We start from the raw sequence: 57095 nt of genomic DNA on the forward strand, positions 1-57095 counted from the left end.
CTGACCAGGCACTACAACGCTCCCTCACTTATCGCAGGAAATCCTGCGACGCTCGATCAGATATGGGACGTTATTGACGAACCCTCCCTCACTTCAGGTGCGGGAGGGTTCGTCGTTTTCGGGCGAAAGGTGAGGAAGGGTTTTGGGGGATTTCTGAACGTTTGGACGGTTTTCGAAAACAATGGTTTTTCTAACCTGTATTGCTTAGAAAACATCGCTTTATCTTATGTGATTCGAAGCTCATACTGATGAATGAACACGGTTCCACACTCACGGAAAGAACGAGTACCAGCCATGACCAACATCTCCACGGAGCACGGTGCCCGCACTGGAAAAAGGGCCCAAGAGACGGCTGTCGCCGGAGCCCACGCGGTCGTTGAGGCCCACGCCCTCGCCAACGAAACCATCGCACTGGTACGCCACTGGCTGACCGAAGCTTCCAAGGTTCCCGTCGACGCCTCAGCAGAGCAGTTGGCCGGCGTCCTGAAGGATCCCAACGGCCTGGAATTCACCGTCGGATTCGTCGACGGCGTCATCCGCCCCGACGATCTCCACGTCGCCGCCCGAAACCTGGCCGAACTCGCGCCGAAGGTCCCCTCGTTCCTCCCGTGGTACATGCGCAGCGCCGTGCGTGTAGGCGGAACCATGGCCCCGGTTCTCCCGCAGGTGGTTATTCCGATCGCCCGCCGCGTCCTGCGCGAAATGGTCGGCCACCTCATCGTGGATGCAACCGATGCCAAGCTGGGCCCGGCCATCGCCAGGATCCGCAAGAACGATGTCCGCCTCAACGTCAATCTGCTTGGTGAGGCGGTGCTGGGCGAGCGGGAAGGGTCCCGCCGCCTTCAGGGCACCCACACCCTCCTGGCACGCTCCGACGTCGACTACGTTTCCATCAAGGTCTCCTCGACGGTGGCACCGCACTCGCCCTGGGCTTTTGACGAGGCCGTCGAGCATGTGGTTGAGAAGCTCACGCCGCTCTTCGCGCGCGCAGCCGCCTATGGAGCCAACGGGCAGAAGGCAAAGTTCATCAACCTGGACATGGAGGAATACAAGGATCTGGACATGACCGTCGCGGTCTTCACCAGGATCCTGGACCAGCCCGAATTCAAGAATCTTGAAGCCGGTATCGTCCTTCAGGCCTATCTCCCTGATGCCCTGGCTGCCATGATCCGCCTGCAGGAGTGGGCTGCTGCCCGACGTGCAGGGGGCGGGGCCGCCATCAAGGTGCGCGTTGTGAAGGGTGCCAACCTCCCCATGGAGCAGGTTGAGTCCTCCCTGCATGACTGGCCGTTGGCCACCTGCTCCTCCAAGCAGGAATCCGACACCAACTACAAGCGGGTCATCAACTACGCCCTGCACCCGGACCGGATCCGCAACATCCGGATCGGCGTGGCCGGCCACAACCTGTTCGACATCGCCTTCGCCTGGCTCCTGGCCAAGCAGCGCGGCGTCGAGTCAGGCATCGAGTTCGAGATGCTGCTCGGTATGGCCCAGGGTCAGGCCGAGGCGGTCAAGAAGGACGTCGGCTCGCTCCTGCTCTACACGCCCGTGGTCCACCCGGCCGAGTTCGACGTCGCGATTGCTTACCTCATCCGCCGCCTCGAAGAAGGCGCCAGCCAGGACAACTTCATGTCGGCAGTATTTGAGCTCAGCGAAAACGAGTCCCTGTTCGAGCGTGAGAAGCAGCGCTTCCTCAACTCCCTGGACAAGCTCGACGACGCGGTCCCCGGACCGAACCGCAGCCAGAACCGCAACCTGCCGCCTGAGCCCATGCCCCGGACCGGTTTCCGGAACACCCCGGACACCGATCCCGCACTGCCGGCGAACCGGGATTGGGGCCGGTCGATCCTCGGCTGCGTTCCCTTCTCTACCCTGGGCAACGCCTCGGTGGAGGCGGCCACCATCAGTGACGAGGACACCCTCAATACTGTGATTGCCACGGCAGTGGACAAGGGCAAGGTCTGGGCCGCTCTGTCCGGGGCAGAACGTGCCGAAATTCTGCACCGCGCCGGGGACGTCCTTGAAGCCCGCCGTGCTGACCTGCTCGAAGTCATGGCCAGCGAAACGGGAAAGACCCTCGACCAGGGTGATCCGGAGGTGAGTGAAGCCGTCGACTTCGCCCACTATTACGCAGAGTCTGCCCGCAAGCTCGACGACGTCGACGGCGCCACGTTCGTTCCAGCGAAGCTCACCGTGGTGACCCCGCCGTGGAACTTCCCGGTTGCCATTCCGGCCGGCTCCACCCTGGCAGCGCTCGCTGCCGGTTCCGCCGTCGTGATCAAGCCTGCCAAACAGGCATGCCGCAGCGGTGCCGTGATGATCGAGGCGCTGTGGGAGGCAGGCGTTCCCCGTGACGTGCTCACTATGGTCCAGCTCGGCGAGCGGGAATTGGGCAAGCAGCTCATCTCCCATCCGTCTGTTGACCGCGTAATCCTGACCGGCGGCTATGAGACCGCTGAGCTGTTCCGCAGTTTCCGCCAGGATCTGCCGCTGCTGGCCGAGACCAGTGGCAAGAATGCCATCATCGTGACGCCGAGCGCCGACTTCGATCTCGCCGCCAAGGACGTTGCCTACTCCGCCTTCGGCCACGCCGGCCAAAAGTGCTCCGCTGCTTCACTGGTGATCCTGGTGGGCTCGGCAGCCAAATCGAGGCGTTTCCATAACCAGCTGATTGACGCCGTCACGTCGCTGACAGTTGGCTACCCTGAGGACCCCACGAGCCAGATGGGCCCGATTATCGAACCCGCCAAGGGCAAGCTCCTCACCGCCCTGACCACCCTGGACGCCGGCGAAAGCTGGGCCGTGGAGCCGAAGAAGCTCGACGAGACGGGCAAGCTCTGGAGCCCGGGAGTCCGCTATGGCGTGAAGCGCGGTTCCTACTTCCACCTGACCGAATTCTTTGGCCCGGTGCTGGGTGTCATGACCGCGGACACTCTGGAAGAAGCAATCGCCATCCAGAATGACATTGAATACGGCCTGACCGCTGGCCTGCACTCCCTCCACAGCGCCGAACTGGCGGTCTGGCTGAAGACCATCCAGGCTGGAAACCTCTACGTGAACCGCGGCATCACCGGCGCCATCGTGCAGCGGCAGCCGTTCGGTGGCTGGAAGAAGTCAGCCGTTGGAGCCGGCACCAAGGCCGGCGGGCCAAACTACCTCGCCGGGCTCGGCGACTGGGTGAGCAAGGCCAGCACTGCAGACCAGCGTGACGGCGGAAAGGCTGTGGTCACCAACGCCGGTGTGCGGAGGCTGCTGAACGCGGCGAAGGGCTGGCTCGAGCCGGCGGAGCTGGAAACACTGCAGCGCGCCCTCGCTTCAGATGCCCTGGCCTGGGCAGAGGAATTCGGTACCGCCAAGGATGTGTCCGGCCTGAGCGCCGAACGCAACGTCTTCCGGTACCGCCCCCTCCCGGTGACCGTCCGTCTTTCCGAGGGCCAGGCACTCGGTGATCTCATCCGCATCTTGGCCGCGGGGGTGCTTGCGAATTCGGCAGTGACGGTGTCCACCGCCGTCGAACTCCCTGCCCAGCTGGAGGCGGTCCTCTCCGGGCTGGCCATCAAAGCACGGGTGGAGAACGACGCCGATTGGCTGGCCGGCGTCGGACGCCTCAGTACAGCGGGCAAGCTTTCGAACGGACGCATCCGCCTGATCGGCGGCAATGCCTCCCGGCTGGCAGGGGCCCTCGGTGGCCGACCCGACGTGGCCGTCTACGCCCACGAGGTGACAGAAGCGGGCCGGGTGGAACTGCTCCCGTTCCTTCACGAGCAGGCCGTCAGCATCACGGCGCACCGGTTCGGCACCCCGAATCACCTCTCCGAGGGCCTGATCTAGACACTCACAGCGTCCGAGGTTGAACAAACGTAACCGGGCTGGCACCTTTTGGTGCCAGCCCGGTTGCTCTTAAAAATCAATGCCGCTGCCGTGCCCGGGAATTTCTCCGGGATTGAGACCCAGTGGCGGGTTCCTAGCCGAAGTACCAGCCCGGCGGCACCCACGATGCCGGGACCGAGTGCGCAGAAAAGTCATCACAGCCAGTGCAAAAATAGGTCACTTCGCCCAGCTTCTTTACGGAACCGTCAGGCCGATGCTTGGCCGGAACGAAAGCTTCCAGGTAGATGAACTCGTCGGTGCCGCAGCGTTCGCAGTACGGGTTGCCGACGTAGTCGGCATCTACCCAGGTGGCAGCTGAGGTGCGGTTGGTGTGATGGGCCCCGGTGCTTGTGGGGCGCGCGGTTTCATGGGGGCGCACTACGGGTGCGGTGTGAGCGTGGGCATTCTGGGCTGTCGTCATTGGCGGCCTATCCCGAACGCATTCCAAGAGTGGCGGACATGCGTTCGTTGTCAGAGCGATGTCTCAGGCCTCTTCTTGACCATAAGCAAAATTCAGCATAAGCGATACGCGTTCGATGTTCAATCGTTATCTTTGCTAGGCGGAGCGCTTGATGGTACGCCCGACGATGGACTGCGTCAGGGCATCGATGACTTCCGCATTCGCCAAGGGGTTCCGGATAAGGGTGAAATCGACATCGCCCACCGGCGGGAGATCGAATCGGCGGGTGATGATTTTCAGATCCTCCGGAACGAGGGAGGACGGCATGACCGCCACCCCGATCCCTGCCCTGACAGCGGCGAGGACGCCGCTGATCTGTTTGGTCGTGCACGTGATGCGCCAGGTCCGGCCGCCGGCTTCGAGGGCATCGATGGCAAATTTCCTGCTCAGGCTCGGGGACGGGTAGGCAATCAGCGGCACCGGATCGCCCGGAGCAAGGGCCGTCTGCTCCAGTCCCACCCAGGCAAAGGAATCGTGCTGGACCACCGTGCCGTCTTTGGCGCCTGCCACCCATTTCACAAACACAAGATCGAGCTGCCCTGCGTTGAGGCGTTTGTACAGCTGGTCGCTCTGTCCAACTGTCAGCTCAAGGTTGATCTGCGGGTAGATCTGGCGGAATTCCCGCAGGATGCGGGGGAGGCCGGTAATGGCCAGGTCGTCAGCAGTGCCGAAGCGCAGCCTGCCCCGCATCGCCGAACCTGAGAAGTAGCGGGACGCAGCATCGTGTGCGGCGAGGATGTTTCGGGCGAATCCTGCCATCGCGTCGCCGTTGTCGGTTAGCCGCACATCCCGGGTATCACGGGCTATCAGTACTCTCTTTGCCGCCGTCTCCAGTTTCCTGACATGCTGGCTCACCGTTGGCTGCGCCAGCCCGAGACGTTCCGCGGCCTTGGTGAAGCTGAGGGTTTCCGCGACGGCAAGAAAGGAGCGGAGCTGGGCTGGTTCGAACATCGTTGTCTCCTCTTGCGGCCTGCGTCGCCCACTTGGTGATGGCGGGTGGCCGTCCCATCATTACGATGCGCAATGTTAGTTATAGCCACCATAAGCTTCCATAATTACTCATGGTCATCCTAGCGTTAAGGACGTCCCCGCTCACCGCTTCCTTAGGATTCTCTGTGGCACCCCCACCGCCGTCAACGGCAACTGTCAGTCAGCCCGTCATCGATTCCGCTACCTCCGCCTCACACCAGCAAGCCGAACCGGGCAACATCACCCAGCCGATCGCCGTCGTCAGTGAACGGCTGCCCTGGAGCCAGACTTTCATTTCCCTGCGTGTGCCGAACTTCCGCCTGTTCGCTATCGGCCACTTCATCGCCGTCATTGCGGTGTGGATGCAGCGGATAGCCCAGGACTGGATGGTGCTGCAGCTGTCCGGCTCCGTGACAGCGGTGGGGATCACGGTGGCTCTGCAGTTTATGCCGTCGCTGTTCCTGGGACCCTGGGCCGGGATGATGGCGGACCGCTTCGCCAAACGAAAGATCCTCATCCTGTGCCAGTGCATGGCTGCTGTCCTTGCCGCCACCCTGGCCGTTCTCGCAATCAGCCAGGTGGTCCAGGTGTGGCACGTCTATGTCATCGCACTGGTACTGGGGCTGGTCACGGTGCTGGATCAGCCGGCACGCCAGGTATTTGTCAACGAACTTGTGGGTCCCAAATACCTGCGCAACGCCATCAGCGTGAACTCCACAACCTTCCAGCTGGGCGGGCTGATAGGTCCGGCGCTCGCGGGGATTCTGTTGACTGCAGTGGGTGCAGGTTGGGCCTTCGCGGCGAACGCCCTTGCCTGCTGCTCGACGGTGGCCATGCTGTTGCTGCTCCGCAAGGACAAACTCTTCATCACGGCGCCCACTCCCAAGCGGAAAGGCATGCTCAGGGAGGGGCTGCACTACGCCTTGAGCAAGCCCACCATCTACTGGCCCTGGCTCATGGCTGGTTTTGTGGCCGTTTTCGCCATGAGCCTTCCCGTGATTCTGGCCGCCTTCGCTGACCACGTTTACGACATCGGCGCCGCCGGCTACGGACTGCTGAACGCCTTGGTGGCCCTCGGCGCCCTGGCGGGTGCTGTGGCATCGACGCGACGGCGGCAACTCCGGCTGCGCTCGGTGGTGAGCTGCGCAGGAATGTACGGATTGATGCTCTGCCTGGCATCGCTGGCGCCGTCCCTGGTGTGGTTCGGCGCCGCGATGGTCCTCTCAGGTTTCTGGTGTCTCATGTTCCTCACCGGTTCCAACCAGTTGGTGCAGATCAGCTCCAACATGGGGATCAGAGGCCGCGTGATGAGCCTGTACATCATGGTGCTGATCGGCGGTCAGGCAATCGGCGGCCCTATGATCGGCTGGGTGGCCGAGCATGTTGACCCCCAGACCGCCATCCTGGTTTCGGGCGGGGTCCCCGCGCTGGCAGCGGGGGCCGTCGCCGTCCTGATTGCACGCAAGGGCCACCTGACCCTCAAACTGGACGTGAGGGACAGGCGGCACCTGGTCCGCGTTGTCCGGCGAGCCTCGTCGGGCTGAGCTCGGTTTAGGTGACGTCGACGAGTGTCCATTGCTGGTGGGCGGAGCCTCGGTAGAGCTGTTGTTCCGTGGTGGTTCCGTCGGTGGTGGCTTCGCCGGTCAGGCCGAGGGCATAGGTGGAGAAGCGGTTGGTAAGGGCCACTTTTCCGTTACTTACGGGCGTGATTGCCCATTGCTGTTGCAGGACGTCGGCGCTGGAATAGATCGCTGCCTTCTCGCCGATGGTCCGCGAGCGGAAACCGATCTCGAGGACCTTTCCGCTGTTGGCGTCCCTTAGCTTGTAGTAGCCGTCGACGTCGGTGGTCAGCGTCCAGCGCTGGTTCGCCGCGTTGGTGTCGGGGGCCAGGACAACGGCGGCCCTGTTGGCGGTGGAGCCGTTGAGTACGGTCAGTGCCTTCCCGCTGGCGGGGTTGATGAGTTTGTACGCGCGGTTGGGAGCGACGGCGAAGGACTGGCGGGCCGGCTTTGCGGTGCGGCCGCCGACCCGGAGGCCGGCTACGTTTGTATAGCCTCCCGAGCCTGCCTTTGCGGTGAACCGGATGTACCCGGCCGTGACGGGGGCCCACTCGGCGAGCTTCGGGGTGGGCCCGGTAGCCCAGGTGCCGGAGGCTACCGTTGTGAAGGTCACGCCGTTGGCGCTGGTGGAGATCTCGTAGGAGGTCACGTCGCCATCGGTGCCGTTTTGGCGGTTCCACTGTTTGGGAAGGTACTCCAGCGTGGTCACATCGGTGTACACACCGCCCAGATCCAGCGTTATCGATACGGGCATGGCGAGTTCGCCGGTGCCGGGCCAGGTGGACCAGCAGGTCTGCAGTTTGTTGTCGGCGCGTCCGTCGATTGCGAAGTACGGGGGTTCCGGCTCACGGAAGGCTGTGGCGTAGGCGGCCACGGGTGTGATCAGGTGTTCGGCGCGCAGGGGTTGGGCGGGGAGCGCGCCGCGCGGGTTGGGGGAGAAGGCCGCGCCGACTTCGGCGAGGCGGGCCACCACGTTGGGGTCCAGCTTGCCGTTGCGGTTGGGTGGGCAGTTCAGGATGAAGGAGGTCCACCTCGATTCGAGTTCGGTGAGGTGGGTGATGATGGCGTCCCTGGACATCAGCCCTTCGGTGGGGGTGGAGGGGTGCCAGAACCAGCCGTTGCTGATGGTCTGACCCTGCATCCCGGCCCAGGTATTCCCGGCTGGCGCGGTGATCCCGAAAGGTTCCTCCCAGAAGATCCCGTCGGCCAGCCAGGGGGTGAGGACCGCGCAGATATCGATGATGAGGCAGTTGGGCTGGAGGGATTTGACCAGGTCGCGGACCCGCTGCATCGGGACCTGTTGGTGGCCCATCTGCCAGGCGTAGCCATCGAGCATCAGGACTTCGATCTCGCCGTAGCCGGTGAGCAGTTCTCTGAGCTGGTTCAGCACATAGGTGATCTGGGGCGAGTCGACACCGGCTGCGGGGTCGCTGACATGGTATCCGCCGGTGGCCTGTACGGGATGGGTGCGGTCCCAGATGGAGAAGTAGAAGCCCACCTTCAGGCCCCGGGAGCGGAACGAGTCCACGTACTGCCTGACGACGTCGTGCTTGTAGCCCGAGTTCATGACGTTCTGGGTGCCGTATTTGGTGGGCCACAGCGCGAATCCGTCATGGTGCTTGGTGGTGAGCACCCCGTAGCTCATCCCCGCCGAACGAGCGGCATCGGCCCACTGATCGGTATCCACCGACGGCGGTGCGAAAATCGCGGGATTCTGGTTCGGAGCAGCCCACTCCTCGTTCGTGTAAGTGCCCAGATTGAAGTGATTGAACATTCCAAAACGCATATCGACCAGCTTCTGCAGCAAAGCCTGCGTGTCCCAACCAGTTCCTGTTGCCAAGACCTCAGCTGCTGTGGCTGGTGATACTCCGCCACTGACGGAGGTGGCCAGCAGACCTGCAGCAGAGGCACCAGCTGCGCCGAGAAAGTGCCGGCGGCCAAAATTTCGTGACGTCATTGTCTTAGCTCCATGTTTGTTAAGGGTCCGCACCAGCACTGTTAGCGCAAACAACGTGTGATACATCCGATGTTATGGCCAAATCGAGGAGTGTCAAGAGTTAGCTTTTCGCGAAATAATGACAGCGCGTGCTCACGGCGGATTTGTTACATATGATGTCTGTGTCTCGTGAGTTCCGAAATGGAGCGCGGGGAGCCTGGAGCCTTTACCGCTGAGGCCCTTCTGTAGATAAGATGCACCAGCACGTCGGGGTTTCTCATCGCAGATCCCGACAAAGCCCGAGGGCCTGAGCCGGTGCGATACCGTGCTCAGGCCCTCGAGGATTAAGCTCTTGTGTGCCCCGATGGACTTTCGGGGGCTGGTTCCGTTTTTCAAGCGGCGCGCGGGTGTCAGAAAGCGCTGACTTGTCGCGCGCAGGTTCCGTGAATCGGCCACGGCGGTCACCCGCCGTCCGGGTCACTTCTTCTTGGCGGCCGCCGGCTTTGAAGTGGCTTTGTCCAGTGAGCTCGGCGGTGCTGCCGCAGCTCTCTTGTCCGCGCGCTTTTCTTTGATGGACTTGCCGGCCTTTTTTGATGCTGCTTGACGGGGGGACTTGTCAGCCATGATCGCTCCTGTAGCGGAACCGAAGGGGTTCCTGACTCATGACGATACACCCGGGGTGCTAATGCAGGACCGGACCCGGCGGAGCGAAATGAGTACCTGTCTGAGGACACCGTTACGTGATTGTGCCACTGGCCATCGGGTGCCAAAATGTCGCTGTGGGCACCGTGAGGGGCGGGCCCATCGAAAACAGGATTGGCAATGGGTATCGTTCTTGAGAACACGGTCCTGGTTCCGTGTGCGCCCTCCGATTTTTACGAGTTCTGCGTCGACGGCCGGCAGCACTACAACCTTCCGGGCTACGAGGGTCTGGCTCCCGAATTTACAGAATGCGTTCCGGGCAGGTCCTGGGTGGAGACAGTGGAAACCGGCAGCGAATCCTTCCGCTACTCCTATACGCTCTACCCCATTGCCGACAGCACCCGGGCCACCATTGGCGTGGAAATCGAGCCCAAGGGTGTTGGCGTCCTTATGGCGGGGCTTAAAGCGGCCCGTTACCGCAAACGCGAGAGTGCCCGGCTGGTTGCCATGAAGAAGAGCCTGGCAAAGAACCTGGTTCGGAAGGTGATCCGAGAGGTTGAGAGGGAGAATTCCCGCAGGGCTTTCCCAATGCGGTTTGGTGAGGAGAGCGGCTGACGGGAATCGAACCCGCGTGTCGAGCTTGGGAAGCTAGCGCACTACCATTGTGCTACAGCCGCAGTGGGACCGGCCAAAAAGACTGGTAAACGGTCCCGGTGAAACATCGAGATTTACATTACCCCAGTCTTGGACTTTCCCGGAACATCTGCTCTGACGGCGTTGCTGCCGATGTATGTCAGGCTGGTAGTTGTCAGAAGCATCGACGAAGGAGATTCCATGGCAGCGCCAAATCTGTTCCTCATCTATGTGACCGATGTCCAGCGCTCCACCAGCTTCTATAGCGACCTCTTCGAGATGGAGCCCGTTATGGTGACCCCTCGCTACGTCCCATTCGAAGTGGCTCCGGGCGTGTTGTTTGCTCTATGGTCAGGAGCCGGCGACGGTGTCACAGCAACAACACCGCGCTCCAGTGAGGTGGGGCTCATGGTGCCAGGCGCCAGTGACGCCGTAGACCAGTGCTATACCAAATGGATGGATAAGGGTGTCAACGTTATCGAAGAGCCTCGCGACGAGGTCTTCGGGCGCACTTTCGTGATAACTGATCCAGATGGGAACCTCATCCGGGTCTCTCCCCTGGACTGACCTCCGGGGGACTGACCGCGAGAGCCTGCCCGGCAACACGAGGCGTCATATGAAGGGCATCGGGTAACCATTCGGTAAAGGCCCCACCCGTGCGTAGGAGCGGGAGAGCGGGCTGGCTATCCTGAATCAGTTAGCTGCAGTCGTTGGGGAACGGGCTACGCCGATCAGCCGTCCATGACCTAGGGGTTCCTCGTGGCATTTGCAGAGTACGAGGTGCTCATTCAGCGTGATGCCATCAGCGTTTACCATTTCCTGGCCGACGGGCTGAACCTGCCACTCTGGTGTAAGGACGTCCGCAGCATCGAATTGCTCTCCGGTGCGCCGGGAGCCAAGGGCAGCGTTTACCAACAGACCATCGCCGGACCGGGCGGCCGCCCGGTGGCCTGCGATTTCCGGATCACACAGGTCCGTCCCGGGGCAGAGATACAGTTCCAGGTCATCGCCGGTCCTGCACAGCCCCGGGGCGGCTACTATCTCAGCTCCGAAGGCAAGAGCACCCGGGTCCGTTTCGCCCTTGAGTACCAGCCGAAAGGATTGATGGGGCTGGTTAACGGCTCGGCCCATCAGTCCCTAAAGACTGAGGTTGCCCAGCTCGAGCTGCTCAAGGTCCTCCTGGAGAAGCAAGCTCCCGAGGAGTAGGCCTGCCCTTCGCGGGCTTTGCCGGCCACGCTCTACTGCGCCAGCCTCAACCCTGACCAGGCACCGGTAACCGTGCTGGGCGAATTGAGTCCGCCACCGGTGAGATCCCAGTACTGGACCACGTCACCCAGGCTGCCACCGGAGCGCCGCAGCGCCAGCCCGGTTGAATTGAGGCCCGTGACATCCCGCAATGCTCGGATGGCTGACACATCGCTCCACCCTGTGGCCACTATCGGGCGAGATTCGGCTCTCGGCGTTGTGCTGCCCGATCCTCGATAGAGCAGCACGTTTCCGTCACTCCGCCGCGCCAGCAGATCCTGGAACCCGTCGTCGTCGTAATCCACCATAGCCAGCCGGGTGGCAGTGATGCCCGCGCCGATCTGGGTCCGGACGGTGTGGTCGGCTGTCCCGCGGTTTGGGTAGAGCCACAGGTTTCCCGAAGAATCCAGGGCCAGCAACTGGGGCAGGCGGTTGTTGGCGCACCATTCCCCGATGGCGAGGGTCATGGCTGCCCAGCCGGACTGCCCCAGGGTCACCACCGGCACAAAGCCTCCGCCGGGATTACCCTGGTGCAGGGTAATACGGCCGTCGGCCCACTGAGTAAGGACGTCAAAAACCCCGTCCTTCTGCCAGTCGGTGATAAACAGTTCCTTCGCTGAGTTGAAGCCGGACCCGATCACCTGTTGGGCGCCGTACGCCCGGTTTCCCAGGGAAGGCCGGTTCAGGAGCTGCCCAGACGAATCCACTGAAACGAGGTCTCCTGCACTCTTAATTGCTGCTGCCGAGAGATCCACGGTGGGCGGCATGTGCCTTACCTGGGGATCGCACATGGTGGTCGGCGCGGGCGGGATGGCGCCGCTGCCGCCGGGTTGGTTGATGGTTCCGGCGGGGAGGGTGTTGTAGCCGAAGAAATTGACGACGCCCCACATGGTGTAGCGGTTGGGTGTGGTCTGCCAGTTGCCGTCGGTGAACGTGATGCCTATCCCGATCACATTGAATCTAGGGTCTTTCATGATGGCGTCGTGGGGCGCGGAGCCCTTCCACATCTCCACGAGCTGTGCCGCGTTCCTGTCCCACCGGACGGCAATGATCTCACCGGCTCCGTTGGTGGGATTCATGGCCCGCGGATCTGTCCAGAAGTTCGCCCGGTGCTCGATCACCTCGCGGGTGGCGATGTTGTCGGACCACTCCTGGGCCATTCCGGCGACAGTGGGGTGGTACTTGACGGATGCCAGCCCCAGGGAGTTCCGATAGCTGTTAATGGCTGCGAACACTTCCCTGATGTGGGCGGAGTTGTCGTCCCGGATCAGCGCTTCGGGGGTCATGGTTCCGGGGCTGGAGGCTGATGTACCAGGAACATCGGCATCGGGCGCGGGCCCGGAAAGCTCTTCAAGATCCGACGGCGATGCGGACAACGGCGGAATGAGCGGCGGTTCCGGCGGGGTGGACGCAGTTCCAGGCGCAAGCACAGGCAAACGCTTAGCTGCCGGTGCCACGACGGCGGCACCCCCGCCTGGGTCAGCTGCCTGGGTGGGGCCTGACGGCGGTGAGATGGCCAGCCGCCGCGCGCCGTCGTCGTCGGGCGTCTTCGAAGCTTCCGCAACATCTGTGGACGATATGGGGCGGGCGGCAGCGTTCAGGCCCGAACCCGAGGACCCTGGACCGGCAGTCACCGGGCCGGGGGCCGGACCCATCAGAACGGGACCCATCAGGGCCAGGGCAGAGAGCATGGCAACAACAGCGGGCGCAGCAAGTTTCTTCAAGACCAGACCCCAGTTCCCCTCAGGCCGCATCCCACCCCTCTGCGGCGTGCATAGGAGGCCAGACTAGCCCTGAGAGAGCGAAGGGAACAGTGCATACGGTATTTTTGAGCTGTGCTGATCTCTGACCGCGATATACGCGCCGAAATAGACTCCCAACGGATTGTGCTGGAACCGTTCGACCCCGTCATGGTCCAGCCGTCCTCAGTGGACGTCAGGATTGACCGGTTTTTCCGACTGTTCGACAACCACAAATACGCGCATATCGATCCCGCGGAGGAACAGCCGGAACTCACCCGTCTGGTGGAAGTGGACCGCGGCGAGCCGTTCATCCTTCACCCGGGGGAGTTCGTGCTGGGTTCAACCTATGAGACGGTCACCCTCCCGGATGACATCGCGGCGAGGCTGGAAGGAAAGTCTTCGCTGGGCAGGCTGGGGCTGCTGACGCACTCCACCGCTGGATTCATCGATCCGGGATTCTCCGGGCACGTGACGCTGGAACTGTCGAACATGGCCACCCTTCCCATCAAGCTGTGGCCGGGCATGAAGATCGGGCAGCTCTGCTTCTTCCGGCTCACCTCTGCCGCCGAGTACCCCTACGGCGCAGGAGAGTACGGAAACCGCTACCAGGGTCAGCGCGGACCTACCGCCAGCCGGAGCCACCAGAACTTCCATCTGACGGACATCCAGGCACCCTGATTTCGGACCCGCCGGGCTACCAGGCTGCACATATGGGGAATTGGCGCGGCAACGAGCATAGACGGGCCATCTGGGCAGGCGCCGCAGGGTTCGTGGCAGTGGCGGCTTATATGGTCGCCGGCTCACCTCAGGTCCGGGTGTGGCTGGAATGAGCCTCGCCGATACTTTCAGTATCGGAGGCGGGGATCACACCATGGGGAAAGGCGCTCTATCTGATCAGCGGCCTTGCGCTCGTGGCTTTTGTGGCAACGATAGTGCCGTGGGGGACCGCTAGAGGAAGCCAAAGATCGGCGGGAAGATGACGACGACGGCGGCGGCCCAGGCGCCGTAAACCGGCAGGTACCGTGTTTGCCAGCGCTCCAGCGAGGCAAACGGACGCCTCCCCCGCAGGAATCCGACGGCGAGCCAGGCCGCCCGCAGCAGATGCACCAGCAGCAGAAGATTCAGGCCCAGGGGTGCGATCTTGTTGGGACTGGAGCCGAATTCGGCGATACGGGTGAGCATTGCCGTGAGCATCGCGGCGTTGACTGCCAGGGCCGCGACGACGAGTACCTCCCGCCAGCAGCCATAGAATCAGCGGTGCGTGTACTGCGGCCAGCATTTCGGTGGAACCGCCAGCGGCAAAGGGGTAGATGTTGAGCACAACCGCGAGGGCCGCGAACGGTATGAGCAGCATGGCCGCAACCTTGCTTGTAAGGCGCCGCTTCCACTCGAAGTACCCTGCGAGGAACGGGAAGACGAGCAAACCGAGGTTCCGATGGCGACGAGGAAGGCCTCGTCGTCAAGGCCGGTCGCTTGCCTGTCGGCTATCTGCTCGCGCAGATGGTCCTCCAGTTCGTCGACCTCGGTGGGGGAGATGGCCTATGGCCATCCATCCTTTGGTGCGACGTCACGCTCCGCATGCCTTGGATTACCTACTCGCAAGTAAACGGTTTCGCGCCTACATTTAAGAGTGGCATGGCTGGGGAGCCGGAACGCAGCGTTGCGTTTCGTTAGTGAAACAGCTCCGAGGTTAGATCCCTCGGTTGAAATATAGGGGTAAATATGTCCGGAACATTCGAACTATTTGTTAATGGCAGCACGTCCTACGGGTTCAGAATCAAAGCTCCGAATGGGGCGATTGTGGCAGTATCCGGGCAATTCCCGGACAAAGCCTCCGCGGTCCAGGGCATTCGCGCCGTCCGCGAATACGCCGGCATGGGGCTGATCAAGGATCTTTGCGAAGCATCCCCGGCGGATCGGCCAAAGGCTGCATGACGGCCTGCGTAGCGGGCTGGGCCCGGTGCTTCCTCAGGCCACTCCAGCCGGTTGGGGTTTTGCGGGGCGGCGAAATGCCCGCACCAGCGGTTCGATGTACTTGGCCGCGAGTGGACCCACGATGGCCATGATCAGGACGTAGGCAGTGGCCAACGCCGCCAATTCAGACTGCACCGCGCCTGAAGCCACGGCAAGACCGGCGATGACGATTGAAAATTCGCCACGGGCAATCAGTGTGGCGCCGGCACGGAAACGGCCGGGAACCGCGATTCCCACCCTTTTGGCAGCCCAGATCCCTGTGCCCATTTTTGTAAGAGCCGTGAGCAACGCGAGGGCAAGAGCCCAGCCGATGACGGGCGGAATTGAGGCGGGGTCCGTGTTCAGGCCGAACGCCACAAAAAAGATGGCAGCGAACAGATCGCGCAGGGGCTCCAGGATACGGGTGGCGTTGTGGGCCGTCACCCCCGAGATGGCGATGCCGAGCATAAAGGCCCCCACCGCGGCTGAGACCTGAAGGGCCGACGCCACTCCGGCCACCAGCAAGGCGGCACCGAGCAGGTTCAGCAGGAAGACCTCAGAGTTTTCGCTGTGCACCGCTTGGGAGACCCGGTGGCCATGCCGCAACGCCACCATCAGCACCACGGTGACGACGGCCAGCGAAATCCCCACCGTCTGAAGCCCGCCCAGGAAGCTGACCCCGGCAAGGATCGCGGTCAGGATGGGGAGGTACAGAGCCATCGCCAGGTCCTCGAACACCAGAATCGCCAAGATGGTTGGCGTTTCACGGTTACCCACCCGGCCCAGGTCAGTAATGACCTTGGCAGCGATCCCCGAAGACGAAATGTAGGTCACTCCACCCATCACCATGGCCCCGACCAGGCCCCACCCAAGAAGGACTGCCAGCCCCGCTCCGGGCAGGAAATTCAGGATAAGGTCCAGGACGCCGGCCTGCCAGGATCGTCGCAGGCCGGTGACAAGTTCAGTAGCTGTGTACTCGAGCCCGAGCATCAGCAGGAGGAGGATGACACCGATCTCCCCCGAGATATGCGCGAACTCCTGAATCCCTTTGAACTCCATAAAGCCGCCAGCACCAAAAAACAATCCGCCCACGAGATAGAGCGGTATGGGTGACATTCCGATCCGTTCAGCCAGCCTGGCCAGCAGGCCAAGGCAGAACACAACGGCCCCCAGTTCGATGAGGGTCAGTGCCAGCGGATCCATTGCCGCTTATCCGTTGCGCAGAATGTCGGCCGCTGTATCGAGGCCTTCCTGAGTGCCTACGGCAACGAGGAGATCCCCCCGGTGGAGGACGACGTCGGGACCGGGGGAGGGGACAACCTCGCCTTCGCGCATGATAGCCACAATGGAGACGCCGCTTCGGGTGCGGATGCATGCCTTACCCATCGGCTGGTTCTCGAAGGGCGAACCAGACGCAATGGAAAACTGCCGTGTAACGATCCCCGGGATTTCCCGGTGGGCTTCAGAAAGCTGCATGGCCAGGTGCTGCCCGCCCAGCAGATTGCCGAGAGTTGCAGCCTCATCAGCTGTCAGGGGAATGGACGCCTGGCACGTGTCGGGATCGTCCCAGGTTGAAACAATGAGTTCGCTCTGGCCTTCCCGGTACTCCACGACGCCGATCCGGCGCCCCGAAGCCGTCATAAAATCCTTGCGCCTGCCAAGGCCGGGAAGATCTGTCTCATCCACGTTCATGGGTCCAGCCTAATGCTCCCGTGGGCCGTGCGGGGCTGAAGCGGCAGACGATTCCGGAGAATACGGGAGAGCTAAGCGTCCTCCCGTTGTGGATTCTCCAGCCTGAAGAAGTTGGACTGGCTGCCGTCGCTTCGCTGTTCCTGGTAAATGAAATTCAGGCCCCGTTCATCGAAGGTCTTGAACCATTCCTCCCAGCTGACATGGCGGAGCTTGTCGTCGTCGCCACCAAAATCGATCCGGAGCACTCCAAGGTGGTCACCGTGTTCCGTTCCTTCAACCGTGGCCGGAACGCCGTCGCGCTCTTCTGCCCACTGCCTGATGACTTCATGGTGAGTCGTAACGAGGCTTCTGCCTTCCCGCTCCGGCTCATCCTCTGGTGAGGTGACTTCCTGCGAGTACTTTAGGGAATCGGATGAACCCGGCCCCTTGCGGACCTTGCCTTCGTCCGGTCCGGCGCCCATGGCGCCCTGGTCTTCGCCGTTCGCAGCCTCGCCGCTGCTGAGTGAATCAACAAGCTCGTCCTTTTTCATTCCCGACGTTCCACTTACCCCGGCATCCTTCGCTTCCTGCCGGAGCTCGTCCACCTTCATGTCCCGCAGCTCGCCCGTATCATCGGTATTGGTTGGTTGGTTGTCCGCTTTGTCTGCCACTTAACTGATCCTTTCCGCTCTGGATTTCACCAAATAGTAAGGCTACTTATTAAGTGGGCACCAAGCCTGGGCTGACTGTCAAGAGGCCTCTTTGCTATGCGGACGGAACGACCGCTATCTCCGCCTTGCCTGGCGGTTTGACCGGCAGGAGGACCAGGAGGCCGGCCAGCAGCACCACCATGATGCCCAGGATTCCCCAGCGCTGGGCCTCGCCCTCGGCGACCAAGGGGACGGCCAGTGCGATGCAGAGAGTGAAGAGCGTGGGTGCCAGAAAGCTCACGGCCCGGCCCGTGGTGGCATAGAGGCCAAAAAGCTCACCTGATTCGCCATCGGGTGCAAGCCGTGCCAAATAGGCTCGGGACGATGACTGGGCAGGGCCAACGAACAAGCACAGGAACAGGCCAAAGACCCAGAAAGTGGTGGCCCCCGCCCAGGTGCTGCCGAAGAAAACGTAGTCACCGTCGCCCAGCACCAGGATGGCGGTCCCGGCAATCAGCAGCCCCACCAGCGAACCGAGGATGACAGCTTTTGGACCCACCCGGTCATCCAGGAAGCCTCCAATCATGGCCCCCACTGCCGCCACCACGTTTCCAAAGATGGCGAAGAAAATCACGTCCTTCAGCTCGAACCCGAAGGTGCCCGCCGCGATGATTCCCCCGAAGGTAAAGACGGCGGCTAGACCATCCCGGAAGATGGCGCTGGCAAGAAGGAAATAGATCGTGTGCGGACTCGTCCGGTAGATGGCCGTGATCCGCCGCATCAGCAGCCCGTAGGAAGCCATGAAGCCGAGCCTTGCCGCGCCTGCCGGCCGGGGAAGCTCGGGAACGGCGAACAGCACGGGGAGAGCGAAGATGAAGAACCACAAAGCGGAAAACACTGCCACGAGGCGGATGTTGAAGCCGTCCTCCGTCGAGGCTCCGAACCATTCGAAGCCGGGCTGGACAAACAGTTGCAGCACAATCAGCAGGGCCACGATCCCGCCAAGATATCCCATGCCCCAGCCGAAGCCACTGACCTTCCCGATGTTCCGGGGGGTCGAGATCTGGGCCAGCATAGCGTTGTAGTTCACCCCGGCAAATTCGAAGAACACGTTGCCCAGCGCAATCAGGGTGACCCCGAGGAGCAGGAACTCCGGCCGGGGGAACACAAAAAAGCACAAAGCGGTCAGAAGGGCGACGACGGCCGTGTTGACTCCCAGCCAAAGCTTCCGCCTGCCGCCGATGTCGGAGCGTTGCCCCGTAACAGGGGCCAACAGTGCAATGGCCAGACCGGCCACCGCCAATGCCCCGCCGAGGACAGCCGAAGCCTGATCTTCTCTGCCGAAGGCATCCGAGGTGAGATAAACAGTGAACACAAAGGTGGTCATGATCGCGTTGAAAGCCGCCGAGCCCCAGTCCCAGGAAGCCCAAGCCAGGATCTGGCCCTTGCTGACCGCCTGGCTTCCTGTCTCGAGTTCCGACGGTGGCTGTTGTGCCTGAGACGCGGTGGCGGAGTTCATGACCCGATGCTATCGCCCCTTCAGCCGAAATCTGGGTCAAGAACGAATGCGCCCGCTTGGTAAACTGGACACGCTGAACCCAACTAACGACCGCCAGCTCCAACCTTTGATAATCGAATTCCTGACGTTGCGGAGATACCAGTGATTACAGTCCTTGCCGTGCACTTTGCGGTGGCTGCACTGGCGCCCTTTTTGTTCGGGAAATTCGGCAGGAACTCGTTCTACGCGTTGGCCGTGGTTCCCGCCGCATCGTTCCTCTGGCTGATCCTCCAGCATGCTTCGGTGTACTCGGCGTCCGCCGGACAAGCGGCGCAACCAGGGGCCGCCGTCCAGGTGGTTCCCTGGATTCCAGAGCTCAAGCTTGAACTGGCCTTCCGGCTGGACGCCCTGGCGTGGGTGATGTCGCTGTTGATCCTCGGAATCGGATCACTGGTGCTCGTGTACTGCGCCCGCTATTTCAAGGACAAGGACAGCGATCTGGGCGGCTTCGGAGCCCAACTGCTGGCATTCGCCGGCGCAATGTTCGGCCTGGTCACTGCCGATGACCTGCTGCTGATGTTCATGTTCTGGGAGCTCACCACTGTCCTGTCGTATTTGCTGATCGGTTACGCCAGGACCAGGCTGTCCGCCCGCCGCTCCGCCCTCCAGGCCCTCGTGGTCACCACGGCCGGCGGCTTGAGCATGCTGGTTGGCCTGATCATCCTTGGCCACAGCGCCGGCACGTACAGGATTTCAGCCATCCTGGAGCAGGCTCCGGCACTGATAACGGGGAACGCCGCCGGGGCGGTCAGTGCCGCCGTCGTGCTTATCCTGGTTGGCGCGGTGACAAAGTCCGCCCTGGTCCCTTTCCACTTCTGGCTCCCCGGAGCCATGGCGGCACCGACGCCGGTGAGTGCTTATCTGCATGCAGCCGCAATGGTCAAGGCCGGCGTTTATCTGGTGGCCCGGCTGGCTCCGGGCTTCGCGGAAACAAGCTTTTGGCTGCCGCTGGTGCTGGGGCTGGGCCTGGCCACGATGCTGGTAGGCGGCTACCGGGCGCTGCGGCAGACCGACATCAAGCTCATCCTGGCCTTCGGCACCGTCAGCCAGCTCGGCTTCCTGATCATGGTGGTGGGCCTGGGTAAACCGGATGCCGCACTGGCCGGGCTCGCTTTGCTGCTGGCCCACGGCCTGTTCAAAGCCACGCTCTTCCTGGTGGTTGGCATCATCGACCACCAATCAGGTACCCGCGACATCAACAAACTCTCCGGTGTTTTCAGTTCATCACGAGCCTTGGGCATTGTGGCTGCCGTCGCCGCCGCTTCCATGGCGGGAGTGCCTCCCCTGGCTGGATTTGTCGCCAAGGAGTCGGTGTTCGTGGCGTTCGTGCACCACGCTGCAACGCCAGACGCCGGGCAATCGCCGGTCTGGGGTTATGTGGTGCTGATCGGGCTGGTGCTGGGCTCGGTCCTGACGTTCGCCTACAGCGCGCGCTTTATGTGGGGAGCGTTCGCCACCAAGCCGGGCGTTGAACGTATACAGTTCAAGCCCATCCGGCCATCGTTCCTGGCGGCACCTGCCATGTTGAGCCTGCTGACGATCGCGTACGGCCTCTGGCCGGTGCCCGTTGACGCGTGGCTGCAACCTTACGCGGCCCTTTTCGGTACGGGCAGCGTAGATGGAGGAGGAGCCGACGGCGGCAGTGCGGCCGGCGCGGCAGGCCACCTTGCGCTCTGGCACGGTTTCACCCTGGCGTTGGGCCTTACGGGAGTCACCTTTGTACTCGGGTGGGCCATGTTCCGCTGGCGGGCCGGCTTCTCCCGGCTGCAGGAGAGGGTTCCTGGTTGGATCGACGGCGACCGCGCCTACCAGCTGACCATCGGCGCCCTGGACGACGTCGCAGTCTGGGTCACCGGGCGAACCCAGCGAGGGTCACTGTATTTCTACCTCGCCGTCATTCTGTCTGTAGCGTTTATCCTGCCGCTGACGGCTCTCGTCGCCGCCAAGAAACCCCTGCCCGATGACTTGTATTTCATCGACCCCAATTCACCGCTGCAGATAGTTGTGGGCGCGGGGATCGTGATCGGAGCGCTGGCGGCAGTGAAGGCCAACAAGCGCTTCCTTGCCGTACTCATGGTATCCGTCACCGGCTATGGCATCGCTCTGATGTTCGCGCTCCAGGGTGCTCCCGACCTTGCCCTGACGCAGATGCTGGTGGAAACCATCATCCTGGTTGCCTTCGTCCTTGCCATGCGCAGCCTGCCACCTGAGCTGCGGGACAGAACGGGAGGCAAGTACAGGATCACCCGCGTGATCATCGGTATCGGTTTTGGCATCACCATGATCTTCGTGGGCATCTATGCCATGGGTGCCCGTATCGCCGAGCCCGTTTCACTAGCCTTCCCGAAACTGGCGTACGAAGGCGGTGGCGGGTTGAACACGGTCAACGTCACGCTCGTTGACATTCGGGTCTGGGACACCTTCGGCGAAATTTCGGTGCTGGCGCTCGCGGCCACGGGCGTCGCGAGCCTGATCTTCATCCGGGGACGTGGTGACGGCATCAAAGCGTCATCAACGGTCGCGGCAGGAACGGTAGGCCGGCGGACAAGCGTCGTGCGTAACTCCCGTGACAGTGCAGCTCTGGAACTGAGCCGTAAATTCGCGGCATCAACCCGCGACGCGTGGCTTGTTGCGGGCCGAACGCTCGCCCCCGAACGCCGCTCCATCATCTTCGAGGTGGTGACACGACTCCTGTTCCACTCGATGATCATCTTCTCCCTGTACCTGTTGCTGGCTGGACACAACCTGCCCGGCGGCGGTTTCGCGGGCGGGTTGACGGCGGGCCTCGCCCTGACCATCAGGTACCTGGCCGGCGGCCGTTTCGAACTCAGTGAGGCAACCCCCATCAGTGCAGGCACCCTGCTGGGAGCCGGCCTGGCGACGGCGGCCGCTTCCGGTGTTGTCCCGCTGCTGCTCGGCGGGCAGGTTTTCCAGACGGCCATTATTGAGCTGTGGCTGCCCGTCTTTGGCGACATCAAGTTTGTCACCTCCACCATCTTCGACATCGGCGTCTACATCGTGGTGGTCGGGCTCGTCCTGGACGTTCTGCGAAGCCTGGGGGCTGAAATCGACGAACACTTCGAGGAAGGACCAGCGGAGCCGACAGCCGAGCAGGAACCCGACAGAACTCCGGCCGAAACCACAGCAAAGGGCAAGGCATGAGGGTAAACCTGACGCTGCTGACAGTCATGGGTGCGCTGTACGCCTGTGGCATTTACCTGATCCTCGAACGCAGCCTTACCCGCGTCCTCCTGGGCCTGATGCTCCTGGCCAACGCCACCAACCTGCTCATCCTCGCTACAGGTGGGTACGCAGGGTTGGCGCCGATTTTCAGCAAAGAGACGGCCCCGGGCGATTACAACGACCCCCTTCCGCAGGCGCTGATCCTGACGTCGATTGTGATTTCGTTTGCCGTCACCGCTTTTATGCTGGGCATCATCTACCGCACATGGGTTCTGGCTCGCGAGGACGAAATCCAGGACGACGTGGAGGACCGCCGCGTCGCCGACACCCCCAGCTACGATGCCGAAGATGACGCGGAAATTCCAGTGGAAACCTCCGAGTTTCCACTCACCATGCTCGGCACGGATGGACGGGCAGTCTCCAACAGGCCCCCGGGCGACGAAACAGGCAGTGGAGATCCACACCCTGACGACACTGTCCGGGCTGGCAGCGCGGTGCTGACGGTCGAGGACGCGGCAGCAGAGGAAAAACCCGGTTCCACCAACATTGAACCCGGACCGGAAGGAGGCCGAAAGTGAACATTGCCAGCCTTGCGCCGCTCGCCGTCGTACTTCCCATCCTGGGAGCTGCCCTCACCTTCGTGCTGATCCGGCACTCCCGGGCCCAACGGGTAGTGAGCATTACTCTTCTCTCCCTCACGCTGCTGCTGGAGTGCGTCCTGCTCGCCTCCGTCTGGAACGGCGGGACCATCGCGGTGAACATCGGGGGCTGGCTGCCGCCTTGGGGGATCGTCCTGGTGGTCGACCAGTTCTCATCCCTGATGCTGGTGGTGTCGTCCTCGGTGAGCCTGGCGGTGCTGGTCTATGCGACCGGGCAGGGAATGGCCGACGGCGACCAGGACGCCCCGCTCTCCGTTTTCCACCCCACCTACCTGATCCTCGTGGCCGGCGTCTCCAACGCGTTCCTGTCCGGTGACCTCTTCAACCTCTACGTGGGCTTCGAAATCCTGCTCACGGCCAGCTACGTGCTGATGACCCTCGGCGGAACCGGCCCCCGGATCCGGGCAGGCGTTACGTACGTCGTGGTGTCGGTGGTGAGCTCCGTGCTGTTCCTGATCGCCATCGCCATGATCTACGGGGCCACAGGCACCATCAACATGGCCGACCTCGCCATCAAACTTGCTGAACTCGATCCCGGGACGCGCACGCTCCTGCACGTTATGCTGCTGGTGGCCTTTGGTATCAAGGCTGCTGTGTTCCCGCTTTCCTTCTGGCTTCCGGACTCATATCCGACGGCGCCTGCTCCGGTCACCGCCGTCTTTGCTGGCTTGCTCACGAAGGTGGGCGTCTACGCCATCGTCCGTACGGAAACCCTCCTATTCCCGGGAGATACCCTCAATACACCGCTTATGATCGCAGCGCTGCTGACCATGGTGGTGGGCATACTCGGTGCCCTGGCTCAAAGCGACATCAAGCGTCTGCTGTCGTTTACGCTGGTGAGCCACATCGGATACATGGTGTTCGGGCTTGCGATGTCCTCCGTAGCAGGCCTGGGCGCCGCGGTGTTTTACGTAGCGCACCACATCACGATCCAGACCAGCCTGTTCCTTGTCACGGGCCTGATCGAACGCCGCGGCGGGAGTTCCTCGATGGACCGGGTGGCCGGCCTGGCCAAGCTGTCGCCGCTGCTGGGGCTCCTGTTCTTCGTTCCGGCCATGAACCTTGCCGGCATTCCACCGTTTTCGGGTTTCCTCGGCAAGCTGGGCCTGATGCAGGCGGGCGTTCAGCTGGGCACGCCCCTCGCCTACGCCCTGGTCATCGGCGGGGTGCTCACAAGCCTTCTCACCCTGCTGGCCGTAGCCAGGGTGTGGAACCGTGCCTTCTGGCGCAAGCCCAGCGACGCCGAACACCCCGATCCTGTGCTCCTCGCGGCTCCCGGGGACGCGGACACCGGAACGCGGCACGGGCGCAAGAACGTCATCCTGCTGCCGCGCACCATGGTGGGCTCCACCATGGCACTGGTGCTTTTGGGCGTGGGGCTGACGGTCTTTGCCGGCCCGATCTTCAAGGTTGCCGATCAGTCGGCCCAGGACATGCTGGACAGGACGTCCTATATTCGGGCCGTGCTCGGGGACAACGCGCCGGTCCCTGCGATTGCCCTGCCTGATTCGGAGCCGCGGGCCTCAGGGGCGGCTGACTCACAGGAGCCAGCACCCTTCGGAGCAGGCAAATGAGCCGCCGGCGTGTGTCGCTGCGGCAGGAACTGCCGCTGCTCGTCTGGCTGGTGTTCGTCTGGGGTGCGCTGTGGCAAAACTTCAGCCCTGGAAACCTGCTGTTCGGCGCCGTGCTGGCCATTCTCGTGGCCCGCATGTTCTACCTTCCTCCGGTGGAGTTGAGCGGCCGGTTCAGCATTCTGCAGGCCATTCCATTTGCCCTGCAGTTCGTTGGAAAAGTGGCGGCCGCCAGTTTCCAGGTCTTCTACCTGGCCGTCGCCCGCGGCCCCAAGGTGACCAACGCCGTCGTGGCCGTCCCGCTGCGCAGCCACTCTGACCTTATGGTGACGGCGACCGGTCACGTCATCTCCCTGATCCCCGGTTCCCTCGTGGTGGAGGTGGACAGGTCCACCTCCACGCTCTATGTCCACGCCCTGAACGTGCGGAACGCCGACGACGTCGTCAAGTTCCGCCGGTCTGTCCGCGACGCGGAAGCCGGACTGATCAGGGTCATGGGTACAGAAGAAGAACTCGCGGCACTCAAACAGGAGGTTGGCGCGTGATGCAGCTTGTTTTGGTGATAACTGCGGTGACCCTGTCCCTTGCTGCGGCCGGGGCGATCGTCCGCATCGCCGTTGGCCCATCGCTCCTGGACCGGGTGCTTGCCGCGGACGTCCTGCTGGCCATCCTGGGAGCAGCGCTGTGCATCGACATGGCCGTCAACCGGCACCTGAACAACCTGATGCTTGTTGTGGCCGTCTCTGTCATCGGCTTTATAGGATCAGTCACTGTGGCCCGTTTTGTTGCCGACCGGCGGGAGCAACCCAGTGACTCCTGATACGACCCTGGACACAGTGATCGACGCCGTATCGGCCGTCTTTATGGTGGTGGGGGCGGCGATGTCACTCGGCGCTGCCATCGGGCTGCTGCGTTTCCCGGACCTCATGAGCCGCATGCACGCAGCCACCAAACCCCAGGTGCTGGGGCTCTTCCTGCTGCTGGCCGCTGTGGGGTTGCAGCTGCGCACCTGGTGGATATGGCCGGTGCTGCTCCTTGCCTGGATCTTCCAGTTGCTGACCGTTCCGGTTTCGGCCCACATGGTGGGCCGCGCCGGTTACCGGACCAAGCACCTTCACCGCGAGCTGCTCAGCACCGACGAGCTGGAAGCAGTAGTGCAAAAAGCGGCTGCCAAGGACGCGGCGGACCCCGCCTCAAAGGACGACGACGGTTCCGCCTGAGCGGTAAGCCGGCAGCCGGCTTCGTATGCCGCTAAACGATGTCCTGGGTCTTGGCGAAACGGGTGATGGCCCGCTGCGTTCCGCGGTTCGCGAGGACCTGGATGATGGCACTGACGGACGCGGAGACCAGCGCAAACGTCAATGCTGTACGGAGCGTGGTGGGCACGTCATCCTTGTCCCCCTTGGGAGGCTTACGGCCGGTGACCTTTTCCCAGGCCGCATCCACTACCTTGGTGCCGGCATAACCGGCCAGCAGGCTGATGCCCGTACCAAGCAACTTGATGAAAAAACTCATTTCCAGGGGCTCCTAACAGTAAAACAGGAGGAAACGGGACTTCCCCTAGACTAACCGCATCGTTGACGGAGTTAGGCCAAGGCGGAACAGAGGGTCGCTGTATAGTGCCGCTATGGATGACAAGGGGATTCTGCACCAGTACCTCAGCACCCGGAGGGCAAGCCTCCTGGGGAAGCTGGACGGCCTGAGCGAATACGATGCCCGCAGGCCAATGACGCCCACCGGTACCAACCTCCTGGGCCTGGTCAAGCACGTGGCAAGCGTTGAACTGGACTATTTCGGGCTGGTGTTTGGGCGGCCCAGCGGACGCAGCCTGCCGTGGCTTAGTGATGAGGCGGAACCCGACGCCGACCTGTGGGCGGCACCGGAGGAAACCCGCGAGGAGATCATCGAGCTGCACCATTTCGCAGCTGCCCATACCGATGCCACCGTCGCGGCGCTCCCGCTGGATGCCTCAGGTGAGGTTCCGTGGTGGCCGGAAGAACGACGCCGGGTGACCCTTCACCAGATCCTTGTCCACATGTGCGTAGAGACCGCCCATCACCTGGGGCACGCCGACATCCTCCGCGAACTCATTGACGGCTCTGCGGGCCAGCGGCCCGGCGATTCAAATCTCTCGGTGCGCAGCCTCGAGGAGTGGGTGGCCCACCGTGCCCGGCTTGAAGCCGCCGCGAGTGAGGCTGCTGTCAGGGAGGAAGCCGCCTGTGAGGCTACTGCCCGTGACGACGCTGGCCGCCAGGCGACGGCTACAGCCGCCATTCCTCTCGGACAGGCTTGAGGTGGGCCGGTGTCCCGTCCGTTGACACAGGCGGAAAGGTGCACGTGAACTCGCCGCGGTAACCGAACAGGAAACCGAAGACAGGGTTCCGGACCTGCATCTGGATGGTAAACACGCCGCGCTGATCGTCATAACCTTCGAACAGATCAGCCGTCCCCGTCAGGAAAGCGGGGAAGGTGAAACCCAGCCTGCCTTCGTAGAAGCGCTGCCCTTCGGACCTCAGGTGGAGGGATCCGTCCGGAAGGACGTTGAGCTTCAGATCTGTGGCCAGATGCTGGTGCGTCCCCAGGTAGTCCACAATGCCGCCCGTTTTCTCGCTGTAGATCATGGTGGCGTCAAAGCGGCGTTTCTTGCCCGGCTGCACAGTCATGGTCCGGACGAAGGTCACTGTCGGACGCCCGAAGCCGTCAAGGTAGGGGTAGTTTTCGATGGTGAAGGGGATGTCCTTCCCATTGTCTGGAAAGAGGATGTTCCGGAAAGCGCCGAAGCGGAGGAAAGGGGCCGTCCACCACGCCCCGCGGCGCACTTCCGAGAAGATACCGGTGCCGATGCAGGCATAGCCTGAGTCGAGGTCTACACCGAAGCGCCGTTGCAGCATCGGGTGCAGGCGGTGGAAATCCGGGCCCAGGGCAGTGGCGAAGATGGAGCTCATGCCGGCGCTCCCTCAAATTGTGGCTGTTTCCTGTGATCCGGATCCGGCAACGTCTTCAGCGATGCCGGCGCTTCCGCGGACCCCCTGTCCGGTGGCTGACGGAGGCAGCGTTTTGCCTTGGGCACCGTTGGATGGGAGGGCAACGTCAGGGCCAAACCGGCCAGGGTCAAGCCGAGTGCGGCAGTGGAAGCCCTTGCCGGCAGATTCTTCAATGAACCGGGGTTCTTCAGCGAAGCGTTCAAGGGGCGCGCCGCAACAGCATGGCGAAGGAGCCCCGCCGCTCCGGCGACGCCTGCGGCGCGCGCTGCCGCATCAAGGAACCAGGCGTTGCGGCTCCGGGCCGGATCAACGCCCGATTCGGCCCACAGCCGAAGCCGGTCGAAGCTTAGTGCTGTGGCCCAGCCGAGGCCTGGGCGGATGAACCGGGCGTCCAGCTTTCGGCCCAGGGCACCCATACCGGGAGCGTAGTTGTAGCCGGTGATGAAGCGGATGCCCTGATCCACGGGTACGTAGCGCCAGTAGCCCGACCCCGGACCGATCGGCGAGAGAGGGTTGCTGGTGGAGAATTTGAGCACCGATGTCGCCTGTCCGCCTGCTGTCGTCTTATGCCCCAGCGATGTACCGATCCCGGTGATGGCGCAGAACGGCAGCTGGAATTCATACCGGAACTGTGAGTGCCTGTCACTGCCGACGCCAGTCGGGACGATCCTGGAGAACCGGAGATCCCAGCGCGGATGCAGGGCCGGGTCCTGGCTCAGCTCCCAGAGGCTATCCATGGACGATCGCACCAGGATTTCCACATAGATCTGCCGGCCGCTTCGCGCTTCATTTGTACGTGTTGTTTCCCCCATCCCAGGATCATAATGGGTGAACAGGTCAGCAGCTGCTGTGCCGTACCCTGCCGGAACGTGCACCATGGGAAGGCAGGAGCCCTACGCCGCCGATTGTGACACCGCCACAGGGATCGCAAGCACCGCCAGGTGTAAACTGGACAACGCCCACAAGGGCAGATTGATTACGACAGGGGAGCGCCGCCGTCGGGCATCACCGGGATTCCGGGAGTGCGATGGATGGGCGCTGAGAGTGCGGACAGCCGCAGACCCTCGAACCTGATCCGGTTAGTACCGGCGCAAGGGAGTCGAGTTCTCAGAGTGTCCGGCAGATGCGGCGCAATCCGCGGTGGCCGGGGAGCACTTTCCCCTCCTGTTCCTCAGGAGGAAGACATGACTGGAATTTCTGAAAAGCAGACCCTCACAGCCGGCAAACGGAGCTGGCGCGTTGTAGACATCGTGGTGGCGGCCCTGATTGCCGTCGCCGGTGGCGTGATTTTTTGGGCGTGGTCCCAGGGCGCCAACGTTATTTCGGCTCCGCTTAATGCGGTTTACCCCCCGCTGACCGGACTGTACGCCGGTGGCTGGATGATCCCGGCGGTACTGGGAATGCTCATTATCCGCAAGCCGGGCGCGGCCCTGTTCTGCGAGACCGTTGCGGCTACGGGTGAGCTCCTCATGGGCTCGCAGTACGGCACCACCGTGCTGATTTCCGGCCTGCTGCAGGGCCTTGGCGCCGAACTGGTGTTCGCGGCGTTTGTATACAAGAAGTTCAACCTTCCGGTCGCTTTGCTGGCGGGCGCAGGTGCTGGCTTTTTCTGCGGTCTGAACGATTCCTTCGCGCCATGGGGCTGGAACATTGCCTACGCGGCCGGAGACAAGGCCGCCTACATCATCTTCACCGCGATCTCGGGTGCCGTCATTGCCGGGGGCCTGTCCTGGATCGCCACCCGTGGGCTCGCTAAAACCGGAGTTTTGAGCTCCTTCGCCTCCCGTAAGGCTGCGACGGAGCCCGTCTTCTCCTGATGACACCGATTCGCGACGGCGGCGTCCGCCCGGCCGGGGTAACGGCGCAAGGCTGGGCCTGGCGGCACGCCGGCAGGCCCCGCCCCGCCGTCCAAGGGCTTAATCTGGACATCCGCGCGGGGGAGCGGGTGCTCCTGCTCGGCCCCTCGGGTGCCGGCAAATCCACGCTCCTGCACGCCCTCGCGGGGGTGCTCGGCGACACGAACGACGACGGCGGCGAGGCGGGCGACTCCGACGAGTCCGGTTCGCTGCTCATTGACGGCCAGCCGCCACGGGCCCAGCGCGGGCGTGCCGGGCTTATGCAGCAGGATCCGGAAACGCAGGTGATCCTGTCCCGCCTCGGCGACGACGTCGCCTTCGGTGCCGAGAACCTCGCAGTGCCCCCTGCGGAGATCTGGACCCGGGTGCATGAGGCGCTCGACGACGTCGGGCTGGGTCATCTGCCGTTGGACCACCCGACGTCGGCCCTGTCCGGCGGACAAAAGCAGCGCCTGGCGCTCGCCGGCATCCTGGCCATGCGTCCGGGGATCATTTTGCTGGATGAGCCCACCGCCAACCTTGATCCTGCCGGAGTGCTCGAAGTCCGTGATGCCGTGGGCCGTTGTCTGGAGAAGACCGGCGCAACCCTGGTGGTCGTGGAGCATCGTGTTGCGGTGTGGAAAGACCTTGTGGACCGGATCGTGGTGCTGCAGCCGGGAGCTTCGAATGACGGCGCGGTGCTCATTGATGGACCTCCTGACCTGGTGCTGGAGCAGGCAAAGGAGATGCTGATCAGGGCGGGGGTCTGGGTTCCCGGCCACGTTCCGGCGACGCGCCAGCGGGGTTCGGCTGCTGCACTGCCACCCGGCACCGCAGGTACCGGCCAATTGCTCCTTGCCGCGGAAAAGCTTGCCGTCTCGCGCGAACGGCCCCGGCGCCGCGGCTTCAAAAAGCTTCCTCCCACGCCCGTGCAAACCGGGATATCCGCGCAGGTCCGGGCGGGTGAAGCGCTGACCGTCACCGGGCCCAACGGCTCGGGAAAGTCCACCTTTGCCCTCACGCTGGCCGGGCTGCTGAAGCCTGTTGCCGGAGCTGTATCAGCCACCCTTGAGCTGAGCGCCGGTGCCGGAATTGATCCATACAAGTGGAAGGCCGAACAGCTGATTTCCAGGATCGGAACGGTGTTCCAGGAACCCGAGCACCAGTTTGTCACCGGCCGGGTCTTGGATGAGCTCCTTTTCGGGCCCAGACATCTGGGCCACGGCGAGGAACGCGTCGACGAACTCCTGGAGCGGCTAAGGCTCACTTCCCTCGTGGACGCCAACCCCTACACACTGTCCGGGGGCGAAAAGCGACGGCTCTCGGTGGCCACCGTACTGGCCGCCCACCCACAGGTGCTGGTGCTGGATGAGCCCACCTTCGGCCAGGACGCCACCACGTGGGCCGAACTGGCTTCCTTCCTCTCCGAGCTCCTGGACGCCGGAGCCGCAGTTGTTTCCGTGACCCACGACCAGGAATTTTCCTCGGTCCTCGGTGGCACCGAACTCGCAATGGGGACTCCGGAAATGGCCGCATCATGAGGGAAGCCTTGACGCTCCGGAGTGAATCGCTCCTCAGCCGAGCCAACCCGCTGGCCAAGTTTGCCGCCGTCTTCCTCATCACTCTGGTTCTGGCGTTGTCCATCGACTGGGTCTCCGCAACTGTGGCGCTGGGCTTCGAGCTGCTGTTGTTTCCGTTGGCAGGGCTGACTCCCTTGCTCCTGTGGCAACGCGGGTGGCCGCTGATCATCGCCGCAGCCCTGGGCGGCTGGAGTACCGCCATTCTGGCTCCGGACGCCGGAAGGATACTGCTCGACGTTGGCATCTGGTCCATCAGCGCAGGTTCCCTCGAACTGGGGCTGGGATTCATGCTCCGGGGGCTGGCCATTGCGCTGCCGGCGGTGCTGCTTATGAGCTGCACCGACCCTACAGACCTTGCCGATGCCCTGGCCCAAAAAGCGAAACTGCCGCACCGCTTCGTCCTTGGGACCCTGGCAGCGATGCGGCTGGTAGGGCTCATGGCGGAGGAGTGGCAAACCATCGGGATGGCCCGCCGCGCCCGTGGCGTAGGTTCTCGCGGCACGCCGTTGCAGCGACTCCGGGCCACCCTGGGCCAGAGCTTCGGGCTGCTGGTACAGGCCATCCGGCGCGCTTCAAGGCTCGCTGTCACGATGGAGGCGCGTGGATTCGGTGGAGCCCAACGGACGTGGGCGCGCGAATCCACGTACAGCCGGCTGGATGTCTGGGTGCTCGTGGGCGGAACGGTAATCGCTGCCGCCGCCGTGACAGCGGCGATCGGCGCAGGGACCTGGAACCTGGTCTGGGCGTCAACTGGTTACCCTCACAACACGTAGCGGATGGTCACTACGTGTACGCAAGCTGGCTGACTTCCCGGCTCGCAGCAAAACCCCAATAGGTATTTTCGCGGCTGAAATATCGCATCAATCGGGTAAAGCTGTGTCCTTTCTCCCAAAATGACCTGCTTTTCAGCGTTTGAAACTCATAAATGATATATTTTTGATATGACTCAAGAGACTGCGGAATCTGTCGGCGCCATGCTTCGCGATGCCAGGACGGAAAAAGGCTGGACCCAGGGGCAGTTGGCCGCAGAGCTTGGAACAAGCCAGAGCGCCATTGCCCGGATGGAACAGGGCAAGCAGAATCTGAGCCTGAAGATGATCCAGCGGCTGGAAACCATCTTCGGCCACGCCATGGTGAAAGTCGGCCGGCCACAGATGACCCACCTCCGGGTGGAAGGCGGCCTTACCCTGTCCGGCTCGGTGGACGTAAACAGCAGCAAGAACGCCGGCGTCGCGCTTCTCTGTGCCAGCCTCATAAACAGGGGGACCACCACTCTCCGCAGACTGGCCAGGATCGAGGAAGTCAACAGGATCGTGGAGGTTCTCACCAGCATCGGCGTCGAATGCACCTGGCTCAACGACACCGATCTGCAGATCCGCAGGCCGGCAGTTCTGGACCTGGCCTCGATGGACGTCGAAGCCGCCCGCCGCACACGCAGCGTGATCATGCTGCTGGGCCCCTTGCTGGATGAGTCAGCGGAGTACCGCCTCCCCTATGCCGGAGGGTGCGATCTGGGCACGCGCACGGTTGAACCGCATATGCAGGCACTGCGGCAATTCGGCCTTTCAGTGGAGGCCAGCGCAGGGTTTTACGCCGTCCAGGCTCCCCTGTCGGATGAGCAGGACCGCTCTTTTGTGCTCAGCGAACGCGGCGACACCGTTACCGAAAACGCAATCATGGCTGCAGCGCACCGCCGCGGAACCACTGTCATCCGTAACGCCAGCCCCAACTACATGGTTCAGGACCTTTGCTTCTACCTCCAGATGCTGGGTGTGGAGATAGGGGGTGTTGGCACCACCACGTTGAAGATCACGGGCCAGCCCTCCATAGACGCCGATGTCGAATATTTCCCGTCCGAGGACCCGATCGAGGCAATGAGCCTCATTACGGCCGGCATCGTGACCAATTCCGAGGTCACTGTCCGTCGGGTCCCCATCGAGTTCATGGAGATCGAGCTGGCCACGCTCGAGCAGATGGGGCAGGAGTTGGAGGTTTCCGGAGAGTACTTTGCGCGCAACGGACGCACACGGCTGGTGGATGTCACCACTAAACCATCGGAGCTGCACGCTCCCCAGGACAAAATCCATCCCATGCCGTTCCCCGGCCTGAACATCGACAATCTGCCGTTCTTTGCCGTAATAGCGGGGAACGCCGAGGGGCAGACGATGATCCACGACTGGGTCTATGAGAACCGTGCCATTTATCTGACAGAACTGAACAAGCTCGGCGCTCAGGTACAGCTGCTGGATCCACACCGCATCTACGTTAATGGGCCTACCAAGTGGCGTGCTGCAGAAGTGGGCTGCCCGCCTGCGCTCCGTCCGGCGGCTTGCCTGCTGCTCGCGATGCTGGCTGCCCGGGGCGTTTCCGAGCTCCGCAACATCTACGTTATCGAGCGCGGCTATGAAGACCTCGCAGAACGCCTTAACACGCTTGGCGCCCGGATCGAGTACTTCCAGGACTAAGCGCTTCCAGTCATATTGATGGCCGCTGAGCGCACAATGGATCTATGCGGACCTTTGGCGTGGAGGAAGAACTGCTCATTGTGGACCCTGACACTGGGGAGCCGCTGGCCTTGGCCGACGCGCTGCTGGCCGTCCGGACTGCCGACGACGCCCCGGAATCTGAGGGCGAGACCGGGCTGACAGCCGAGCTCAAGCTGGAGCAGATTGAAACGCAGACGCTGCCCTGCCGCGACCACACGGAGCTCCTCCAGCAAATCCGGGACGGCCGGGCAATGGCGGACCAAGCTGCCCGGCAGCACGGTGCGCGTGTGGCTGCACTCGCCACGTCGCCCCTTGCCTCCACTACCCACACCACTCCGGACCCTCGGTACGCGACGATTCAGGAGCGTTTCGGCCTCACGGTGCACGAGCTGCTTACGTGCGGTTTCCACGTCCACACCTTCGTCGAATCCCCGGAGGAGGGTGTGGCGGTCCTGGACAGGATCCGGGACAAGTTGGCCATCCTTGTTGCCTTGAGCGCCAATTCGCCGTTCTGGAACGGAGTGGAGACAGGGTTTGAAAGCTACCGCACCCAGGCGTGGTACCGCTTACCTACGTCGGGTCCCTCCGCGATCTTCGGTACCTTGCCCGTGTACCGGCGCACCGTTACCAGGCTCTTGGAAACAGGGGTACTCCTTGACGAGGGAATGATCTACTTCGATGCCAGGCTGGCGCGGAACCATCCCACTGTTGAGGTCCGGGTGGCCGACGTCTGCCTCCGTGCGGAGGATGCCGCATTAATCGCAGTGCTGGTACGCGCGCTGGTGGAAACGGCAAGCCGCGAATGGCACGACGACGTGGATCCGATCCCAGTGCCCACCGTCCTGCTGAGGACCGCTTCCTGGCAGGCCAGCAATCGCGGACTCCGCGGTGAACTTCTTCATTTCGGCACCTTCACGCCTGCCCCCGCCGCTGACGTCGTAAATGCCCTGGTGGACTACCTCGAACCGGTCCTGCGCGAGCAGGGTGAGCTGGAACTGGTCAGAGCCGGCGTCACACGGATCCTGTCCCATGGCACCGGCTCCGAGCAGCAGCGGCGGGCCCGCCAAGAAGCGGGAGCGGACGCGGCGTTCGACGGCGGCGGGCTGAGCGCCGTCGTCGCTCACGCGGTGAAGGTCACCATGCGCGGAGCTGACGCGATTCCGACGGCGGCCCAGTCACCGGTCCTCCAGCGGGTCAGGCGCGGCTGATTCCTCAGCCGGACGGTCCCCGTCCCGGGCCGGGGCCGACGCCGTTCCGGGTATTAAACAGATGCAGGCCCCTGCATCAAGGGGGCCTGCATCTGTTTTACGGCTGGGTTGTGCCAGTGCGGCTTTCGGTCACCGCCACGTCGGGGGGAAGTGGCGGTGACCGAAGCTTTCGGTTAGGGGAGAGCCCCTTCCGTGGTTTGTGCTGCCTTGCGGCGGCGGTTGGTGACCATGGTGAGGCCGGCGATCAGGAGTACCAGGGCTGCTCCGAGTCCGGTGAGGATGTTTGTTCCGGTGTTGGCCAGGGCGGCGGCCTGCGTGATCACTTTGTGGGTGGTGGTGCAGTCCGGGTTCTGGTCCTGGGCCGGTACACATATGCCTCCGGTGCCGGGGGTGACAGTGTTGGTGAGTGTGCCGTCCCCGGATCCTACTGCGCCGGTGGTGACGGAGTAGGTGATGGTGACTACGTCTCCAACGGAGAGGTTCCCGTTCCAGGTCAGTTTGTCGCTGGCCCGGTCCACGTTGACGGTCCCGGCCGAGGCTGTGGCGTCGTTGTTGTAGGCGGCGTCGTCAAGGACCTTGGCCAGGTCATCGGTGGCGACGGCTCCGGTCACTGATCCGGGCCCGGTTTGGCGGACCTGGACGGTGTAGGTGACCTTGTTCCCCTCGACGATGTTGGAACCGTTATCGGGGTCCGAGGTCTTGGAGACGGTGTAGCCGCCCTGAAGGTGGGTGGTGGTGCAGTCGGGGTTCTCATCCTCGGCCGGAACGCATTCGCCTCCGGGTCCGGGGGTAACCACGTTTGTCAGGGTTCCGTCGCCGGCGCCGAAAGCGCCGGTGGTGACGGAGTACGTGATGGTGACTACGTCCCCGACGGCCAGGTCCCCGGTCCAGGTCAGTTTGTTGCTGGCCTGGTCCGCCGTGACGTTCCCGGCCGAGGCTGTGGCGTCGTTGTTGTAGGCGGCGTCGTCCAGGACCTTGGACAGGTCATCGGTGGCCAGAGCACCAGGTACAGTTGCCGGCCCTGCCTGACGGACCTGGACGGTGTAGGTGATCTTGTTGCCCTCGGCGACTGAGGAGCCGTTGGCCGGATCCGAAGTCTTGGAGACCGTGAAGCCGCCCTTGAGGTGTGTGGTGGTGCATTCGGTGCTCTGGCCTTCGGCCGGGACGCATTCGCCTCCGGTGCCGGGGGTGACAACGTTGAGCAGTTCGCCGTCGCCGCCGTCCAGCGGTCCGGTCACCGTGACTGAGTACGTCAGGGTGATGGTCTGTCCGGGCATGATCTGTCCGGCTGACCAGGAGAGGGTGTCGCCGGTGACAGTGGCGGTGCCGCTGTCCGGTTCGACCACGGTGACGTCGCCGTTGTAGTCGGCGTCATCCAGAACCCCGGCCAGGCTGTCTGAAATTGACGGGTTCGGATAGGGTGCGGCGCTGGTTGCCGGTTCGGTGATGGTGACCGTGTAACGGATCACGTCGCCTGGTTTGACGTTCGTACCGGATGAGGGATCAGCGGTCTTCACCACGGTGTAGGGTTCCGGGACGAGGAAACCTGCGGGGTCTGTCGGCTCCAGGGGTGGCCCGTCCGGTGGGGTGACCGAGGCTGTGGCGGTGTTGATGGTGGTGCCGACCGCTGCTGTCATTTCACAGTTCACCGTGGCGGAGGCGCCTACGGCGATGCTGGGGATGGTGGTGCCGCAGTCCGGGATCAGTGAATCGGAGACGAGGACGTTGGTGAGCTCACCGCTGCCCTTGTTGGTGGCAATGATCCGGAAGGGAACAGTATCTCCGACCAGGTACTGCGGGTAGTCAGCGGTGGCGTTCGCGTCCCTCCAGTCCGCGTCGTTGGCCGGGTCCCCGCCCTTGACGAGGACGTACTTTTTCAGGTCCATGGCGTAGCAGTCACCGATAACGGCTGTTGCTGAGGAGAGCATCGGCAGCATGGTGTGCCCGGCGATGGAGTTGGCTGTGTTGACCAGGACCTGGCCGGGCTTGTTGTCCCCGGCGGCCGGGGCAACGCAGTCCGTCCCTGCCGGGGTGGCGAAATTAATCGAGATCCGCTGGGACGCACCGGGTTCCAGGGCGGGGCCGATGATCCTGACGGCAGTGGGGTTTGCAACGGGAGCGGTGGACCAGTTCACGGTGTTGCCCGTGACGGAGCCGGGGGCGTCGCCGTTGGAGCCATCCCTGGGGTCGTTGCTCAGGTCACCGGACGGCCACGTCGTGTAGTAGACGGTGGAACCGGCCGGGGCGTCCACTCCGGTGATGGTGTAGGTTCCGTCGATGTTCGTCCCGCCGGCGTCGCCGGCCACGGGAAGGATGTCGATGGTGTCCGTGAAGGGGTTCACGATGGGGTCCTGGGAATTAACAATCAGTTCCCACGAGGACGTATCCCCGTAGAAGGAGAGCACGTTATCCGCCGCGGACTTCCCCAGTGTGGTGGCCGAGGAGTTCGGGACGGTCACCGTCGCCGACGCTGACCGGGCACCGACCGGGCGCTGGTCACCGGGGACGCTGATGACGGCCGTGTTCGTCAGTTTGCTGCCCGGAACCGGGGTTCCGTCCTCCGGGACCTGGGCCTGGTACGTGATGGTCTGGTCCACGTTGGCCGGGACATTGGTGAAGTCCCAGGTAATGGTCCGTCCGTCAGGGGAAACCGATGACGGCGCAGGGCTGGCCGAGCCTTGGACGTAGACCATGCCCTCGGGAAGAGTATCCACTACCGGGAACGAGACAGGCGGCGGGCTCGTGACCAGGTTGTCCGCCCTGGCCGTAATCGTGTACGGGATCGGGACACCAGGCTGCGCCGTTGTCTCCGTGGTCGCCTTCGTAATCACACCCTGCGGTCCCTGCAACCGGAAAGCATCCCCGGAACCGTTCATGTTCGGCCCGAAAGTGCTCCCTGGCAGATCAATACCGCCCGGGGCGCTGCTGACGTTGTGCCAGCCGTTCAAAGACGGATACTCCGGGTAGACTCCCGGCGTCGGGTGGTTGAACGCTCCGACAGTCCAGCCTTCACCGCTGGTGGGCGCGTCAGGGGAAATGTAACCAAAAGCACGGAGGAATGTGTGCGGTGAACGGTCCACCGCCGGATCCCAGGTCATCTTCACGGCGGTCACGCCGGCAGGAAGAGTCATCAGGCTATCGGTCGTGACCCGCGGGTCATTCAGCGAAGTACCCGCAGCCGGGGAAATCTCGGTCCACATGCCACTCGGTGCAGTCTGGCCGCAGGTTTCGGTCTTGGGGTTGATGGCAGCGGTGGTGTAGAAGTACCGCGCCGTCGGGTAGTTGATGTACGAGTTAACACCACCGATAAGACCGTCCCAGCCGCCGCCGTCCACATGGGTCGGAATGAAGGCCGGGTTCTGGTTCATCGTGCAAATGCCGGCCATCTGAGCACCGCCGGGGCCGGTGTAAGTCGACCAGAAGGTGCTGTTGGCCTGCATGTACATCCGCAAGTCGACGTCCTCGCCAGCGTTGGATGCTGCCACCAATTCGTCATACGTGTCCATGCCGGGGATCGGCAGGGGCATGTCCTGGCTGGTGCCGGGGCTTACCCACAGGTTCGCGTCCCAGGGGGTGCGGGAATAGGTAGGCGTTCCGGTCCAGTGGTTGTTGAAGCCTCCGGGTGGCGGAAGGGTGGCGGAGGAGACGTTGTTGGTCTGGGGGTCGGGCGAGGTCACCCCGTCAGTGAACGTAAAGGCAGGGGAACCGGCCGCGCTGAACGTGTAGGTGGTGAGCACAGTGACAGGCGTAGGGATGCTGAATTCGATGGTGCCCGAAGCGATGTAAGCGCCGCTTCCCGGCAACGGAGATCCCATGCTGTCGTTGACCGGGGTGTTGACCAGGGTGTAGGTCAGGTCTGAGACGGTGACGGAGTAGTTGGCACCCGAACCGGTGACTGCGCAGGTGGGGAAGTTGGTTCTGTCGGCCTGAGTGGGGTCCGAGTAGGGCTGGCCCGTTGACCTTGAGCGAGCACCGACGGGGACGCAGTTTTCAAACTGGAAGCCCGTCATGGCACCGGCAACCGAGCCCGTGACGTTGACGGGGAAGGTGTAGGACGCGGGGCCTGGCCGGCTGCCGGCGTCGAGGATCAGGGAGTAGTTCATCTTGATGAACGTGCGGTTGCCTCCGGAGCGGCTTTCCTGAACGGCCCCCTGATACCCTTGGCCGGGCGCTGAGACGAGGGAGAGGTCCATGCCGTGGGAGTAGGTGATCGGCAGAGGTGCCGGGCTTGCCGGTCCTGCCGGAGCAATCGCCTCATCCGAAGTGGCGGTGCCGGATGCGGTCAGATTGCCGCCGTTTTCTCCGGAAACCCGGATGGGCGCCTGAATGACGGTGGATGTTCCCTCAACGATGGTCCCTATGTTGCAGACGAGGGTTGTGCCGTCAGCGGAGATCGAGGAAACAGGATCGACATTTGCCGTCTTGCACACCGTGGGGATGCTCGTGAAGACACCGTTGCCGGCCGTCAGGGTGGCCCGGACGTTGTCTACGGGCTCGTTGAGTTGAGGTGCATCGGCGTCGTTGGTGTTGACATGGAATTCGGCGACGCGGGTGGACGCGAAGGGGGCGTCGGTAGGAGCCGGATCGCCGGCCCAGTTGGCTGTGATCTCGTGAATGGAGCCAGGGGCTGCCCAGGCTGCGGGAAGAGTTCCCATGATAAGTGCTGCCAGCAGTGCGAACGCGACAGTGAAAGACAGACTCTTTCGCGCCATGCTCCCGTCGATGCTCCCAAGGTGAGTCCGGGACCTAAGACCCTCCCAGAGGTTCCCTGGACCTTTCCCGGGATTTGGGCTCTGACGTAAATGATTCAACTGAGTACCACCTGACGATTGGATCAGGGCACAGATGCGACCCCAATGATTCTTTGGGTCGCGTCATTTACAGCTGATGGCTCTGCAATTTGCTTCCCCCCAAGCTAAATATTAGATGCATCGGGCAACATGTCAATTCCCGGATAATTACATTACAAGGCAGTCAATAAAAGTCAGCATGCTTGCCAATAAACCAATACGGTTGGCCGGTTTGTAAGGCCGGTAATGTCCTGACATGGATCAACGATCCGGCCTCAGTACCCCTACTTCATGCGGAATCGGGCGGATCACCCGTCAGTTTCACAGGTGTAGACCCTCACGCGCTCGTCAACCAATTGAAGGGCTATCGTGTTCTAGCGGCCAAAAGTAAAGACACGCTCTTCGTACCTCTGATTTTAAAATGCTTATCGGAGCGGGCAAACAATCCACTTGGAGTCCGTGCTTGATAAATGAATCGGTTGACTGTTACTGCTTTGCGCGGCGCAACAAAGTAGCAACATCACGTTCAACATTGCTGCTTCAGTATTTTCTGCTTTCTACTGCTGTTAACCGGCGGGATGACAGATCGTGACGGCATTCCGGCATCCCGGAAAAGGCCACTGCCAGGGAGGCCACGACGACAACGTTTCAACCCACATCACCGAGAAGGGGGCCCGGAGCCAGAGGTGCTTACGCCTCGCCGAGCGCAGCTGCTAAACTCTCCCAGCTCATTCCCCCCACAACCCGATGCGTTTCATGAAACGAGCGTAGTGGGGCAAAACAGATGCAGGCCCCTGAAAATCAGGAGCCTGCACTGTGAAGGGCCGGTTCTCTTCGCAGCAGACGAAGCTGTCAGCGCAGCCAGCGCAGCGACGGGTTTTTGATGAGGGCGGACCACTGCTGGCCCAGGCCCCAGGTGTCGCCGGCGCGCGCTGCGGCCAGAGCAATAATGACCGTGGCGTACACAACGTGTTCGTCAATGATGGGATTGTTCTGAAGTGGCAGGGATGACAGCCACATCAGGCCAAGAAGAAGGGGCCCGCCAGCTGCCGCGCTACGGAGTGCTATGCCCAGAACCAGTGCTGTTCCGGCGCCAAGGAGTCCGAACATAAAGAGCCAATCCACGACAGGCGAACCGGCCAAGGCCTGGAAAATTCCGGAAAACGAACCCTTTACGCTGCCGAGGTACCCGGCAGTGGGCGAGCCACCGGCGATCCACGCCTTCGCGGGCGAAGTGGCAAAGCCGAGCCCGAAAGCCTTGTCCAGGAATGCCCAAAGAAAGACACTTCCAAGCACGATCCTGACGACTGCGAGGGGTCGGGCTGCTGCGGGCGGGAGTGGCGTGCTGCTGGGGGCTGGCTCCTGTGAGGTTGGGGCCGAGGTGCGTTGCTCTTCGGCTGTCATGTTTTGTCCGGTCTGCATTGGTTCTCCTTTTATCGAACGATCTGAGTATCGCTGAACACCGAATGCACTTCCTGTTGACGGCCAGGAACTGCAGCGCCCACGCCGGAGGGCGGCGGGTTCTGATGCTGGGAACCAACCAACACAAGCGGCGGTCGGTACCGCCACAATATATATGGCGTCAGACCTGCTTGAGTGCCTGCTCCAGGTCGCCAATGAGGTCATCCGCATCTTCCAGGCCCACGGATAGCCGCACCACGCCGTCCGTCAGTCCGATGGCAGCCCGACCTTCCGGTCCCATCGCGCGATGGGTTGTGGTGGCCGGGTGCGTGATGAGGGATTTTGAATCGCCGAGGTTGTTGGAGATATCGATGATCCGCAGGGCGTCAAGGAGGGCAAACGCGGCGTCCTTGGCAGTGCGCCCGGCCGAGGGGTTCAGCTCCAGGGTCAGCACCGTTCCGCCGGCCTTCATCTGCTTGGCTGCCAGCTCGTATTGGGGGTGGGATTTCAGCAGTGGGTACTTCACCCAGCTGACGCCCGGCTGCTGCTCCAGCCATTCGGCGAGGCGAAGTGCTGAGGCAGAGGAATGGTTGACCCGCAGCGCCATGGTCTCCAGTCCCTTGGCCAGTACCCAGGCATTGAAGGAGGATAGCGAAGGGCCGGTGTGCCGCATGAGCTGCTTCACCGGGCCGTCTATGAATTCCCTGGTTCCCATGATGGCGCCACCCAGTACCCGGCCCTGGCCGTCAATGTGCTTGGTGCCGGAGTACACAATGACATCCGCGCCGAGGTCTCCACAGCGCTGCAACAGGGGAGTGGCAAAGACGTTGTCGACGACGACGGTTGCACCCGCGGCGTGCGCCAGTTCGCTGACAGCCGCGATGTCCACAATCTCCTGCATGGGGTTGGAGGGTGATTCAAAGAAAACGGCGGTGGTGGGAACGGATAATGCCTCGCGCCACTGCTCCAGGTTCGGGCCGTCGACGAAGACAGTCTCTACGCCCCACCGCGGCAGGATCTCGTTGAGGATCACGAAGCAGGAACCAAACAGCGAGCGTGCCGCCACTACCCTGTCACCTGCAGCCAGGAGCGCGCCGAGGGCTGTGAAGACCGCGGACATGCCGGACGCCGTCGCAAAGCATGCTTCGGTGCCTTCCAATAGCCGCAGGCGTTCCTGGAAGGTTGCCACGGTCGGGTTGCCGTAGCGCGAGTAGACGAAGCGTTCGTCCTCACCCGTAAAGGCGCGCTCGGCTGCGGCCGCGGACTCATAGACGAAGCCGGAATTGAGGAAAACCGGCTCAGCAGTCTCCTGGAAGTTGGTGCGGTCGAGTCCGCCGCGAACAGCCTGGGTGTCAGGGCTCCAGCCAGCGGCGTCAGGGTTGAAGGTCACTTAGTTCTTTCCAAGGTTGGTGGGAAGGCCGCGGTTCTTCCAGCCGTTGACGGTGCGCTCGCCGTAGCGGTCGGGCTCGCCTTCGAACCCTTCAAGGATGTTGTACGAGGTGTAGCCCGCTTGCGTGGCGGCGATGGCTGCGGAGATGGAGCGCTGGCCGGAGCGACACAGGAAAACGAGCTCGACGCCGGGATCCTCAGGCGCCTGCTGCTTGAGTTGGCCGATGAAATCCGGGTTCGGCACTCCGCCGGGGAAGGACCAGGAAATGAACAGGGGATCGTTCTCCGTCGCTTTGGTCTCGGGGATGCCGATGTGGGCCCATTCGCCCTCGGTGCGGACGTCCACAAGGATGGCGCCGGCTTCGAGTTTGGCCCAGGCGTCTTCAGGTGTCAGGTCTCCGGCGTAGCTCATGCGTGCCCCTCAAATGAGTCTTGGGCGTCGTCGTCAGCGTTTTCGTCGGCTTCGAGACGGTCAACAGCGGTGGCAACTGCGGCATCGGCGCTGGCTATGGCCGTGGGGAGCACGAGTGCTTGCGCCACGATGACATTGATGCCGTTGTACGTGGCGGCCGGGCTTCCGTGCAGCACGTAGCCTTCGCTCAGGGCAGTGGAAATCCGCTCGCAGAAGCTGCGGTCATCCGGGCCGGTAATCAGTCGGTAGGTCAGTTTTTCTTCCGAAGCGGCAGCTTGGGCGCTGGGGGCCGGAATAGTTTGGGCAGGTGCGTCAGACACGAGGGTCTCCTTCTCTCACGCTTGCAGCTCGATGGGGTCGAATGCCGAGTATTCACCTGAGGCACCCCGCCGCGGGAGGAGGGTTGCCGACCGGCAAGTCAGGGCTTGGCACCGGTTCTCATTACTCCTCAAAAAAGTAACACTTACGACGGCGCCCTGCACCGCCGTCGTCGTCATGTTCCGTAACGGGTGGACATGTCCGCCATTGCCATTTCGGATCCCAAGAAATTTCGGCGCAAACGCACGGGTTCACCGGGCCGGCTGCAAAGAGTTGGTAAGCATACTTGCCATAGGGATAGTAAGCATGCTTATCGTAGAGCGTTGGATGGTATGCGCTGAGGGTTCTGCCCATGGCAGTAAGAATCGCAACCAGGAGGAGGGCTGGACGGATGATTCGGAATCAGGACGCCAACACCTGGAGCACGCATCAGCTGCTGTCTATGGCTGCACGGCTCGTTGAACGGCGGCAGGACCGTGCGCTGGCAGCATTGGGGCTTACCCACGCGGCCGTTATAGCTCTCCAGTGCCTCGACGGCGGCCCACTGAATCAGGAAAGGCTGGCAGCCCAGATCAAAGTGCAGAGCCAAAGTCTGGGCAAAGTGCTGGCGCGGCTTGAAGCGAGCGGCCTGGTAACACGCTCCCGCAGCCCCGTGGACCGCCGCAGCATAGATGTAGCCATCACCGAAGCCGGCCGCAGGGCGCTGGATGCTGCACGGCAGGCCGAACGGGACGCCCTTCCTCCTGGCATTTCGCGCCGCCGGTCACTTCACGATGAACTGGCCCGTGTCATTGATTTTTTCCCGGATCGGCCGGGCCCGGTTCCGGATATACGGACTGGACCCCAGGCCTTAACGGAAGTACGCCGCGAGCCCCCAGCGAAGACCCACCAAGAGCGGGTCTCCGAGGACTCCAAGGAGCAGGAGGAGCCGCCACAAGGTCCTTCCTGACGACACTTACCAACTGCGGGGCCCACCCGCAGGAAGGCCCTATTCGGTTCTTGCGAAAAGCTCGCTGAGTTCCGCGGTGAGTTGTTTGCGGAGCGCCGGAGTCCCGATTTCCTTGCCGTCAATGTGGTTGACCGGCGCCAGGAGGCGGATGCTGGAAATCAGCCAGACGGCGTCGGCATCCAGCAGGTCCTGCGGCTCCAGCGGGCCATAGCCCAGCTCCCAGCCCGCAGCCTTTGCCGCCGTGAAAAGAGCACCCTGGGAAGTGCCCGGGAGGATCCCGCTGTCCAGTTGGGGCGTGATAAGCCGCTTGACTGTGCGACTGGCGCCGCCGTCGTCCACCGATTGGACGTGGGCGAGCAGTACGGTGGAGGTGGGACCCTCCAACACCCGGCCGTCCGCGGATGTAAAGATGACGTCGTCGGCGCCCTGCTTGTGGGCGTACCGCAGGGCTGCCATATTGACCGCGTAGGACAGGGTCTTGGCTCCGAGGAGCAGCCATGGGGCGCGCTCACCGGCTTCGCTGTCATAGCCACGATCCAGCAGGATAACGTCCACGCCTGTTTCACGCTGGCGACGGCCGGCGGCAGGCACCGGTGATACCTGTACCCAGCAGGTGGGGCCGGACGAGCCTTCGACGCCGCGGGTGACCAGGAGCTTCACCACCGCTTCGTCTTCCACCGGGTCAACGGAAGGATGCTTCCCGCGGTACTCCGTCAACGCCGTCGCGATGGCCAAGCGCCACGAATCCTGGCCCGGGATGTGAAGGTCCAGGTGCCGGGCGGAACCCTCCAGCCGGTCCAGGTGCGCCTGCAGCTTCCGCGGATGTCCCGCTACAGCCAGGAGGGACTCGAAGACGCCGTCGCCGCGGGTGGCTCCCTGGTCCGTAGCCATCAGTTGCGGCTGTGAAGCGTCCGCAATCCGGCCGTTGGGAAACTCGGGATCAAGGAACACCAGCACCGTGGCGGGAGCAGCAGAAGTCATGCCTCCAGCTTAGTAGGGGCTGCTGCGGGATAGGCTGTGGACAATGCCCGCTCTGGAACAGGTCCAGCGGGCTGTGAACTATGGGGGTTCATTTTGCTCTGGCCGTTTCCGTTGGCTGGCACGTTGCCACCTTGGCTTATCTTGTTCCTGAGCCTGCTTGACCTGGTGATCCGCGTCCTGGCTGTTGGAATCATCCCCGGGAACCGTCGCCCCACGACGGCCATGGCCTGGCTGCTGGGCATTTTCTTTGTGCCTGTGCTGGGACTGGTGCTTTTCCTCCTTTTCGGCAATTTCAGGCTTTCACGCAGGCGCAGGGCACAGCAGGAGGCGGTGAACAGGCGGATCCAGGCCGGCACATCGCAATTGGCCAGACTGGAGAGCCGGTACTCCGGTCCCGAGTGGGTGGGTTCGGCCGCCGAACTGAACCGAAGGCTCGGTTCCCTGCCCATGGTGGACGGCAACAGTGTGGAGCTGCTGCCGGGGTATCCGGATTCAATCAAGGCAATGACTGCAGCCGTGCGCAAGGCCAAGGTCTTCGTCAACGCCGAGTTCTACATCATGAGCACGGACCATGTGACCGAAGACCTCTTCGAAGCCCTGGTCGAGGCCGCCGAGCGGGGTGTTGAGGTCCGCGTCCTGTTCGATCACCTCGGCACGTTGCGCATCAAGGGCTACCGGAAGCTCATAAGACGCCTCAATGACAGCAAGATCCAGTGGCGCCCCATGCTCCCGCTGCGTCCCGTGCATGGACAATGGCGCCGGCCCGATCTCCGCAACCACCGCAAAATTATGGTGATCGACGGCGAAGTGGCCTTCACCGGATCCCAGAACCTGATCGAGCCCTCGTACAACAATCCCCGGCACCGCAAAGTGGGCCGCGAGTGGGTTGAACTCATGACGTGCCTGCGCGGCCCGATCGTTACCACCATTAATGTGGTCTTCGCCACCGACTGGCTGAGTGAAACAGACGATTCCCTGGAGGATCAGCTGGCGCACCCGCCCGAACTGGCACCCGGCACCGTGACGGCCCAGGTGGTGCCCAGCGGCCCGGGATTCAGCACCGAAAACAACCTGCGGCTCTTCAACACCCTCATCTACTCCGCCCAGCACCGGATCTCTATCTGCAGCCCGTACTTCGTCCCGGACGACTCCCTGCTGTATGCGGTGACCACGGCGGCGCAGCGGGGGGTCGCCGTCGAACTCTTCGTCTCCGAAAAGGGCGACCAGCTCCTGGTGCACCACGCCCAGAGGTCCTACTACCAGGCGTTGCTGGAAGCCGGCGTGCGCATCTACCTCTATCAAGCGCCGTTTGTGCTGCACGCCAAGCACTTCACCATCGACGACGAAGTGGCTGTCCTTGGGTCCAGCAACATGGACATGCGGTCGTTTTCGCTGAACCTCGAGGTCTCCGTGATGCTCCTGGGGCAGGACATCGTCACCCGGATGAGGGCTGTGGAGGACACCTACCGGGACATCTCGCACGAACTCCAGCTCGAGGACTGGATGCAGCGGCCCATGCTGGTCAAGTACGTGGACAACGTGGCGCGGCTGACGGCGACCCTGCAGTAGGCCTGCCTGCGTCCGGGGAGGTTTAGCCGGGGAACTCGGCCCCAAGTGTGGAAAGCACACCGTACGCCTTGGTCCGGATCTCCTCGTACTCCTCCTGCGGCGAGGAATCGGCCGTGATGGCACCGCCGACGCCGAGGCTGAGCTCGGCACGGCCGTCGCCGTCGGCCCTGATCACCAGGGTTCGGATGGCGACGGCCAGATCGGTGGCCCCATTGAGGGAAAAGTAGCCGATGGCACCCGAGTACACACCGCGAGGGGCCTCTTCCAGCCGGTCCAGAATGGCCATGGTGCTGATTTTGGGAGCGCCCGTCATGGAGCCGGCGGGGAAGCAGGCCGCAACTGCCTCGGCCCGGGAAGCCCCTGGCAGGAGTTGAGCGTCAATGGTGCTCACCAGTTGGTGGACGGTGGCGTAGCTCTCCACCACGCATAAGCGGCTCACTGTTACGCTGCCGGGCTCGGCGAAATGGCTGAGGTCGTTCCGCAACAGGTCCACAATCATGATGTTCTCGGCCCGGTCCTTTGGGGACGATTCCAGGTCGGCGCGAAGGGCAGCATCCTGTTCCGCATTTAGCGAGCGGCCCCGCGTGCCCTTGATGGGTTCGGCCCGCATGCTGCCGGCGGAAGTGATCCTGAGGAAGCGCTCCGGTGAGGTGCTGGCCACTGAGAGGCTGCCGAAACGCAGGAGACTCCCGAAAGGGGCAGGATTCCTTTGCCGGAGCTGCACGTAAGTTTGCCAGGGATCCACTGCGGTCCCATGTGCATGGAGCGCTGTCGTCAGGCAGATTTCGTAGGAGTTGCCTTCAGCAATCTCGTGCTGCGCCACCCCTATCTTGTGTTTGTAATCCACCTCAGTGTCCCGGGCGGTGAATTCCAGCCCACCGACGCCTGGTTTCTTGGAAAGTTCGACGGCGTGGACACCTGCGTCAGCACCGTCACCTGCGGCAGTGCTCCCCGCGGCCCCCGAGGCTGCCGTCACGGCTTGGGCAGCTTGTGACACCCATTCCGCGGCGTCTGGTGCTTCAAGGGCGAACAGCCAGACGGAACCCTTCCGATGGTCCAGGACCACAGCACGCCCGGCGAAGATCAAGGCGGAATCCGGTGTGGGGGATCCGGCGTTACTTCCGCCTGTCTCGCGCTTCAGTTCATAGCCCAGATAGCCCAGCCAGCCAAGGGTGAATTCACCGCCGTAGCCCTCGGGCGCGGGAACAATGCTGCTTCCCCAGACCGCATCCAGCCAGCGGAAGAAGGGGCCTTCGATCCTCGCGGTGGCGCAGCCTGTGCTTACCGTTGTGATCCCGTTGCGGTGCGTGGCCATCTGGCCATGGCTGCCGCCGTCGTCGGCCAGAATACTGAACCGCCTGCGCTCCGCTGCAGGCGAGGCCCCAACGGCGCCCGCGGAAGAACCGGTATCCCGCGCAAGGTCCGGGCCGTCCGAAGAGTCCAGCCACACGGCATTGGTCGAGGCTCCGTAGAGCGTTTCGTAGAGGGCCATGGCGTCAGGCTCCGCGTCGATCCGTTGCGCTCGCAGCTTCAGGCCGCGGCGGGTTGAGAGCTCCGGCAACAGTACGCCAGAGCAGGACGGCAGGTACTGAAGGGCACGCAGGACGTCCCCGGGGGCGTTGCCGTCTGCCCGGTTGAGTACCCGCACGTCAATGTTCTCCAGCACCGCATCCGCGGCCAGCCACTCGACTTCCTGCGCCGCCCAGAGATCCCAGTACGGCTCATAAGTGCTTCCATCACGGGACAAGGCGCGTGCGCGGCGTTCGTCGTCGGGGGCCTCTGTCCAGACCACTGCGTCCAAAAGGGGCCGGGCCGCATCAGAGGCCGCTCCCACTCCCTCGACGATCACAATTTCAGCGGGAAGCGTGACTCTGACGTCGCCGTCGTAATGCTTCTCCCAATCCCACGTCACCCATTCGGCGCCCTGCCCGCTTCGCAAGGGCGCGAGCACGGTGGTGATATAGCGTTCCACCCCGGCCGCAAGCCCGTTCCAGCCCGGATAGATGTCCTCGAGGTGGAAAAGGGAGACCTTGTGATGGGCGCGCAAACTTGCCGCCAGTTCGATAGCGATGGTTGTTTTGCCTGCTCCGGACCGCCCGTCGATGGCAATGATCACAGGTGCGGGGCTCATGGAATAGAGCGTACCTGCTGCTCCGGAGGGTCCTGGTACTTCTGCAGCTGGAGCTGGGCCCTGACATGCTTAACAATTCCGGGCACAGAAGCCTGGATAAGCCGCCAGGTCTCTTCGAAATCGGACTGGCCTCCGTACCAGGGATCGTCAATGCCGCGGTCCAGATTGTCGCCGTCGGCCACCACCGGATCGAAGGAGCGCAGCATGCGGATCCGGGCGCGGGATTGCTCGTCCGGTGCCGCTTCCAGAAGCCAGCCGTAATGGTCGACGTCCAAGGCCAGGATGAGGTGGCGCTCAGCGAACCATTCCTGTTGCCATTTCCTTGCTCGATGCCCGCTTGAGTCGATCGATCGGGCTGCAAGAATCCGGGCAGCGCGGGGATCAACGGGGCGGCCTGCTTCATAGGCCGTGGTACCGGCGGAATCCACCACAACGACGTCGCTCAGACCGGCTGCTGCGAAGGCGTCTGCGAGCATCCGTTCAGCCATGGGGGAGCGGCAGATGTTGCCGGTGCAGACCGCAATGATCCGGTAGGGGTTCGACGACGGGGACATGCGCTAAGCATGCTGCAGCGTTTCCGGTTTGGCTAGCCCGCAAGCAAGGCCTGTGCCGATCGGCGCTGGGTTGCCCTTAACTTTGGGCAGGGTGGACAGGCGAGCACAATCGTTGACTTTTTCAACAATGTATATTCTCATGAATATAGCAAAGCATCACGTGCCGTGTGGCCGGGTGCATACGTCCGCGGCATCACATGCCAGCAGCAAAGGAGCAGCCATGAGCCTGTCAGGCAAAGTAGCAATCGTCACCGGCGGCGCCAGAGGCCTGGGGCTGGCTTACGCGAGGGAGCTTTCACGCCAGGGCGCCGCCGTCGTCGTCAACGACGTTGACGTCTCCGCAGCGGAAGAGGCTGTGGCATTGATCCGGTCCGACGGCGGCAGGGCTGTAACAGCGGTTGCTCCCGTAGGCAGCAAGGAAGCCGCAAAACTGCTCGTAAACACTGCAGTTACCGAATTCGGACGCCTGGACATCCTGGTGACCAACGCCGGCATCCTGCGGGACAAGAGCCTGTTGAAGATGACCGACGAGGATTTTGACCTGGTGATCAACGTCCACCTGCGCGGCACCTTTACCTGTGCACGTGAAGCATTCGCCTACTTCAAGGAAAACGGGGTGGCCGGCAGGATCATCACCATCGGCTCACCCACCGGCCAGCGCGGAAACTTCGGCCAGACCAACTACGCCGCCGCCAAAGCCGGAATCGTGGGGATGGTCCGCACCTGGGCACTGGAAATGAAGAAGGCAGGCGTCACTGCCAACACCGTAGTCCCGGTGGCGGCCACCGCCATGACCAAGACTATTCCTTACTTCCAGAAGGCTGTCGAGGCCGACGAGCGCGGCGAAGCGATGCCCGACTTCTTCCGGCAGGAGCTCGGTTTCGGAACGGCCGACGACGTCTCCGGGCTGATTGCCTTCCTCGCTTCCGACGCCGCTTCCGGCATCACCGGCCAGGTGATCGGCGCCGGCGGTGACCGCCTGCAGTTGTGGACCCACCCGGAGGCAGCCGTCACCCACTACTGCGACGGCGGCTGGAGTTACCAGGAGCTCGTGGAAAACTTCACCCCGCTGTTCGGAGGCAAGCTGCAGAGCGTGGGCGAGGAGTTCCTCCCGCTGCCGGAGGAGCTTAAGCCTGCCCAGCAGGAACCAGTACCGGTGCAGGCACGCTGACATGCCCGCATCCCCCACTGTCCAGCCGTACGAGCTGGGCGTTGATGCCTCGAAGCTCGCTGCGATCGACATGCACGTCCACCTCGAGGTGGACGGGCACGGGCATGGTTCCCTACCCGCAGCGCTAACCAAGGCCTCAGCAAAATACTTCAAGGCCGAGGACCGGACGCCTTCGATAGACCGGATTGCCGAGGTGTACCGCGAGCTGAACATGGCCGCCGTCGTGTTCACCGTGGACGCCCGGACGCAGCTCAGACATGAGCCCAACTCCATTCCTGAGCTCATCGCCGGTGCCGCGCGGAACAACGACGTCCTGATTCCCTTCGGGAGCGTGGACCCGCGCACCGGCACGGAAGCGATTCGAGGTGCCAGGCATCAGGCGGTGGACCTTGGCGCACGCGGTTTCAAATTCCACCCCAGCCTGCAGGGCTTCGATCCGTCCGATGAACAGTTCTACCCGCTGTGGGAGACGCTGCAGGAACTGGGGCTGCCGGCCATTTTCCATACAGGGCAGAACGGCATGGGCGCTGGACTCCCTGGGGGCTATGGAATCAAGCTGGCCTACTCCAATCCACTGCTGCTCGACGCTGTTGCCGCTGACTTCCCGGAGCTGCAGATCATCATGGCCCACCCCTCGGTGCCGTGGCAGGACGAGGCGAACTCGATCGCCACCCATAAGGCCAATGTGTTCATTGACCTTTCCGGCTGGTCCCCGAAGTATTTTCCGGAATCCCTGGTGAAGGCCGCCAATTCGATGCTTCAGGACAAGGTGCTGTTCGGCACTGACTTCCCTCTCATCACCCCGCAGAAGTGGCTCGGCGCCTTCGCCGATCTGCCGCTGAAGGACGAGGTGCGGCCAAAGATCCTCAAGGAGAACGCCGTGCGGCTCCTCGGGCTCGCCGCCTGATTCAACTCATTCACCCAGGTGCGCAAAACCCCAAACTGCCGCACCGCCGTCGTCCTTACTCACTAGAAACCGCTACTTCTGGAGGCAACAATGCCCAATCTCGTCGTCGACTTCGACAAACTGCTCACTCTCGCCGGCACCGATCTCGGCGTCACCGAATACCGGGATATCACCCAGGAACAGATCAACAGGTTCGCGGAGGCGACGGGCGACGACCAGTGGATTCACGTGGACCCGGAGAGAGCCAAGGACGGGCCGTTCGGTGCGCCCATCGCCCACGGCTTCCTCACCCTCTCGCTCATCATCCCGTTCTGGGGCGAGCTCTTCGACGTCGAAGGTGTGGCCACGAAAGTGAATTACGGGCTCGACAAGGTCCGCTTCACCTCACCTGTGATGGTGGGCTCACGCATCCGCATGCAGGCCACCATCGCCGAAATCATCGAGGTGAAGGGCGGCGCCCAGATCAAGGTGGCCAATACCATCCAGATTGAAGGCCAGGAGCGCCCCGCCGTGGTGGCAGAATTTCTGGCCCGCTTCTACAAGTAGAGCTGCCTGGGGAACAGCAGCAGGACTAACTTGGGATAAGAGAGGATTCACGATGGAAAATTTTGGCATCGGCTCCTGGCTGCAGCGTCGCCGCCCGAAGTCGGGCAGTAAGACTGTGCTGGTGGCCGGAGACCGGCACGTCAGCTACGACCAGCTGGCGGACCGCACCCTCCGCCTCGCCCACGCGCTCAAAGACCGCGGCGTGGTCAAGGGTGACCGGGTGGCCTACCTGGGCGAGAACCACCCGGCGTTCCTTGAAACACTCTTTGCCTGCGGGACTCTGGGGGCGGTCTTCGTGCCGCTCAACACCCGGCTGGCGCCACCGGAAATCCATTTCCAGCTGCAGGACTGTGCGGTCACAGTCTTGATCCATTCGCAGAGCCTCAGCGAACTGGCCACCCGCGGAGCTATGGGGACCGGCGTTGGGAGGCTCGTCGTCGTCGACGATTTGGTAGACGGCGACAGCCGGACAGACTCACAAAGCGCAACCGGCGCCGTTCCGCTTGAGGATTTTGAGGAGGTTCTGGCCTCCTCTGCCGCCGATCCGCTGGACGAACCGGTGGGGCTGGATGACGCAGCCATGATCCTGTACACCTCGGGCACCACCGGTCAACCCAAGGGTGCTGTGCTCACGCACGGAAACATCACCTGGAACTGCTTCAACGTGATCGTGGATTTTGACTTCTCCTCGGCTGACATTGCGCTCATGATCTCGCCGATGTTCCACGTGGCCTCGCTGGATATGGGTGTTCTGCCCACCATCCTGAAGGGCGGCACCGTAGTACTGGAGTCCAAGTTCGATCCCGGGCGGACCCTGGAACTCATCGAGCGGCACCGCGCCACCACCATCAGCGGCGTTCCCACCACCTACCAGTTGCTCTGCGAGCACCCGCACTGGCCCACGGCGGACATCAGCTCGCTGAACAAGCTCACCTGCGGCGGGTCTGCAGTGCCCATGCGGGTGCTCGAGGCTTATGAGGCGCGCGGCCTGCGGTTTTCCAACGGTTACGGCATGACTGAAACAGCGCCCGGAGCCACCACCCTTCCCGCCGACCGCTCCCGCGAGAAGGCCGGTTCTTCGGGTCTGCCGCATTTCTTCACGGACATCCGGATCGCTGACCTCATGGGAGGCGTGGTCCCTGCAGGTGAGGTGGGGGAGATCCAGATCAAAGGGCCCAACGTCATCCCCGGGTACTGGAACAGGCCGGAGGCAGCTGCCGAATGCTTTGCCGACGGCGACTGGTTCAGGTCCGGCGACATGGGCTACAAGGACGCGGACGGATTCCTTTTCATCTCCGACAGGCTCAAGGACATGATCATTTCCGGCGGAGAGAACATCTACCCGGCGGAGGTGGAACAGGCCATCCTCGAGCTTGTTGCAGTGTCCAGCGTGGCAGTGATCGGCATCCCGGATCACAAGTGGGGCGAGGTGCCCAGGGCGGTGGTGGTGCTGCGCGAGGACGCGCATCTCAGCGAGGACGAGCTCAGGGAGCACCTTGAAGGCAGGCTGGCCCGCTATAAGATCCCGAAATCAGTGATCTTCGTGGACGATCTGCCGAGGACGGCGAGCGGGAAGATCCGCAAGGCCGCGCTGCGTTCATCCTTCAGTGGATGAGTGCCAGCATCACACCAACTGCAACGAACAGCACACCGAAAACCCGGTTCAGGATGGTCTGTCCGCGGGCGTTTTGAGTGAAGCGCTGGAACCATGCGGCGGCCGCGGCGAAGAAGAACCACATCACCACGACGTCTATCAGCACTATGGTTACGGCCAGGACCAGGTACTGCGGAACCAGGGGCTGTTCAGGTCGGATGAACTGCGGCATAAATGCCAGGAAGAAGACGATCGCCTTCGGATTAAGCATGTTGACCCACAAGCCGCGCCGGAACATGGAGGCAGCGGACTCGTTCCGGAGGGACTCAACGACGGTCTGGTCAAGGTCCGGCTTGTGCATAAACTGCCGGATTCCCAGGTAGACGAGGTAGGCGGCGCCCGCATAGCGGATGACGTTGAATAACACGGGGGACCCGGACACCAGCACCCCCACGCCCAAGGCCACAAGCAGGATTTGAATGATCAGCGCCGCCTGCTGGCCCAGGATTCCCCAGATGGCACGCCGGAAGCCGGAGTTCAGCGAGTTGCTCATCGTGTTGATCGCGCCCGCACCGGGCGTCAGGCTGATGAGGACTCCGGTGCCCGCGAGGGCGAGCCACAGGGAAGGTTGCATCAGTAAAGTTTACGGGCCACCTCGCGGTGGGCGGACTGGCCTACTTGGGGCGGTTGTTCTTGCCGTCCAGCCACAGTTCCGTCGACTCGTCCCGATGGACGCCATCAGACCCGACGTGTTTTTCGCTGATCATCGGTCCGTTCTTGATGCGGTTTTTTCTTCGATGGTGTCCAGGTAGGCCTGAAATGACATGAATAGGTTCCTTCCGCTTGGAGTATCGGTTTCGTGTTGCCCCCGCTCCAGTCAGCTGGAACGGAGGCCGTAGCTCAGGATCATGTTGCCTTTGCTGGTCCGCTGCGAATCCTGAAGCTCCAGCCTCGTGACGGGGTCGCCCTCTTCAAAGAGGTGCTTGCCCGATGCTGCAATCACGGGGTGGATCATCAGCGTCAGCGAATCGAGCAAGCCGGCGAAAAGCAGTTGGCGGACCACTGAAATACTGCCGAACACATTGACGTCCCCGCCTTCGGTGTCTTTGAGCTGTTGGACAAAGTCCTCCAGCGGGCCCTGGATGAGCCGAGAATTCTCCCACTCCAGCTTTTCCGGGAGGGTCCTGGAAGCCACGAACTTCGGGAGGGTATTGATGAAGCCGGCGAAATCCTGATCCTGGCTCGCGTTGGGCCAATAGCCCGCCCATTCCTCATAGCTCACCCTGCCCAGAATGCCTGCGTCCACGCTCTGCATCATGCTGTCCAGTCCTGCCCCGAGCTCATCATCAAAGCTGTCGAACTGCCACAGGTTCGGGGACTGAGCGACGCCGTCGAGGGAGTAAAAAAGGCCGGCTGACAATTTGCGCATTGAGGTTCTCCCCTGGGGACTCGTAGTGGCTTGTTCTTGCACCCTATAGAGGCTTCCACGCAGGGGGAACCATTCGGGGAAGCAAATATCGGTCCTTATGACGGGGGCTGGATTGTAGCCCTCCCCGGGCGCTGGGTTAGCCTTTATAAGGCATGGGCGGATTCCGGAAGGCATACTGCCCCTCTTCCCGTGCCCCGGTGCTGTGCCGCACCGCTCGATTCTTCAACAACCACGAAGGCGCTCCAGCGCTTCTTCAAGACCACGGATGGAGCCAGTCATGGCTGTTAGGACCGACCCCCCAGTCCCGGCTCCCATAGTCCCGAACGTAGCCGTCACCGCCCCCACTCCCGAACAGCTTCAGTCTGTCCGGGGGACCTTGCGCTCCGCACGCAGGCTCAAAACGGAAGTTTTGGGCGGGTTGGTGGTGGCCCTGGCCCTGATTCCGGAAGCGATTGCGTTTTCAATCATTGCAGGCGTTGATCCCAGGCTGGGTCTGTTCGCATCCTTCACCATGGCGGTCACCATTGCCTTGGTAGGCGGACGCCCCGCAATGATCTCTGCAGCCACCGGCGCCGTCGCCCTGGTGATCGCGCCCCTGGTCAAGTCCCACGGCGTCGATTACCTGATTGCAGCCGTCATCCTTGCAGGGATCTTCCAGATCGTCCTGGGGCTGTCCGGGGTGGCAAAACTCATGCGCTTCATTCCCCGGTCCGTGATGGTGGGATTCGTCAACTCCCTGGCCATCCTGATCTTCATGTCACAGGTACCGGATCTGCTGGGCGTCCCGTGGCTGGTCTACCCCCTCGTTGCCCTTGGCCTCGTGATTGTCTTCGGGCTGCCGAAACTGACCAGGGCGGTGCCGGCCCCGCTTGTTGCCATTGTGGTCCTGACGCTCATTGCGGTAGTGGCTTCAGCGGATGTGCCCACCGTCGGGGACAAGGGTGCGTTGCCGGAATCCCTGCCGTCGCTGTTCATCCCTAATGTGCCCTTCGGCCTCGAGACCCTGCAGATCATCTTCCCCTTCGCCCTCGCCATGGCTTTTGTCGGACTGCTGGAATCGCTCATGACGGCCAAGCTCGTCGATGACGTCACGGACACCCGCTCAAACAAGAGCCGCGAGGCGTGGGGGCAGGGAGTCGCCAACATTGTTACCGGCTTCTTCGGGGGAATGGGCGGCTGCGCGATGATCGGCCAGACCATGATCAACGTCAAGGCTTCGGGCGCGCGGACCAGGATCTCGACCTTCCTGGCCGGTGTCTTCCTGCTCATCCTGGTGGTCGCCCTCGGTGACGTCGTAGCCGTGATCCCGATGGCCGCACTCGTAGCAGTAATGATCTTTGTTTCCTGGGCCACCTTCGACTGGCACAGCATCCACCCCCGGACGCTGAAGATGATGCCCCGGAGCGAAACCCTGGTCATGGTCGCCACTGTGATCGTCGTCGTCGCCACCCACAACCTGGCTATTGGCGTCGGCGTCGGAGTCCTGGTGGCCATGGTGCTGTTTGCCCGCCGAGTGGCCCACTTCGTCACCGTCGAGCGGACTGTCACCACCATCAACGGGCAGGAGACGGCGAGCTACGTTGTGGACGGCGAGCTCTTCTTCGCTTCCTCGAACGACCTCTATACCCAGTTCGAATACGCCCTGGATCCGGAACGCGTGATTATCGATATGCACGCCTCACACCTCTGGGATGCCTCTACCATCGCCACCCTGGACGCCATCACCGACAAGTACCACAAGCACGGCAAGGACGTGAAGATCATCGGCCTCAACGACGCCAGTACCCTCATGCGGGAACGACTCAAAGGAAAACTCGGTGCCGGAAACTAATCGAGGGCCGGTGACCGCCCCGGATACGCAGCCCGCGAAGGGTCCGCACGGTTCTGCCAGGACCGAACGGTTCTTCAGTGCCCTGACACGCTGCAGAAAAGCCCTGATCCCGGAAAAGCTGGAGCGGCGCCTGAACACGCCCTCAGGCCTGCTGTGGGGCTATGTTGTTGTCCACCTTTTCTTCCTGGCGTACATGTTGACGTTCGTCCTTCAGGGCCAGGCCTTCAGCGACACCAACATCTACCGCGACTGGGCCGCCGGAGGGTTCCGCGAAGAGAACCTGGCCGGGCTGCCCAGCCCGTGGGTGTACCCGATTCTGGCCCTGCTCCCCATCGCTATTGCCGGCATGGCCGGGCCCGGACCGTTCCTGCTCATCTGGGTGCTGATGATCAGCGCGCTCAACGCGCTCGCGGTTGGGCACCTGACCAAATGGGGCAAGAACACCGCCGCCCTCCCCGCCGCCTGGTGGTGGCTCGGCTTCATCTTCCTCATGGGCTTCCTCGGCTTCGCCCGCGTGGATGGTTTAACGGCCCCACTGGTTCTGAGTGCACTTCTCTTCGGGGTGTCCCGCCCCTTCGCGGCCTCGCTGCTCCTCAGCATCGCCACCTGGATCAAGGTATGGCCTGCTGCCGTTGTCCTGACTCTGCTCACCGTCGCCAGGCGCCGGCTGCACGTGCTGGCGGCCGGAGTGCTGGTGACCGCTATCGCCGTGGGCGGCGCCGCAGTGCT

Annotated in this window: 51 protein-coding genes, 1 tRNA gene and 2 riboswitches (1 of these 54 running past the window's edge); of the genes, 28 read left to right on the plus strand and 24 right to left on the minus strand. The window is 62.8% G+C overall.

The features are described from left to right. Together RIN13_RS05005 and RIN13_RS05010 are read left to right on the plus strand one after the other, a co-directional pair. Positions 1-249 (plus strand): hypothetical protein (locus tag RIN13_RS05005; protein WP_309106240.1); only part of this gene is annotated, 249 nt, incomplete at its 5' end. 45 nt (positions 250-294) lie between these two features. Further along, complete coding sequence (locus tag RIN13_RS05010; protein WP_309106241.1) at positions 295-3831, plus strand: bifunctional proline dehydrogenase/L-glutamate gamma-semialdehyde dehydrogenase; 3537 nt, start codon at positions 295-297, stop codon at positions 3829-3831. 133 nt (positions 3832-3964) lie between these two features. Here the strand turns inward: RIN13_RS05010 and RIN13_RS05015 are convergent, their stop codons facing one another. Continuing rightward, entirely contained in the window at positions 3965-4291 is a 327-nt protein-coding gene (locus tag RIN13_RS05015; protein WP_309106242.1) for a hypothetical protein, read from the minus strand. Between the two features lie 135 nt (positions 4292-4426). Next, positions 4427-5281: a LysR substrate-binding domain-containing protein gene (locus RIN13_RS05020; RefSeq protein WP_309106243.1), complete on the minus strand. Its 855-nt coding sequence runs from the start codon at positions 5279-5281 to the stop codon at positions 4427-4429. Positions 5282-5445: 164 nt separating this feature from the next. Between RIN13_RS05020 and RIN13_RS05025 the strand changes: the two genes are divergently transcribed. Next, positions 5446-6843: an MFS transporter gene (locus tag RIN13_RS05025; RefSeq protein ID WP_309106244.1), complete on the plus strand. Its 1398-nt coding sequence runs from the start codon at positions 5446-5448 to the stop codon at positions 6841-6843. A gap of 7 nt (positions 6844-6850) precedes the next feature. Here the strand turns inward: RIN13_RS05025 and RIN13_RS05030 are convergent, their stop codons facing one another. Both RIN13_RS05030 and RIN13_RS05035 read right to left on the minus strand, forming a co-directional pair. Then, a complete protein-coding gene (locus tag RIN13_RS05030) occupies positions 6851-8815 on the minus strand; it encodes an alpha-L-fucosidase (protein WP_309106245.1) in 1965 nt (654 codons plus the stop codon). A 456-nt stretch (positions 8816-9271) separates the two neighbouring features. Next, positions 9272-9418 (minus strand): hypothetical protein, encoded by a 147-nt coding sequence (locus RIN13_RS05035; RefSeq protein ID WP_309106246.1) that lies wholly within the window; start codon positions 9416-9418, stop codon positions 9272-9274. Positions 9419-9616: 198 nt separating this feature from the next. On the opposite strand from RIN13_RS05035, the gene RIN13_RS05040 reads away from it, so the two are divergent. After that, the gene (locus tag RIN13_RS05040) at positions 9617-10051 is read left to right on the plus strand and encodes a hypothetical protein (protein WP_309106247.1); all 435 of its coding nucleotides are present in this window, start codon (positions 9617-9619) and stop codon (positions 10049-10051) included. Here RIN13_RS05040 and RIN13_RS05045 read toward each other — a convergent pair. After that, positions 10043-10113: transfer RNA gene (locus RIN13_RS05045), tRNA-Gly, on the minus strand. The genes RIN13_RS05040 and RIN13_RS05045 overlap by 9 nt on opposite strands. A gap of 157 nt (positions 10114-10270) precedes the next feature. Here RIN13_RS05045 and RIN13_RS05050 point away from each other — a divergent pair. Both RIN13_RS05050 and RIN13_RS05055 read left to right on the plus strand, forming a co-directional pair. Beyond that, positions 10271-10636 carry a VOC family protein gene (locus tag RIN13_RS05050; RefSeq protein WP_309106248.1) on the plus strand — a complete coding sequence of 122 codons (366 nt, stop codon included), beginning with the start codon at positions 10271-10273 and terminating at the stop codon, positions 10634-10636. Between the two features lie 192 nt (positions 10637-10828). Beyond that, positions 10829-11275, plus strand: a complete 447-nt coding sequence (locus tag RIN13_RS05055; RefSeq protein ID WP_309106249.1) for an SRPBCC family protein — start codon at positions 10829-10831, stop codon at positions 11273-11275. A 32-nt stretch (positions 11276-11307) separates the two neighbouring features. Here RIN13_RS05055 and RIN13_RS05060 read toward each other — a convergent pair whose 3' ends face one another. Continuing rightward, the gene (locus RIN13_RS05060; protein WP_309106250.1) at positions 11308-13038 is read right to left on the minus strand and encodes a CAP domain-containing protein; all 1731 of its coding nucleotides are present in this window, start codon (positions 13036-13038) and stop codon (positions 11308-11310) included. Positions 13039-13149: 111 nt separating this feature from the next. Here RIN13_RS05060 and dcd point away from each other — a divergent pair, with 111 nt between their 5' ends. Further along, entirely contained in the window at positions 13150-13734 is a 585-nt protein-coding gene (gene dcd / locus RIN13_RS05065) for a dCTP deaminase (RefSeq protein ID WP_247046670.1), read from the plus strand. 270 nt (positions 13735-14004) lie between these two features. Here the strand turns inward: dcd and RIN13_RS05070 are convergent, their stop codons facing one another. Beyond that, complete coding sequence (locus RIN13_RS05070; RefSeq protein ID WP_309106251.1) at positions 14005-14238, minus strand: hypothetical protein; 234 nt, start codon at positions 14236-14238, stop codon at positions 14005-14007. Between the two features lie 540 nt (positions 14239-14778). On the opposite strand from RIN13_RS05070, the gene RIN13_RS05075 reads away from it, so the two are divergent. After that, entirely contained in the window at positions 14779-14991 is a 213-nt protein-coding gene (locus tag RIN13_RS05075; RefSeq protein WP_309106252.1) for a YegP family protein, read from the plus strand. A gap of 33 nt (positions 14992-15024) precedes the next feature. Here the strand turns inward: RIN13_RS05075 and RIN13_RS05080 are convergent, their stop codons facing one another. The 4 genes from RIN13_RS05080 to RIN13_RS05095 form a co-directional block, all read right to left on the minus strand. Further along, positions 15025-16212, minus strand: coding sequence for a cation:proton antiporter (locus RIN13_RS05080; RefSeq protein WP_309106253.1), 1188 nt, complete (start codon positions 16210-16212; stop codon positions 15025-15027). 6 nt (positions 16213-16218) lie between these two features. Further along, positions 16219-16701 (minus strand): cation:proton antiporter regulatory subunit, encoded by a 483-nt coding sequence (locus RIN13_RS05085; RefSeq protein ID WP_247046665.1) that lies wholly within the window; start codon positions 16699-16701, stop codon positions 16219-16221. A gap of 71 nt (positions 16702-16772) precedes the next feature. After that, the gene (locus RIN13_RS05090) at positions 16773-17351 is read right to left on the minus strand and encodes a Rho termination factor N-terminal domain-containing protein (protein ID WP_309106254.1); all 579 of its coding nucleotides are present in this window, start codon (positions 17349-17351) and stop codon (positions 16773-16775) included. 94 nt (positions 17352-17445) lie between these two features. Beyond that, on the minus strand, positions 17446-18849 hold the full coding sequence (locus tag RIN13_RS05095) for an MFS transporter (RefSeq protein WP_309106255.1): 1404 nt from the start codon (positions 18847-18849) through the stop codon (positions 17446-17448). Positions 18850-18990: 141 nt separating this feature from the next. On the opposite strand from RIN13_RS05095, the gene RIN13_RS05100 reads away from it, so the two are divergent. Genes RIN13_RS05100 through mnhG form a run of 6 tightly spaced genes read left to right on the plus strand, consistent with a single transcriptional unit; the run spans position 18991 to position 25521 of the window. After that, positions 18991-22050, plus strand: a complete 3060-nt coding sequence (locus tag RIN13_RS05100; RefSeq protein WP_309106256.1) for a Na+/H+ antiporter subunit A — start codon at positions 18991-18993, stop codon at positions 22048-22050. Beyond that, positions 22047-22649 (plus strand): Na(+)/H(+) antiporter subunit C, encoded by a 603-nt coding sequence (locus tag RIN13_RS05105; RefSeq protein WP_309106257.1) that lies wholly within the window; start codon positions 22047-22049, stop codon positions 22647-22649. Before RIN13_RS05100 ends, RIN13_RS05105 begins: the two co-directional genes overlap by 4 nt. Further along, complete coding sequence (locus RIN13_RS05110; RefSeq protein ID WP_309106258.1) at positions 22646-24304, plus strand: Na+/H+ antiporter subunit D; 1659 nt, start codon at positions 22646-22648, stop codon at positions 24302-24304. The genes RIN13_RS05105 and RIN13_RS05110 overlap by 4 nt, the downstream gene beginning before the upstream one ends. Beyond that, the gene (locus tag RIN13_RS05115; RefSeq protein WP_309106259.1) at positions 24301-24846 is read left to right on the plus strand and encodes a Na+/H+ antiporter subunit E; all 546 of its coding nucleotides are present in this window, start codon (positions 24301-24303) and stop codon (positions 24844-24846) included. The genes RIN13_RS05110 and RIN13_RS05115 overlap by 4 nt, the downstream gene beginning before the upstream one ends. After that, positions 24846-25121, plus strand: coding sequence for a monovalent cation/H+ antiporter complex subunit F (locus RIN13_RS05120; RefSeq protein ID WP_375164726.1), 276 nt, complete (start codon positions 24846-24848; stop codon positions 25119-25121). The genes RIN13_RS05115 and RIN13_RS05120 overlap by 1 nt, the downstream gene beginning before the upstream one ends. Then, complete coding sequence (gene mnhG / locus RIN13_RS05125; RefSeq protein ID WP_309106261.1) at positions 25111-25521, plus strand: monovalent cation/H(+) antiporter subunit G; 411 nt, start codon at positions 25111-25113, stop codon at positions 25519-25521. The genes RIN13_RS05120 and mnhG overlap by 11 nt, the downstream gene beginning before the upstream one ends. A 31-nt stretch (positions 25522-25552) precedes the next feature. On the opposite strand, the gene RIN13_RS05130 is transcribed toward mnhG, so the two are convergent. Beyond that, positions 25553-25816 carry a DUF4235 domain-containing protein gene (locus RIN13_RS05130; protein ID WP_309106262.1) on the minus strand — a complete coding sequence of 88 codons (264 nt, stop codon included), beginning with the start codon at positions 25814-25816 and terminating at the stop codon, positions 25553-25555. Positions 25817-25928: 112 nt separating this feature from the next. Here RIN13_RS05130 and RIN13_RS05135 point away from each other — a divergent pair, with 112 nt between their 5' ends. After that, positions 25929-26594 carry a DinB family protein gene (locus tag RIN13_RS05135; protein ID WP_309106263.1) on the plus strand — a complete coding sequence of 222 codons (666 nt, stop codon included), beginning with the start codon at positions 25929-25931 and terminating at the stop codon, positions 26592-26594. On the opposite strand, the gene RIN13_RS05140 is transcribed toward RIN13_RS05135, so the two are convergent. Both RIN13_RS05140 and RIN13_RS05145 read right to left on the minus strand, forming a co-directional pair. Beyond that, on the minus strand, positions 26563-27246 hold the full coding sequence (locus RIN13_RS05140; protein WP_309106264.1) for a DUF4166 domain-containing protein: 684 nt from the start codon (positions 27244-27246) through the stop codon (positions 26563-26565). The two genes, RIN13_RS05135 and RIN13_RS05140, sit on opposite strands and share 32 nt — an antisense overlap. Continuing rightward, the gene (locus RIN13_RS05145) at positions 27243-28097 is read right to left on the minus strand and encodes a hypothetical protein (protein ID WP_309106265.1); all 855 of its coding nucleotides are present in this window, start codon (positions 28095-28097) and stop codon (positions 27243-27245) included. The genes RIN13_RS05140 and RIN13_RS05145 overlap by 4 nt, the downstream gene beginning before the upstream one ends. A gap of 161 nt (positions 28098-28258) precedes the next feature. Continuing rightward, a riboswitch (TPP riboswitch) is annotated at positions 28259-28400 on the plus strand. A 69-nt stretch (positions 28401-28469) separates the two neighbouring features. Here RIN13_RS05145 and RIN13_RS05150 point away from each other — a divergent pair. From RIN13_RS05150 to RIN13_RS05170, 5 genes are all read left to right on the plus strand, one after another. Then, positions 28470-29102 (plus strand): ECF transporter S component, encoded by a 633-nt coding sequence (locus tag RIN13_RS05150; protein WP_309106266.1) that lies wholly within the window; start codon positions 28470-28472, stop codon positions 29100-29102. Next, complete coding sequence (locus tag RIN13_RS05155) at positions 29102-30661, plus strand: ABC transporter ATP-binding protein (protein ID WP_309106267.1); 1560 nt, start codon at positions 29102-29104, stop codon at positions 30659-30661. The genes RIN13_RS05150 and RIN13_RS05155 overlap by 1 nt, the downstream gene beginning before the upstream one ends. Next, entirely contained in the window at positions 30658-31473 is an 816-nt protein-coding gene (locus tag RIN13_RS05160; RefSeq protein WP_309106268.1) for an energy-coupling factor transporter transmembrane component T, read from the plus strand. Before RIN13_RS05155 ends, RIN13_RS05160 begins: the two co-directional genes overlap by 4 nt. A gap of 168 nt (positions 31474-31641) precedes the next feature. Continuing rightward, positions 31642-33165 (plus strand): UDP-N-acetylglucosamine 1-carboxyvinyltransferase, encoded by a 1524-nt coding sequence (locus RIN13_RS05165; RefSeq protein WP_309106269.1) that lies wholly within the window; start codon positions 31642-31644, stop codon positions 33163-33165. Between the two features lie 44 nt (positions 33166-33209). Continuing rightward, positions 33210-34394: a glutamate--cysteine ligase gene (locus tag RIN13_RS05170; protein WP_309106270.1), complete on the plus strand. Its 1185-nt coding sequence runs from the start codon at positions 33210-33212 to the stop codon at positions 34392-34394. A 173-nt stretch (positions 34395-34567) separates the two neighbouring features. On the opposite strand, the gene RIN13_RS05175 is transcribed toward RIN13_RS05170, so the two are convergent. The 5 genes from RIN13_RS05175 to RIN13_RS05195 all read right to left on the minus strand — a co-directional run bounded on the left by RIN13_RS05175 (position 34568) and on the right by RIN13_RS05195 (position 42706). Continuing rightward, the gene (locus tag RIN13_RS05175; protein WP_309106271.1) at positions 34568-39106 is read right to left on the minus strand and encodes a hypothetical protein; all 4539 of its coding nucleotides are present in this window, start codon (positions 39104-39106) and stop codon (positions 34568-34570) included. 930 nt (positions 39107-40036) lie between these two features. Continuing rightward, complete coding sequence (locus RIN13_RS05180; RefSeq protein WP_309106272.1) at positions 40037-40606, minus strand: hypothetical protein; 570 nt, start codon at positions 40604-40606, stop codon at positions 40037-40039. A 160-nt stretch (positions 40607-40766) separates the two neighbouring features. Further along, positions 40767-41975, minus strand: coding sequence for an O-succinylhomoserine sulfhydrylase (locus RIN13_RS05185; RefSeq protein WP_309106273.1), 1209 nt, complete (start codon positions 41973-41975; stop codon positions 40767-40769). After that, positions 41976-42386 (minus strand): rhodanese-like domain-containing protein, encoded by a 411-nt coding sequence (locus RIN13_RS05190; protein ID WP_309106274.1) that lies wholly within the window; start codon positions 42384-42386, stop codon positions 41976-41978. Continuing rightward, complete coding sequence (locus tag RIN13_RS05195) at positions 42383-42706, minus strand: DUF1737 domain-containing protein (RefSeq protein WP_309106275.1); 324 nt, start codon at positions 42704-42706, stop codon at positions 42383-42385. Before RIN13_RS05195 ends, RIN13_RS05190 begins: the two co-directional genes overlap by 4 nt. A 12-nt stretch (positions 42707-42718) precedes the next feature. After that, positions 42719-42832: riboswitch (SAM riboswitch) on the minus strand. Positions 42833-43095: 263 nt separating this feature from the next. Here RIN13_RS05195 and RIN13_RS05200 point away from each other — a divergent pair. After that, positions 43096-43653 carry a MarR family transcriptional regulator gene (locus tag RIN13_RS05200; protein ID WP_309106276.1) on the plus strand — a complete coding sequence of 186 codons (558 nt, stop codon included), beginning with the start codon at positions 43096-43098 and terminating at the stop codon, positions 43651-43653. A gap of 39 nt (positions 43654-43692) precedes the next feature. Here the strand turns inward: RIN13_RS05200 and RIN13_RS05205 are convergent, their stop codons facing one another. After that, positions 43693-44634: an aminodeoxychorismate lyase gene (locus RIN13_RS05205; protein ID WP_309106277.1), complete on the minus strand. Its 942-nt coding sequence runs from the start codon at positions 44632-44634 to the stop codon at positions 43693-43695. 93 nt (positions 44635-44727) lie between these two features. On the opposite strand from RIN13_RS05205, the gene cls reads away from it, so the two are divergent. Next, a complete protein-coding gene (gene cls / locus RIN13_RS05210) occupies positions 44728-46203 on the plus strand; it encodes a cardiolipin synthase (RefSeq protein ID WP_309106278.1) in 1476 nt (491 codons plus the stop codon). 22 nt (positions 46204-46225) lie between these two features. On the opposite strand, the gene RIN13_RS05215 is transcribed toward cls, so the two are convergent. Both RIN13_RS05215 and RIN13_RS05220 read right to left on the minus strand, forming a co-directional pair. Further along, positions 46226-48334 carry a chorismate-binding protein gene (locus RIN13_RS05215; RefSeq protein WP_309106279.1) on the minus strand — a complete coding sequence of 703 codons (2109 nt, stop codon included), beginning with the start codon at positions 48332-48334 and terminating at the stop codon, positions 46226-46228. After that, positions 48331-48888: a low molecular weight protein-tyrosine-phosphatase gene (locus RIN13_RS05220; protein WP_309106280.1), complete on the minus strand. Its 558-nt coding sequence runs from the start codon at positions 48886-48888 to the stop codon at positions 48331-48333. Before RIN13_RS05220 ends, RIN13_RS05215 begins: the two co-directional genes overlap by 4 nt. A gap of 220 nt (positions 48889-49108) precedes the next feature. Between RIN13_RS05220 and RIN13_RS05225 the strand changes: the two genes are divergently transcribed. The 4 genes from RIN13_RS05225 to menE all read left to right on the plus strand — a co-directional run bounded on the left by RIN13_RS05225 (position 49109) and on the right by menE (position 53127). Continuing rightward, entirely contained in the window at positions 49109-50059 is a 951-nt protein-coding gene (locus RIN13_RS05225) for an SDR family NAD(P)-dependent oxidoreductase (protein ID WP_309106281.1), read from the plus strand. A gap of 1 nt (position 50060) precedes the next feature. Further along, complete coding sequence (locus RIN13_RS05230) at positions 50061-50966, plus strand: amidohydrolase family protein (protein WP_309106282.1); 906 nt, start codon at positions 50061-50063, stop codon at positions 50964-50966. 90 nt (positions 50967-51056) lie between these two features. After that, on the plus strand, positions 51057-51512 hold the full coding sequence (locus tag RIN13_RS05235; protein ID WP_309106283.1) for a MaoC family dehydratase: 456 nt from the start codon (positions 51057-51059) through the stop codon (positions 51510-51512). Between the two features lie 52 nt (positions 51513-51564). Beyond that, complete coding sequence (gene menE / locus RIN13_RS05240) at positions 51565-53127, plus strand: o-succinylbenzoate--CoA ligase (RefSeq protein ID WP_309106284.1); 1563 nt, start codon at positions 51565-51567, stop codon at positions 53125-53127. On the opposite strand, the gene RIN13_RS05245 is transcribed toward menE, so the two are convergent. Both RIN13_RS05245 and RIN13_RS05250 read right to left on the minus strand, forming a co-directional pair. Beyond that, complete coding sequence (locus RIN13_RS05245; protein ID WP_309106285.1) at positions 53117-53740, minus strand: LysE family transporter; 624 nt, start codon at positions 53738-53740, stop codon at positions 53117-53119. The two genes, menE and RIN13_RS05245, sit on opposite strands and share 11 nt — an antisense overlap. 243 nt (positions 53741-53983) lie before the next feature. Beyond that, on the minus strand, positions 53984-54535 hold the full coding sequence (locus RIN13_RS05250; RefSeq protein ID WP_309106286.1) for a dihydrofolate reductase family protein: 552 nt from the start codon (positions 54533-54535) through the stop codon (positions 53984-53986). Between the two features lie 277 nt (positions 54536-54812). Here RIN13_RS05250 and RIN13_RS05255 point away from each other — a divergent pair, with 277 nt between their 5' ends. Further along, positions 54813-56366, plus strand: coding sequence for a SulP family inorganic anion transporter (locus RIN13_RS05255; protein WP_309106287.1), 1554 nt, complete (start codon positions 54813-54815; stop codon positions 56364-56366). A 118-nt stretch (positions 56367-56484) separates the two neighbouring features. Then, positions 56485-57095, plus strand: partial view of a glycosyltransferase family 87 protein gene (locus tag RIN13_RS05260; protein WP_309106349.1) — the 5' end (the start) only. 640 nt of this gene lie beyond the right edge of the window; 611 of the gene's 1251 nt are visible here — the first part of the coding sequence; its start codon is at positions 56485-56487; its stop codon lies off the right edge, out of view.

This window comes from Arthrobacter sp. (genome assembly GCF_031179985.1).
GTDB lineage: Bacteria > Actinomycetota > Actinomycetes > Actinomycetales > Micrococcaceae > Arthrobacter.

Coding starts and splice junctions, on each gene's coding strand:
- RIN13_RS05235 (WP_309106283.1), top strand. CDS start 51,057: ATGCCCAATCTCGTCGTCGACTTCGACAAACTGCTCACTCTCGCCGGC.
- RIN13_RS05230 (WP_309106282.1), top strand. CDS start 50,061: ATGCCCGCATCCCCCACTGTCCAGCCGTACGAGCTGGGCGTTGATGCC.
- RIN13_RS05160 (WP_309106268.1), top strand. CDS start 30,658: ATGAGGGAAGCCTTGACGCTCCGGAGTGAATCGCTCCTCAGCCGAGCC.
- RIN13_RS05130 (WP_309106262.1), bottom strand. CDS start 25,816: ATGAGTTTTTTCATCAAGTTGCTTGGTACGGGCATCAGCCTGCTGGCC.
- RIN13_RS05050 (WP_309106248.1), top strand. CDS start 10,271: ATGGCAGCGCCAAATCTGTTCCTCATCTATGTGACCGATGTCCAGCGC.
- RIN13_RS05105 (WP_309106257.1), top strand. CDS start 22,047: ATGAGGGTAAACCTGACGCTGCTGACAGTCATGGGTGCGCTGTACGCC.
- RIN13_RS05170 (WP_309106270.1), top strand. CDS start 33,210: ATGCGGACCTTTGGCGTGGAGGAAGAACTGCTCATTGTGGACCCTGAC.
- RIN13_RS05095 (WP_309106255.1), bottom strand. CDS start 18,849: ATGAACTCCGCCACCGCGTCTCAGGCACAACAGCCACCGTCGGAACTC.
- RIN13_RS05190 (WP_309106274.1), bottom strand. CDS start 42,386: ATGAGCTACGCCGGAGACCTGACACCTGAAGACGCCTGGGCCAAACTC.
- menE (WP_309106284.1), top strand. CDS start 51,565: ATGGAAAATTTTGGCATCGGCTCCTGGCTGCAGCGTCGCCGCCCGAAG.
- RIN13_RS05135 (WP_309106263.1), top strand. CDS start 25,929: ATGGATGACAAGGGGATTCTGCACCAGTACCTCAGCACCCGGAGGGCA.
- RIN13_RS05115 (WP_309106259.1), top strand. CDS start 24,301: ATGAGCCGCCGGCGTGTGTCGCTGCGGCAGGAACTGCCGCTGCTCGTC.
- RIN13_RS05015 (WP_309106242.1), bottom strand. CDS start 4,291: ATGACGACAGCCCAGAATGCCCACGCTCACACCGCACCCGTAGTGCGC.
- RIN13_RS05250 (WP_309106286.1), bottom strand. CDS start 54,535: ATGCGCAAATTGTCAGCCGGCCTTTTTTACTCCCTCGACGGCGTCGCT.
- RIN13_RS05255 (WP_309106287.1), top strand. CDS start 54,813: ATGGCTGTTAGGACCGACCCCCCAGTCCCGGCTCCCATAGTCCCGAAC.
- RIN13_RS05180 (WP_309106272.1), bottom strand. CDS start 40,606: ATGCAGACCGGACAAAACATGACAGCCGAAGAGCAACGCACCTCGGCC.
- RIN13_RS05120 (WP_375164726.1), top strand. CDS start 24,846: ATGCAGCTTGTTTTGGTGATAACTGCGGTGACCCTGTCCCTTGCTGCG.
- RIN13_RS05165 (WP_309106269.1), top strand. CDS start 31,642: ATGACTCAAGAGACTGCGGAATCTGTCGGCGCCATGCTTCGCGATGCC.
- RIN13_RS05200 (WP_309106276.1), top strand. CDS start 43,096: ATGATTCGGAATCAGGACGCCAACACCTGGAGCACGCATCAGCTGCTG.
- RIN13_RS05225 (WP_309106281.1), top strand. CDS start 49,109: ATGAGCCTGTCAGGCAAAGTAGCAATCGTCACCGGCGGCGCCAGAGGC.
- RIN13_RS05010 (WP_309106241.1), top strand. CDS start 295: ATGACCAACATCTCCACGGAGCACGGTGCCCGCACTGGAAAAAGGGCC.
- RIN13_RS05245 (WP_309106285.1), bottom strand. CDS start 53,740: ATGCAACCTTCCCTGTGGCTCGCCCTCGCGGGCACCGGAGTCCTCATC.
- RIN13_RS05030 (WP_309106245.1), bottom strand. CDS start 8,815: ATGACGTCACGAAATTTTGGCCGCCGGCACTTTCTCGGCGCAGCTGGT.
- RIN13_RS05145 (WP_309106265.1), bottom strand. CDS start 28,097: ATGGGGGAAACAACACGTACAAATGAAGCGCGAAGCGGCCGGCAGATC.
- RIN13_RS05140 (WP_309106264.1), bottom strand. CDS start 27,246: ATGAGCTCCATCTTCGCCACTGCCCTGGGCCCGGATTTCCACCGCCTG.
- RIN13_RS05150 (WP_309106266.1), top strand. CDS start 28,470: ATGACTGGAATTTCTGAAAAGCAGACCCTCACAGCCGGCAAACGGAGC.
- RIN13_RS05205 (WP_309106277.1), bottom strand. CDS start 44,634: ATGACTTCTGCTGCTCCCGCCACGGTGCTGGTGTTCCTTGATCCCGAG.
- RIN13_RS05075 (WP_309106252.1), top strand. CDS start 14,779: ATGTCCGGAACATTCGAACTATTTGTTAATGGCAGCACGTCCTACGGG.
- RIN13_RS05070 (WP_309106251.1), bottom strand. CDS start 14,238: ATGCTCACCCGTATCGCCGAATTCGGCTCCAGTCCCAACAAGATCGCA.
- RIN13_RS05155 (WP_309106267.1), top strand. CDS start 29,102: ATGACACCGATTCGCGACGGCGGCGTCCGCCCGGCCGGGGTAACGGCG.
- RIN13_RS05040 (WP_309106247.1), top strand. CDS start 9,617: ATGGGTATCGTTCTTGAGAACACGGTCCTGGTTCCGTGTGCGCCCTCC.
- RIN13_RS05035 (WP_309106246.1), bottom strand. CDS start 9,418: ATGGCTGACAAGTCCCCCCGTCAAGCAGCATCAAAAAAGGCCGGCAAG.
- RIN13_RS05020 (WP_309106243.1), bottom strand. CDS start 5,281: ATGTTCGAACCAGCCCAGCTCCGCTCCTTTCTTGCCGTCGCGGAAACC.
- RIN13_RS05175 (WP_309106271.1), bottom strand. CDS start 39,106: ATGGCGCGAAAGAGTCTGTCTTTCACTGTCGCGTTCGCACTGCTGGCA.
- RIN13_RS05080 (WP_309106253.1), bottom strand. CDS start 16,212: ATGGATCCGCTGGCACTGACCCTCATCGAACTGGGGGCCGTTGTGTTC.
- RIN13_RS05220 (WP_309106280.1), bottom strand. CDS start 48,888: ATGTCCCCGTCGTCGAACCCCTACCGGATCATTGCGGTCTGCACCGGC.
- RIN13_RS05215 (WP_309106279.1), bottom strand. CDS start 48,334: ATGAGCCCCGCACCTGTGATCATTGCCATCGACGGGCGGTCCGGAGCA.
- RIN13_RS05085 (WP_247046665.1), bottom strand. CDS start 16,701: ATGAACGTGGATGAGACAGATCTTCCCGGCCTTGGCAGGCGCAAGGAT.